The following is a 57,671-nucleotide window of genomic DNA, read 5'->3' as shown; positions in this document are numbered from 1 at the left end:
CGCGGCGCGCGGGCGCGGACTGGGCAAGGCGCTGCTGATCGAGCTGGCCCGGGTGGCGGTCGAGCGCGGCTACAGCCGGGTGGCCTGGTCGGTGCTGGACTGGAACACCCCCTCGATCGACTTCTATCGGGCGATCGGGGCGCAGCAGCAGGAACAGTGGCTCGGCTACCGATTGTCCGGAAGTGCGCTGACCCGGCTCGCCAAGGCCTGATCAGCCGCGAAAATGCGGCGGGCCCGGACGTGGAGACCGGTCTTCCGAGGCACGGCCGCCGGACCCGCCGCCACCGCGCGGCGCACCCCGGCGCGGGCCCTCCGGCGCGGTGACCGGTTGCGCCGAAACCCGTTGCAGCCGTGGGACCGGACTGGCCGGACCTGATGACGCTCACTTCCCCACCGGATTCTGATCGCCGGAAGTTCGCGGCGCCGCAGCTGATTCGTAGCTTCGGCGCTGCGTAGCGACCAGTAGAACTCCGGCATGCCGACGGGTCGGACACCACGCACAACCGCGCGAAGTCACACTCGGGCACCGTGCGGGCACAACGGCACCGTGATCGAACCGGGCACGACCCCAGGCGGGGTCCGGCATCGCGGCCGATCAGGTGTGAGCGCGGGCGAGCGACGGGCGCGGGCGAGCGACGGGCGCGGGCGAGCGACGGGCGCGGGCGCGGGCGAGCGAAGGGCGCAGCGAGACGTGGCCACGTCGGGGCGGCCGCCAGGAAGCCCGTGGAACGTGCGGGAGTCTCATTGCCGACTTGTTGCTGGTCGGCTGTCCGGAATGCGCTCACCGCGCGTTCAGGGGCCCTTACGCGGCCCTGGTCGGACCGGGTCAGGCGGTGGCGTCGTACCCGCGCGCCATCCACTCGGTGGAGGCCGGGGCGAACAGCAGGCCCAGGGTGACCAAGGCGCCGAGGCCGACGGGGATGCCCAGATCGTAGCGGTGCGAGCTGAGCATGTACCAGGCGACGGGCAGCAACAGGATCTGCGCGATGACCGCGATGGCGCGGCCCCAGCGACGGCCGCGGTACAGGCCGATACCGGCGGCGAGCACGGCACCGGCCAGGATGACGAACCAGGCGGCGGTGCCGTAGACCTCGCCTGCCGAGTGACCGCCGCCGGTCGCGCCCTGGACCACCAGCACGATCGCGATGATCACACCGATCAGGCCCTCCAGCGCGGCCAGTGCCCCGGCCGCCCGCACGGTTCCCGGCGTCTGCTCCGGGACCTGATCGTCCGCCCTCTGCTCGCCCACTCCGCCAGCCTACGGGGCGTGGCGTCCGCCCGGTCATCGGTGTGCGCGGGTGTACGCGCGAAACCGGAATCCAGGTCTCCCATTACGCTGTCCGGCGTGCGGACGCTCCTGATCGTCAACCCGAATGCCACCTCGACCACGCCGGCGACGCGCGATCTGCTCGCCCACGCGTTGGAGAGTCGCACCCAGTTGACGGTCGCGCACACGCAACACCGGGGTCATGCCGCCGAGCTGGCGCAGTGGGCGGCCACCCAGGAGATGGATCTCATCGTGGTGCACGGCGGCGACGGCACGGTCAACGAGACGATCAACGGGTTCCTGCCGCTGCCGGAGGTCGACGACGGGCAGGCGTGGACCCCGCGGCTGGGCGTGATTCCGGGTGGTTCGGCGAACGTTTTCGCCCGTGGGCTGGGGATGCAGGCCGATCCGGTGGCCGCGACCAACCAGTTGATCGACCTGCTGTCGCTGGACTCCCGCGGATCGGGCACCGCGGCGAGCCGTGAACCTGGCACCGCGGCGAGCCGCGAACTAGACACCGCGGCGAGCCGCGAACTGGACACCGCGCCGAGCCACGAATCGGATACCGCGACGGGTGATCGCCGCATCGGGCTGTGCCTCGCGGACGACCGCTGGTGTCTCTTCGCCGCCGGCGTCGGCCTGGACGCGGACGTGTGCGCGGCGATCGATCGCAGTCGTGCCAAAGGTCACACCGCGACACCCGCCCGTTATGTGCGAACCACGGTGCGGCAGTTCTTCCGGGCGAAACGCACGCCGCCGACTGTGACGCTGCACATTCCCGATCGCGAACCGGTCACGGACGTGCATTACGCATTCGTGACGAACACCAACCCGTGGACATATCTGGACGGAAGGCCCGTACGCACCAACCCCGGCACCACGTTCGAAACGGATCTCGGGGTCTTCGCCATGCGCAGCATGTCGGTGGTGTCGACCCTGGTCGTGACTCGGCAACTGCTCTCGACCAGCGCGGATCCGAAGTCCCGCAATCTGTTTCGCCTGGACGATGTACCGTCCGTCCGAATCGAGGCGAGCGAGCCGATCGGGCTGCAAATTGACGGTGACTTCATCGGGCTCCGCAACGTGGTGGATTTCACTTCCGTGCCGAAGCGACTCTCTGTGATCGCGCCGCAGCCTTGGGTACCCCGACACAGATGAGAAACATCGTCGTTGCGCTGCAAAAACCACCAGCAGGGGGTACAAAGGACAGCGGTAGACCCCCATGTAGGGGTCTTACAGCGTGAGCTTCCCCACGGTGCACCGCAAAGCTATTGACATCTACGGTGTTCGTGAAAGCATTCACAAGCAACCGTGCGGAAACATTCCAGTCGCACAAGTGAACGAACCACAAACCGGCGGCGCCTTGCGGCGCCTTGCAAAGGAGCAGAGGAACAATGGACTGGCGCCACAAGGCCATCTGTCGCGACGAGGACCCCGAACTGTTCTTCCCTGTGGGTAACAGCGGTCCCGCACTCGCGCAGATTGCCGATGCCAAGCTGGTCTGCGCTCGCTGCCCCGTCACCGCCGAATGCCTCTCCTGGGCCCTGAAGTCCGGGCAGGATGCCGGCGTGTGGGGTGGAATGAGCGAGGACGAGCGTCGGGCGCTGAAGCGTCGCAACGCACGCACCCGAACCCGCAGTGCCGTGTAACCACGGCACCCCGCGTTATCGCCACCGCTACAACTGCACGATCCGGCGTAACGCTTTTCGGCCCGGCACCTCAGGTGCCGGGCTTCATTGTTTTCGTGGAAATCGTTCCGCTTATCCGGTTTCAGCGACCGGCGCGGCGGCCGAGCGGAACTCGTAGCACCGCATCGGTACCCACGTCGGTCCCCGGGTGCAGGCCGATGGAACCGCCGAGTTCGGCGGTGACGAGGGTGCGAACGATCTGCAGCCCCAGCCGATCCGAGCCCTCCAGGCTGAAACCCTCGGGCAGGCCGCGTCCGTCGTCACTGATGATAACGTCCAGCCAGCGCGCAGACCGCTCCGAACGGATTGTGACCGTACCGTTTTCACCCGCGTCGAAGGCGTGCTCGATGGCGTTCTGTACCAATTCGGTCAAGACCATGACCAGCGGCGTCGCCCGCTCGGCGGAGAACACGCCGAGCGATCCGGCGCGGCGTACCTTGATCCGCGCGGTGTGCACGGTCGCCACATCGGCCATGATCGGCAGCAGCCGATCCACCACCTCGTCGAGATCGACCTCTTCGTCCACCGACATCGACAGCATCTCGTGCACCGAGGCGATCGAGGTGACCCGGCGCACCGATTCGGTCAGGGCGGTCAACGCCTCCGGATTCTCGGTGCGGCGCGCCTGCAGCCGCAGCAACGCGGCGACGGTCTGCAGATTGTTCTTCACCCGGTGGTGGATCTCGCGGATGGTGGCATCCTTGGACAGCAGCGCGCGATCGCGGCGTTTCACCTCTGTGACATCGCGCACCAGCACCGCCGCGCCCGCCAGTTCGCCGCGCGGGCGCAGTACCAGGGTGCGCAGCAGCACGGTCGCGCCGCGCGCCTCGACCTCCATCCGGCGGCCCGACTTGCCCGCCAGCGCGGCCTGGATGTCGCCGACGACCTCTTGGGCGTCGAACGGATCGGTGATCAGCGAACGGGTCGTCAGCGCCAGATCCTGACCGGCCAGCTCGCTCTGCAGGCCCATCCGGTGATAGGCCGAGACCGCGTTGGGGCTGGCGTAGACGACGCTGCCGCCGGTGTCCAGCCGGATGAACCCGTCGCCGGCGCGCGGGCTGGAGTGCGAACCGGTGCGGTCCTCCAGAACCGGGAAGGTGCCGTCGGCGATCATCTGGCACAGATCGTCCGCGCAGGCCATGTACGCCTGCTCCAGATCGCTGCGGATCTTGGAACGCGCGATGTCGGTGTCGCGGCCGAGCACCGCGATCACGTCGGTGCCGACCCGGACCGGAATCGCTTCCCGCACAGCGTGAACCGGGCGCGGGTGGTAGACGCCGGCCGATTCGGCCTCGGTGTCGACACGCACGACCGCACCGCTGGTCAGCGCCTCGAACACCTGCGGGTGATCGGCCTGGGAGGCGCTCGTACCGACCAGGTCCTCGGAGTGCACGGTGGTGGCGGTGGTCGGCCGGCACTGCGCCACACAGACCACATCCGCGCCGTCGGTCACCGGGCCGGCACCCACCCACAATTGCAGGTCGGCGAACGACAGGTCCGACAGTAACTGCCAGTCGCCGACCACCCGTTGCAGGTGATCCACCGCCGCGCCGGGAAGATCCGTGTGCTCGGCCAGCAAGTCACTGAGAGTCGACATCTAGTTTCCTTCCACCCGGCGGCCCGGGGTGCGGGGCCGCGCCCCGAGTCCGTCACCCCTGAGCATCCCGGCGTCAGGAGATCACTGCGATCAGATCGCCCTTCTTGAGGACGTCACCGGGCTTGACATTGATCGAGGCCACGGTGCCGGCGATCTCGGCGACGACCGGGATCTCCATCTTCATCGATTCCAGCAGCACGAGCGTGTCGCCCTCGGCGATCGCGGCGCCCTCGGTGGCGACGATCTGGAACACCGTCGAAACCATCTCCGCGTGCACTTCCTCAGCCATGACACCCTTCCCGGTCGAACAGCCACTCTCCGCTGACGGTACAGAGGTAATCACACCCGAAACAACGATGTCGGATCGGCAGCAGGATACCGGCCCGTAACCCCCTCGGTCGGCCGCCGACGCGCCCGGTTGTAGCCTGTATCGCTATGAACACGCTCCAGCGGCGGGTTCTCCACAGGTTTGCGGTCAGAAGGGAGAGATCGATGGGTAAGCGTGGTCGCAAGAAGCGCAGTCGCCGGAAGAACGGCGCCAACCACGGCAAGCGTCCCAACGCCTGAGCCGGGGTGAAAATCCGAACGGCACGTCATCGATGCGATGACGTGCCGTTCGGCGTTCCGGCTCGAAAGTCGTTGCGGCTCAGGACTCGCCGCGGGTCTCGACGATGGTGACCCGGCGGTACTCCAGCGTCAGGCGCTGCCGCAGCGATTCGGGGGCGCGCTCACCGCCGCACTTGGTACTCAGCAGCCGCTTCAGCTTCTCCTCCAGGCCGTACGCCTCGATGCACGGCGAGCAGTTCTCGATGTGGTGCTGCAACCGGGCGCGGGTCGACTCGTCGCATTCGCCGTCGAGCATCATCCAGACGTCGGCGAGCACGGCCGAACAGTCCAGTTGCAGATCCAGTTCGTTTCGTTCCGCCGCGGCGCCGGTATCGGCGGGCTGCTGCTCCGGCACGCCCGAATCGCCGCGCTCCGGCGCGCCACCCGCGTAGTCGTGCTCGGTCACTGGGTTACCTCCTGACGCGCGCCGTTGCCCGGACGGTTCCGGTCGAACCCTCGCTCGTGTGCCACGTCGGCCAGCAGCCCCTTCAACTGCTTGCGCCCGCGGTGCAGCCGGGACATGACCGTACCGATCGGCGTACCCATGATGTCGGCGATTTCCTTGTACGGGAACCCCTCCACGTCGGCGTAGTACACCGCCATCCGGAATTCCTCGGGCAGCGATTGCAGCGCGGCCTTGATGTCGTCGTCGGGCAGCGCCTCCAGCGCTTCCATTTCGGCCGAACGCAGGCCCGTGGAGGTGTGCTCGGCCGTGGCGGCCAGCTGCCAGTCGGTGATCTCGTCGGTCGGGTACTGCGCGGGTTGCCGCTGTTTCTTGCGGTAGGAGTTGATGTAGGTGTTGGTCAGGATCCGGTAGAGCCAGGCCCGCAGGTTGGTGCCCTCGCGGAACGACCGGAAGCCCTGGAACGCCTTGGCGTAGGTCTCCTGCACCAGATCCTCGGCGTCGGCCGGGTTGCGGGTCATCCGCAGGGCGGCGCCGTACAGCTGGTCCAGCAGCGGGAGCGCGTCGCGCTCGAACCGCTGCCCGAGGCTCACATCGTCGGCGGGCGGCGCGGCCGGATCGCCGTCCGCGAGGTCGGCAAGATCCTCGAGGTCGTCCTGCTCACCGGCGTCGCCGTGCCGGCGGTCGGCCGCTGGTTCCTCGTCGCTCGTCACGCCCATCCCTTCGATCGCCGTAGCTACCGAATCTACCGTGAGGACGTCGAGCGGCGGGAACCCGGTGACCACTGTCCCCGGGCCGGGCACGGGCCATAGGGCTCGTGCCGGACGATCCTGGACCAGAACGCTCACCGGCTGTCTCCTTCGGTGTCACGGGGTGAGAGGCGTATCGCGTGCAACAGGGCGAACGGCCGCTGTGTTCCCGGAGCGCCACGGGGTACGCGTCCCGGCGGGCCGCGGCCGTAATCGGTTGGCCCGCCCGTAGCCCGGCCTCTAGGGTGTCCGGCATGGCAGGTGCTCCGACCCCGGCGATCCGCGCGCTGACCCAGGCGGGGGTGGCGCATCGAGTCCACTCCTACGCGCACGATCCGCGCAGCGACTCGTTCGGGGCCGAGGCGGTGGCCGCGCTCGCCGAACGGTTGCGACTGGCCGCGGGACAGATCTTCAAGACGCTGGTGATCGAATTGTCCGGCGGCACCCGCCGGGCGGGGCAGCTGGCCGTGGCGGTCGTGCCGGTGCCGTGCTCGCTGTCGTTGAAGGCGGCCGCGGCCGCGCTCGGTGCGGCGAAGGCAGGTATGGCGGATCGCGCCGCGGCCGAACGCACCACCGGATACGTCCTGGGCGGAATCTCCCCGCTGGGGCAGAAACGCCCGCTGCCGACGGTCGTGGACGCCTCGGCCCTGCGCTGGGACCGGGTGCTGTGCAGCGCCGGCCGGCGTGGGCTGGAGATCGAGCTCGCGCCCGCGGATCTGGTCCGGCTGGCCGCCGCGGTGACCGCGCCGGTCGCCACCGACTGAGCCGAGCGGGCTCCGACCGGCCCCGATGTGTCGGGAATAACAGGGCGCAGATGTGTGCTTGCTACAACTAGTTGGTGTACACAATTAGTTGACGTACGCCAACGAGTTGATCGATGCAAGGAGGTGATGGTTCCCCATGGACGGCAGCGACGCGATCGACGTGATCGCCCAGCAGCTCATCCGGCTGGGCCGCATCCGCGACCACACCAGCTCACAGATCGCCGCGGCCTCGCACGGCGAGATCGAGACCTCGGCCTACGGCATCCTGTTCCGGCTGCTGCACGAAGGCCCGATGCGCTCCGGCGCACTGGCCGACGCACTGCACTCGGACGCCTCCACGATCAGCCGCCAGGTCGCCGGCCTGGTCAAGAAGGGCCTGATCGAACGGCAGGCAGACCCCGCCGACGGCCGGGTCAGCGTCCTGACCGTCACCGCCGCCGGGCGGGAGAAGGCCGCCCGGATCCGTGCCCTGCGCAACGAGGGGATCGGCCGGATCCTCGACACCTGGACCGGAGACGATCGCGAACAGCTCGCCCGCCTGCTGCGCCGATTCGTCGACGACTTCGAGGCCGCGCGCACCGAGCTGCTCGCCCTGAAATTCGCACCGCAGCCCCCCGAATCGAAAACAACCGCACCGGAGACAGTTTCGTGACTACGGCAACCACCGCCGACGAGCCGGGCGTCAACAGCGCCGGCTTCACCCACAGGCAGGTGCTCATGATCATGAGCGGCCTGATCCTCGGCATGCTGCTGGCCGCCCTCGACCAGACCATCGTGTCCACCTCGATCCGCACCATCGCCGATGACCTGCACGGGTATTCGGCACAGGCGTGGGTCACCACCGCCTACCTCATCACCTCGACGCTCACCACCCCGCTGTACGGCAAGTTGTCGGACATGTTCGGGCGCAAGCCGTTCTTCCTCGCGGCGATCACGATCTTCGTGGCCGGATCGCTGCTGTGCACCGTCTCCACCTCGATGTACGAGCTGGCCGCGTTCCGCGCGTTCCAGGGCCTCGGCGCCGGTGGCCTGTTCTCGCTGGCGCTGACCATCATGGGCGACATCGTGAGCCCGCGGGAACGTGCCCGCTACCAGGGTTACTTCCTGGCCGTGTTCGGCACCTCCAGCGTGGTCGGGCCGGTGCTCGGCGGCCTGTTCTCCGGGCAGGCCGAGATCCTCGGGATCTCCGGCTGGCGCTGGGTGTTCCTGGTCAACGTGCCGCTGGGCCTGCTGGCGTTCGCCGTGGTCACCCGCGTGCTGCATCTGCCGAAGCGGTCGAAACCGGGCGTGCGCATCGACTGGCTGGGCACGCTGACGCTGGTCGTCGGCATCGTCCCGCTGCTGGTCGTGGCCGAGCAGGGCCGCGAATGGGGTTGGGGCAGTGCCGGTTCCATCGCCTGCTACGTGATCGGCGCGATCGGCGTGGCGGCCTTCGTGTGGGTGGAGTCGCGGCTCGGTGACGCCGCGCTGATCCCGCTGCGGATGTTCCGGAACAAGACCTTCGCGCTCGGCGTGGTGATCTCCTTCGTCGTCGGCGCCGGCATGTTCGGCGGCATCAGCCTGCTGCCGCAGTACCTGCAGGTGGTGCGCGGGGCCAGCCCGACCATGGCGGGCCTCGAGATGCTGCCGATGGTGCTGGGCATGATGTCGGCCTCGGTCGTCTCCGGCCAGACCATCTCCCGCACCGGCCGGTACATGATCTTCCCGCGCATCGGCGCGGTGCTGATCACCGTCGGCCTGTTCCTGATGCACTACATCGACGCGGACAGTCACCTGTGGCTGGTCATGATCTTCATGGCGATCACCGGCTTCGGCCTCGGCAACCTGATGCAGCCGCTGGTGATGGCGCTGCAGAACGCGCTGCCGCCGAAGGATATGGGCGTGTCGACCGCCTCGGCCACCTTCTTCCGGCAGATCGGCGGCACCCTCGGCGTCGCGGTGTTCCTGTCCATCCTGTTCGCCCAGTTGTCGCCGAACATCGGCGACGAGCTGCGCGCCTCGGCGACCCAGCCCGCCTACCAGCAGGCCATCGCCGCCGGCCTGCGCTCGGACAACCCGGCCGACCGGGCGCTGTCGACAGGGCTCGCCTCGCGCGACACCTCGGCCGCCGCCGGGGTGCTGAACGACAGTTCGGTGATCCAGCAGCTGAACCCGACCCTGTCGCGGCCGTTCAAGGTCGGCTTCGCCGAATCGCTGTCGCCGGTGTTCCTGTCGGTGTCGGGGATGGGGCTGATCGCCCTGGTCCTGGTGCTGTTCTGGAAGGAGGTCCCGCTGCGGTCGGCGGGCGGGATCCAAGCGAGTTCCGAGACGAAGCCCGAACCGGTCGCCACGGCCTGAGTCTCCGGGCACCCGCGCCCCGTCGTTCCCTTCCCGGAACGGCGGGGCGCTGTCGTGCGTGGTCTCGGACACGCCGGGCACACAGGCAAATCACACAGAACGCACAGCGGAAGTGCGTTACTTGGCGAGCCAGATTCGTCTCGAATGTGAGGATGTGATGCGAAAATGTCCGGCCGACAGCGTTTCCGCACCATGGTCGTCGCCGTCTCCGGCGGTGTGATCCTCGCGCTGGGATCCGGCGGCGCGCTCGCCGACAATCAGTTCCCGCTCGGTGACGGCCAGGCCCCGCCCGGTCAGCAGCAGCCGCAGGCGCCGCAGGACAAGCGGCTGGAGAAGGCTCCCGAGAAGGCCGAAAAGCTCGGCAACAACGCCCTCAGCAAGACGATGGATCTGGGCGCGAACCTGTTCAAGTGCGCGCTCAACATCGTGACGCCGTCCATGAAATGCGAGCTGTGAGCGGGCGGCACCTCGCATGACGACGCCCGGCGCACACCGCGCCGGGTGTTCGCATAGGTACTACAGCTACCGGAAGCTCAGCTGATCGCTGCCGGAGCCGCCGCCGGCGGGCGGGGTGAGCAGTTCCGGTCCGTTGTTGCGGACGCTGTTGACCAATGGCGATACCGGACGGGCGACGATATCCGAAACCGATTGCGGCGCAGGGGTTTCCAGCAGTTCGTGCGGGGCCGGGTGATCGGGGTCCAGCCAGGCCGCCCAGTGCTCGCGGGGCATGGGCAGCGGCATGCGGTCGTGGATCTTGGTCAGGTCGCCGACCGCGTCGGTGGTGAGGATCGCGCAGGACAGCAGCGGCGGCAGGGCCGGGTGGTCGCGATCGCGCCAGACCGACCACAGCCCGGCCATGTACAGCGGGGAACCGTCGGCGTGGGCCATGTAGAAAGGCTGCTTGACGGCCTTGCCTTTCGCGTCCGGAGCGCCCTCGACCACCCATTCGTACCAGCCGTCCATCGGGACCAGACAACGCCGCTTCTTCACCGCGTCCCGGAAGGACGCGGTCGTCGCGGCCTTGTCGGCGCGGGCGTTGAACAACGGCTTGCCCTTGGCGGGCACCCCCGGCTCCCCCGCCTTCGCCCAGACCGGGATTAGGCCCCAGCGCATGCGCCGGATGCGTAATCGCGGATCGTCGTCGGCCTGCTCGCGGTCGTGCCGTTCGACCACGGTGAGCACCTGGTTGGTGGGCGCCACGTTGTAATTGGGACCGGTGTATTTGGAGTCGGGCCGGTCGCCGGTCTCGTCCAGGGCGTCGAGTTCGGCGGCCAGCCGGGCCGGATTCGTAGTGGTCGCGTATCTGCCGCACATGAGTTCCATGCTGCCACCGGATGCCGGACGGGTCCGGCGATCGCGGCCGCGCGGTGCCGGAAAGCGGCCCGCCAGAATGGCCGGAAATGCATCTGCGGGCGGTTGACATCACTTCTATGGTGTGGGAGTTTCGAGCCAACATCGTCGTAGCCGACGTCGTCGTATAAAGGGGATGCCGCATGTCCACCACCGAATCCGCAGTAGTGCGGGACACCTCGATTCTGACCTCGGTGGATCCGGCCACCGGTGAAACCGTCGCCACCCATCCCATCGCCGACGAGCAGGCGGTCCGCGCGGCCGTGGCGAAGGCCCGCACCGCCGCCGCCACCTGGGGCGAACTGAGCTTCGACCAGCGCAAGAAGCATCTGCTGCGCTGGGCGAGCCGCATCACGGCCAAGGCCGACGAATTCTGCGATCTGATCTACCGGGAGAACGGCAAGCCGCGCGACGACGCCTTCCTGGAGTTGATGCTCGCGCTGGAGCACATCTCGTGGTCGGCCAAGAACGCCGAGAAGGTCCTGAAGTCGAAGCGGGTCTCCCCCGGCGCGCTGATGTCCAATTTCGCGGCGCATCTGGACTATCGCCCGCTCGGCGTCGTCGGAATCATCGGCCCGTGGAACTACCCGGTCTACACCCCGAACGGTTCCATCGCCTACGCGCTGGCAGCCGGCAACACGGTGGTGTTCAAGCCGAGCGAATATTCCACCACCATCGGCAACTACCTGGCCGCGCTGTTCGCCGAGGCCAATCCGGAACTGCCGGACGGCGTCTTCATCACGGTCAACGGGTACGGCGCGACCGGCGCCGCGCTGGTGCACGCCGGGGTCGACAAGATCGCGTTCACCGGTTCCACCGCCACCGGCAAGAAGATCATGGCCGCGGCGGCCGCCGATCTGACCCCGGTGCTGCTCGAGTGCGGCGGTAAGGACGCGGTCATCGTCGCCGCCGACGCCGACATCGCCGCGGCCGCCGACTCGGTCGCCTACGGCGCCACCATGAACAGCGGCCAGACCTGCGCCGGTGTGGAGCGTGTGTACGTCGACAAGTCGATCAGCGACGAGTTCGTGGCCGAGGTCAAACGCATCCTGTCGAACGTGCGGCCCGGTTCCGACGCGGGCGCCTCGTACGGGCCGATGACGATGCCCAGCCAGATCGAGATCGTCCGCAAGCACATCGAGGACGCGCTGAAGGACGGCGGCACGGCCGTGCTCGGCGGCCCGGAATCGGTGCACCCGCCCTACATCGACCCGGTCGTGCTGGTGGACGTCGACGAGAAATCGACCGCGGTCGCCGAGGAGACCTTCGGTCCCACCGTCACCATTCGCACGGTGAGCGGCATCGACGAGGCCGTGCGGCTGGCCAACGACTCGAATTACGGCCTGGGCTCGGCGGTCTGGTCCCGCAAGCACGGGCTGGAGATCGCCCGCCGACTGCGGGTCGGCGCGACCTCGGTCAACTCGGTGCTCGGATTCGCCGCCATCTCCGCGCTGCCGTTCGGCGGCGTCGGCGACTCGGGCATCGGCCGCATCCACGGCGCTCCCGGCCTGCTGGAATTCAGCCGCGCGCACTCGATCGCGGTGCAGCGCTTCACCATTCCGGGCATGGCGCTGCTGAGCTACAAGCGGACCGCCTCGACCATGAAACTGCTGCACCGGGTCATCCCGATGATCCACGGCCGGCACAAATGACGCGCTGGTTCGGGACCGTATGGGTTGGATGACCGGTTGATGGGTAAAGATGGTGGGGTGAGTTTCTGGCCCGCCCCCCATGCCGGTAGTCCCGTCCGTGCGACCGTCACCCTGCCCGGGTCGAAGTCGATCACCAACCGGGCGCTGATCCTGGCCGCACTTGCCGATCGCCCCTCGACCATCCGCGGCGCCCTGCGCAGTCGCGACACCGATCTCATGATCGCCGCGCTGCGATCCATGGGCGCCGGGATCGAGGGGGACGGTGACGAACTCACCGTGACCCCGGCGACGCTCGGCAGCGCCACCGTCGACTGCGGGCTGGCCGGCACCGTGATGCGCTTCGCGCCACCGGTGGCCGCGCTGGCGCACGGGGATGTGGCCTTCTTCGGCGACGAACAGGCCAAGCTGCGTCCGCTGGGCACCATCCTGCAGGCGCTGCGCGGGCTCGGGGTCGACATCGACGGGGATTCGCTGCCGTTCGTCGTGCACGGCACGGGCGCGGTGACCGGCGGGCAGGTGCGGATCGACGCGTCCGGGTCGTCGCAGTTCGTCTCGGGCCTGCTGTTGTCGGCGGCGCGGTTCGAACAGGGCCTGACCGTCCACCACCAGGGCGCGCCGCTGCCCTCGATGCCGCACATCGAGATGACCGTGCAGATGCTGCGGCAGGCCGATGTCCAGGTCCAGGCGCCGACCGATCCGCGCGAGCCGCAGATCTGGACGGTGGCGCCGGGCCCGATCCACGGCGTCGACTGGGAGGTCGAGCCGGACCTGTCGAACGCGACGCCGTTCCTGGCGGCGGCCGCGGTCACCGGCGGCGAGGTCACCGTGCCGCACTGGCCGCAGCTGACCACCCAGCCCGGCGACGTGATCCGGGAGATCCTGGTGCGGATGGGCGCGGAGGCGCGCCGCGGCGACGGCAAGCTGACGGTGCGCGGCCCGGAACGGCTGGCGGGCATCGACATCGACCTGCACGACGTGGGCGAGCTGACGCCGACCGTGGCCGCGCTTGCGGCCCTTGCGGATTCGCCGTCGCGGCTGCGCGGCATCGCGCACCTGCGCGGGCACGAGACCGATCGGCTGGCGGCGCTGGCCACCGAGATCAACCGGCTCGGCGGCAAGGTCGACGAGACCGACGACGGGCTGTACATCGTGCCGAAGGCGCTGTCCGGCGGCGACTGGCACTCGTACGCCGATCACCGGATGGCTACTGCCGGAGCGATTCTCGGGCTCGTGGTACCGGGTGTGCGGATCGAGGACATCGGCACCACCGGCAAGACGCTGCCGAACTTCGTCGAGCTGTGGGAGGGCATGCTGGCGGAGGCCGCCTCCTGAGGCGGCGCGAGTACGACGAGTCCGATGCCCGGGTCCGCCCGGGCAGGGGCTCCCGGCCGCGCACCAAGACCCGGCCCGAACATCGGGACGCGGTGCCGGCCATGGTCGTCGCGGTCGACCGGGGGCGGTGGAGCTGTGTGCTCGCGGACGGCGATGCGGCGCCGGACGACGGCGCATCGGCTGCCGGCGATATCGGCACACCGGACCCGGCCGATGCGGCGGACGACTCCGGCGGGATCCCTGGAGCAGCCGACCGCGCGAGCAACGCCGATGCCGCCGAGCGCGGCGGGCTCGCCGGAGCTGCCGCGGGTCCGACCGGTGCGGCGAGTCCGACCGGCGGAACGGGTTCGGGTGGAAACTCCCCCGCGCCGATCGGCTTTCGGCGGGTGGTGGCGATGCGGGCGCGGGAACTGGGGCGGACGCCGATCGTGGTGGGCGACAACGTGGATCTGGTGGGCGATCTGTCCGGCCGGCCGGATGCCCTGGCCCGGATCGTGCGGGTGGCCGAGCGGCGAACGGTGTTGCGCCGCACCGCCGATGACACCGATCCGTTCGAGCGGGTGGTGGTCGGCAATGCCGAGCAACTGTTCATCGTGGTGGCGCTGGCGGATCCGCCGCCCCGCACCGGATTCGTGGAGCGAGCCATGGCGGCTGCGTATGCCGGTGGGCTGCAACCGATTCTGTGCCTGACCAAACACGATCTGGCGGGCGAATCCGAATTCGCCTCGGAATTCACCGATCTCGACCTGACCATCGTGCACGGCGGACGCGAGGATCCGCTGGAGCCGATCCGGGAGTTGTTGCACGACAAGCTCACCGCGCTGCTCGGGCATTCCGGGGTGGGTAAGTCGACGTTGGTCAATCGTCTGGTGCCGGACGCGGAACGAGCGGTCGGCGAGGTGTCCGGAGTGGGCAAGGGGCGGCACACCTCGACGCAGTCGGTGGCGCTGCCGCTGCCCGGGGGCGGCTGGGTGATCGACACGCCGGGGATCCGGTCGTTCGGGTTGGCGCACATCACCGCCGACGACGTGATCCACGCCTTCGCGGATCTGTCCGGTGCCATCGAGGACTGCCCGCGCGGCTGCACCCATCTGGGCCCGCCGGCCGATCCGGAATGCGCGCTGGACGAATTGCCCGGGAAACACCGGCGAGTCGCGGCGGTCCGGCTGCTGCTGGCCGCGTTGAAGTCCAACGATCCCTGGATGACCGGGGGCTGAGCGACTCAGTCGGACCCGGTGGTGGCGATCTGCTCCGCCACGGAGGTGAGCAGGCGGTGCAGCGCGCGGGCCGCCGGATGGGCCTGCCCCGGCTTGCCGAGTTCGACCTCGGCGAAGGCGTTCACCAGGGCGGCCGCGGGATCCAGCACCCCGCCGGCGAAGCAATGGTCGCCGAGTTCGCTTCGCCAGCCTCGGTATTCGGTGATCATGCGCTGCACCGAATCCCGCCGCACGCCGCTGATGCGCAGGAATTCGAGCAACAGCGCGCGCTGTGCCGCGCGCCGCGCCCGCACTCCGGCGATCAGGTCGAGCGCCCGGCCGAATTCACGGACCACCGTCGCCCGGACCGGATCGGCCTCGTGCTTGTCGCTCAATTCGGCGACCACGGGGGCACCGTGCAGCAATCGCCGCGGGTCGGCCATCCCGTCCGGATCGAGAACCAGCCACAGCGCGGGTCGGGTCCCGGGCCGGCCGGTCGATTCGATCCTCGACCGCGTACCGGACTGTTCTGCGACCGCGATGCCCCGCAGGACACCCGGGAACCGGGGAACCAGGTGATCGATCGCGGCCACCAGGTTTTCGGCCGCGACGATCCCGATCCACCACGACTCGAAGCCTTCGATCAGCAGCCGATGCCGGGCGGCCATCTCCCGGATCAGTTCCAGCACTTCGGGGTCGGGTGTTTTCCGCTTCGCGGTCCCGGCGTCGACCGGCCGTTTCCGCCGAGTGTCCCGCTCCGGCGGCTCGGATTTCCCGGGCCGAGGCGGGCGATCCTTCCGGTTCGGTGGCGACACCCGCGGCGGCTGCTCGCCTCCGACCGGACCGCTACCCGCTTTCGACCACGGCGTACCGGTGGAATTCCGGCCCGCCGACCCACCGGACGCCGACCCACCGGGCGGCTGCGCGCCGGACTGCGCCGCCGAGCCTTTTCCGGGGGTGGAACCGGCCCCGGCGGGCGGCTTCGAGGAATTCGACGCCGCCGTCTCGGCGGCGCTCGGAGTCCAAGGCGCGGACGAGGATCCGCGCGTTTCCGGGGTAGCGCCCCGCGATGATGCCGGGTCCGCGCCGGACGGCTGCCCGGATCCTGGTTGTCGCGCACCCGGTTGTTCCGCAGTCGGCTGCCGGGTACCCGGTGACTGCGAGGTCGCCGGCTGTCCGCCGGCGGCCGCCGACGGTGCGGCCGAGACGGTTCCCGTTGCCGGCGTCGCGGATCCGTACCTCGGCGAGGTAGCCGTCGGCACACGTGTGCCGGCGGAGTCCGGACCGGCGACGCCGCCGGCCGCCCCCGGAACCGTGGACCCCGAAGCCGGCGTCGGGCTCGTTCCCGGCGATATCGGCACGGCTCCCGGGTATTTCACGTCGGCGATCGTGGACGCCGACGAGATATCCTGCCGAGCAAGGGCTTCCATGGCTTGCTCCGCCTGGGTGCTCAGCGACCGTAGACCGGACATCACGGTCTGCATATTGGAGATGCCCTTTTCGGCGTCCGGCACATAGGTTTCCGCGAACCGCTTCCCGGTTTCGTCGTCACCCCAGGGTTCACCCTCGGAATCCAGATGCTGCCGCAGCGCCGCGACCGTCCGGGCGCCGTCCTCGGACACCTGCCGCAGGCGAGCGATCGCCGCCTGCATCTCGCCCTCGTCCATCCACAGCAGGTCCGCCAACGTCGCACTCTCCTCGATCGGCTCGCTACCGTGCGGTCACCGGTGCCCGGTGGGAACGATTGTCAGGTATTCCCGCCGGTGGGAGGATGCGCTGTCCCGGATGCGCCGGTACTCGGGAGCCGGTGTCCGAACTGCCGCGTGAACGCGGCGCCGATTTCGTTCAGCACTATTCGCAGCTCCTCACCGGCGGTATGCCGCAGATAGCGGAAGACGACTCTGAGCAGATACTGCTCCGAGCGCTTGCAGGCCACTTTCTTCACGAGTACGTTCGCCAGGTAGCGCGTGTAGAGATATTCGGGCGACTGATCGGCGAGTGAACGACATCCCGGATAATGCCCCGCCGACCACAGCCCGTCGAAGACGTGTTCGGCCAGATGCACCATCTCGTCCTCCGACAACACTGTCGCCATGTACGCGAAATGCGGATCGGGTAATGGCCGGCCACCGTTGTGCGACATCTCACCGTGCCAGATATCCAGCAATTGCGGAAGTTCGTCGAGGGAAAATGCGCGAACGAGCCGCTGCACGAACGTCAGTTGGCTCGTATCGCGCGGCCCGGTACCCGCCGTCGCTCCGACGCGATACGTCCGGAACTTCCGCATCACGAAGGAATCGCCGCCGGGACCTTTACTCCGTTCCTGCTCGAACACCAGCGGTCCGCGGTTCTCGGGGTGTATCAGCATGTCGGCATTCAGGGCGGCGATCGTCATCAGGGCAACGGTCGCGTGCAGCGGGGCGCGCCGCACCAACCGGCTGAGTTCGAAGACATCCCGTTCGGTCAGCTCGCCGTGCCGGGCCATCCGGATCAGCCCGCGGACATGCTGCTCCCCGGCTTCGTGCCGCCGGGTCTTCAGCCATTCCTCGCCCTGCAATTCACCGGGAGCGGGCTCCGGCAGATCCGCGATGTATTCGAAGCCGGGATAGCGCAGCAGGGCCGCCTTCAACTCCGCGACAGTCCATTCCTCCGGCGGCCGGGCGCCCCGATCCGGCGCGTCGTGCTCGGCCGGGGCCGATATCGGGTCCGTCGTGTGCTCGGTGCCGGTAACGGGAATGATGTCGTCGGCGCCGGTCTGCGGCACGACGACGGCGGTGAGAATTCGGTCCGCGGTGGTGGCGACCCGGCCGGACATCTCGCGCAACGCGGGATCGATATTCGTGTCGTCGTCGACGTCGATGTACGCGTGGAATGTCATCCCGACCGGATCGACGACCAGGCGGATGGCCGGGCCGTCGATCTCGTGCCCGGTGAGGGGGAACCACGCCTTGTAGACAGCCTCTTTCGCGGAGAACAGCACTCGGTCCCAATGCACGCCGCCCGGCGGGCCGATTTCCTCGAGCCACTGGCTCTCCCCTGCGGCCGCCACCATGCCGAGCACCCCGTCCGGCAGTGGCGCGTTGTCCTCGGCGTCGATGCCCACCGACCGTACTTGCCGCGAATCCGCAACGGCCGCAGCGTAATAACCGTCCTTGTGGGTGATACTGCCGACGACGCCGTCCGGCCACAGCGGCACATTCCGATGCCCGCGCAATACCGGGAAAACTCCGTGACCGAGACCGGCCAGAGCGCGCCGCGCGGCCGTGCGGCCGTTGATCAACTCCAGTAGTCGCTTCTTCACTTCGCGGCCGGTGACCAGGGCCGCCGCCTCTTCCGGGAGCAGTTCACCGGCCGCTTCGCGTCCGACGATCTCGGCCGTGTGCAGGTCCGGCAGCAGCCGCGCCACCATCGGGACATCGGCCGCCGCCTCACTCGCACCGCCGAAAGTTCCGGAGTCCGAGCGTCCTTCGCTCGAGGCGTGCCCCAGCGCCCACGGCGGGACGTCCCGCGAGGGCCGGGCCACTGCCGGATCTCTCGATTCGCGCGCCTTCGCCGGCGGCAGATCCAGATCGATGTCCGGAGTGGATGCCGGGGACGGGGCGGGCACGGCCGGGACGGCCAGCCGCTCGAGGGCTGCTGCCGCTTGCCCGGTCGCCACGATCACACCGGATTTCGCGGACAACGCGCGGACGGTCGCGGCGATGACGCCGGGACACATGAAGTCGGCCACGGTGTCGCGCAGGTCGGTCAATTCGACCCGCAGCCGGGTGATTTCGCGGCGGGCGTCGCCGAAGATCCGCTCCTGCGGGTAGCGGGTCGTGGCGACCGTCAGGAGGTCGGCGGCGCGGTTCAGCAGGTCGAGTCCGGTGGCGGTGTCCCGGGTACGGGTGAGGTGGTACAGGGCGGTATCGAGCAGGCGCGTGAACTCGGCCGCTCGCAACGGCGGGTGAGCCGTGTCCGTTACCGCGGCGGCACCGTGCGGGGTGGCGAACAGCTCGACGGCGGTGGGATCGACGCCGGATTCGCTGCGGGACAGCAGTAACCGGTCTACCTCGGTCACCGATGCCGGAACCTCGCCGTACGCGAAGGGAGCAGCGATCACAGTGGCGATGACGCCGAAAATATTGCGGTACCGCGACTCCGGCTCGTCCCCGGGCGACAGTAGACGGCGGCTCGCCAACGGGAGCCGGCCAAGATTGTGTTCCAGTTGGAATTCCAGGCGGCCCATGTCCTGGGCGATGTCGCCGGTCCGGCGCAGCGTCGAGGCGATGTCGGTACACGCCGCCACGCCGGCGAACAGTGTGTCGGCCGCCGCTCGCATATCGCGTACGGCCGGGATCCAGCCTTGCAGGTCGTGCACTGTGTCGAACAGGGTTTTATAGTCCGGGACGGCGGCGGCGGGCGGAGTGTCTTCGCCGATTCGGTATCGCAGTTCGAGCAACACGATGTTGAGTGCGCGAGCGGCGCCGATGAATTCCGCGGCGGGGGGTGTCTCACCGCGATGCAGCATGTCGAGGTGACCGGTCAGGGACCGGTGCAGATATCTGACCGCGGTATGGGCGTCACCGTCGGTCAACTCCGCCATACGCTCGGAGAGTTCCTCGAAGGTGGCATTCGTGAGATCGGACATATTCAATTCCGGCGGCGGCACGCTCGCGTCCGGAGCCACTGCCGACGACAGCGCGGACTCCCGGGGTCCGTCGGCCACGATCGCGGGCCGCGCCGGCGCCGAACTGATCGAGTAGCGGGTATCGACGGCGAACGACCGCGCATTGCGCGGCAGCACGGGGAGCACCGGCGGGATCCCGGCCACCGCCGGAGGTATCCGGGCACCGATTGTGACCAGGAAGTCCGGCATGGGCAAGTAGTCCAGTGCCAAAATCCGACGCAGACCGGCGCCCGGTGCCGAAGCCCACTCCGTGCAGGCCACCGTCCAGGCGGCGACGTACTCGTCGTTGACGAACCCGATCTGTTCCGGTGTCAGCAGCCCGTACGACGCGGCCCTGGTCAGCCGGATGGTGTCGTGGATGAGCCGCGCGATCGACTCCATGGCGCCGTAGGGCGGCTTCGCGCCCCGGCCGATACCCGTCAGCAGGTGCAGGCGCGCCGCGTCGTAATCGCGCGGCGCTACCCGCCACAGCTCCCAGTCCAGCGCCACCACCTCGGTCCGGCCGTCCGCGACGACGAGGAGCAGATTGCCGAAATGCGGGTCACCGTGGACGATCTGGCTGCGCACCGGATCCATCAACCAAGACCACATCACCACCGGTGCGAAGGGGTGCGAAGGAATACCGACGGCCGCGAAATACTCGCCGAATTCGTCGAGCGCGGCTCGGTATCGCTCCGTCTGTTCGGCCACCATTTGCCGGATGAATTCACCCGCATCGATATGGGGCACCGGCACGGCAGCGAGCTCCCGATAGAGCTCGTCGAGTTCGCGTACCAGGAGCTCCGCCGGCGGCGCGGCCATATCGGCGACACGCTGGGCGTCCTCGACGAATCCGAGAATCTGGACGCCGTTCACCCGCCGGCCGTCCGGCATGTCGACGCGGTCGAACAGCCCGAACAGCCGGGGGCTCCGGTGGACGCGGTATTTGGCGAGTATTTCGTAGATTCGCCATTCGAGCTCGGGCCTGGCGTCCAGTCCGTCGCCACCCGACAGCCGGATACGTACCAGGAATCGACCGGTTTCCGGATCACCGACGGGAATGTTGAGATTGTAGTTACCGGCCATGGCCTGCGGCAGTTTTCGGAGTGCCGCGTCGATCAGCCGCCGCGCCACATCCTCGGGCATGGGCACACGGTGGTCTGCCGGGCCGGGAGACGCTCCGCGGGGAAGATATTCGGCGATCGTCAGCAACCCCGGGATCCGATCCGGCTCGGCCGGGCCCGCGTCGTGCCGCGCCGAGTCCGGGTGTTGCGGATTCTCCGCCGCGAGCCGGATCGCGAGGCGATGCGCGACATCGTCCGCGATATCCACCGCCGCTCGATTCGATCGGCCGTGCCAGAACACGTCCAGAAATGCGGCGAGCCGGTCACTGTCGAATTCGGCGAGGTGCCGGTCCCATTGTTGCCGGGTCGCCAGGGCGACCGCTCGAAGCAACGGGTTCGACGGCTCGGCTTTCATACTCGTCAATCGGATGAGTACCTGCTGCCGGTGCAGCGCGAAGCGCAATTGCCGGATCGCGAGGGTGTGGGCCGTCGAGGCGAGCGCGGTGAGGTCGTCGCCGACCGCGGCGGTGGCCTCCGCGATGATGTTCTGGGCGACGATTTCGTTACCCACGACGCGCAGAATCTCCTCGAACAGCGCATCCGGGGTCAGCGGTCGTCCGGGTGCGCTCGCGACCGGTTCGCCCGGCACCGGAATCGCCGAGAACACCGGTTCCGCGCTCCAGGGCAGGATGGGCCGATCCGATCGGGCATCCCCGGTGGTTGCCGGTAGTTCCGCCAGCCCCAGTGCCAGTTCGTCCCGCAGCCGGCTACCGACGACGAAATATTCGTGCGCGATCTCCGCGATCCGCGGTGTGCTGATGTGCACGCGGCGCTGTGCCCAGGCGGCGTTCCGCATCCGCGTGTGCAGGCGGTCGAGCGCCGCGGCGGCGGCCCGCAGGGACGGGTGGTCGCCGAGCCGGTTCAGCTCGTTCAGGACATCGATGGCGTGCCGCAGGTTGCGGAGTCCGGACACATGGTCGGTGGTGTCGACCAGTTGATGCATCGCGATCGTCAGCAGATCGCGCACGTAATCGGCGCCGGTCTCGGCGCGGCGGTCCGCTTCCGCGCCCTGCGCTTGCGCGAAAGCCGTTGCGCGATCGGGCAATCGACCGAAGGCGGCGGCGAGCACCGGATCGGGCTGCCGCCGGGATCGCGTGTCCAGGTAGCTGTCGGCGAGGTCCACCCAGAACAGCGTCTCGCGCCCGTTGCCGTCGGACCGTATCGCCATCGCGGTCGAAATGAGTTGTGCCCGTACTTTTTCGACGGATGTACCCCGCAGCGCCGTGGCGAGCCGGGTCAGGTGGTCGTAGATCTCGGCGAAACCGATCGGCAAGCCGTGCAGCGGATTGGGCGCGTACCGCGGGGCACGGACGGTCCCGAGGACATTCGTGACAACCTCCGCACTGCGGTGCATGTCGAGCTCGAGGTCCGCCCAGCCGGTGACGGCGCGCGCCGTGCGGACCAGATCCCGTTCATTCGTCCACTGCGGATCTCCCGAGTCGACGAGTGCGGCCATCGCGGCGCCGGATCTGGCCCGCAGCTCGGCCAGCACGGCGTTCAATGCCCGTCCCGGATCGGTCAGGTCCGTCATCGGTGGCGTCTCGCCGCGATCGACCGCCGCCAATCGCTCGGCGACCCGATCGCGAAGGTCCAGCATGGCCCGCCACGCCGCCGAGGTGGTGAGACCGGCTGTCCAGTCGCGCAATTCATCGGCGGTCGCCTCATCCGCATTGGGAGCGGGAACCGGTACGGCGGCCGGGCCGGCCGGAGCGCGGAGCCCGGGCGCATTCCGCTCGCGGCCGATCCGGGTGGTGGGGCCCGCGGAGCGCGTCCAGTCGACGACGCTGTCCGGATCGATCGGAGACTCGGGAGTGCCGTCGCGGTGGAAGATGATCGCCGAGACAGTCGCTCCGGCCGCCTCGAACGCCGCCAGTTGCGCGAGGCGGGCGCGTGCTTCCGGTCCGGTGAAGTGTTGATGTTCCGGTTCGCCGTCCGGTCCCGGGGTCGTCCGATGCAGGTGTAACTCGCCGGTGTCGTCGGTGGTGACGCTGAGGGCGTGGGCGTCGATGTCGTCGGGGCGGTCGTCCCGGTACTGGATCGTCAGCAGTGCCGAGTCGGCGGGGTCGCCGGAGTTTTCGATGCGGGCGACGAATTCGGCGATGGATCCGCCGGTCCATCGGCCGTGCGCGTATTGGGCGAGTTCGCGCGCGTGGATACCGATCTGCCGCATGATCGCGCGGGCGTCCGGGCCGGGGAGCGTGATCGGACTGGTCTCGCCGTAGCGCCCGCGGACGAACTCCAGTTCGCCGACACCGCAGAGTGCTTGCACCACAACGTGGTTCGGATCCGACGCCACGACCGTCGTATCGTCACGCAGATATCCGGCGACGGCGCGAATCGCGCGAAACTCTCGCATGTCGAAAGCCCCGGTGCCGGCCCCGGTTTCGGCGACGGCCGCCGCACGAGACAGTCCGCGCACGTATCGCAGCGTCAGCGCTTGCCGGTAGGAGGGGTTCGCGAGCCGGGCGATGGCGGGTGCCAGAATTCGAACCGGCGTGGCGCGGACCAGTTCCCGGTCCGCGTCCACCCCGGGGCGGGCCTGGGCATCGCCGAGCAGCAACGCCGAGAGCCGTTGGATCGCACGGTAATAGGTCTGTGCGTGATTCGGCCCGAGCTCTGCCACCCGTTCGGCGGTGGACAGATTCCGTAGCAGCCGGCCCTCGACGGCGGCGCGCTGACCGGCCCCGAGTTGGGCGAGGCAGCGGTCGAACGCATCCCGATCGTGCTCGAGCGCCTCCAGCACCACCGTCACGGGATCGTTACCGGCATGCTTCTCCAGCAGGTGGGCGAGTCGCTGGAAGGCGGTGCGCTGTCCCGTCCGCACCGCGCCCGCGGTGCGGCGCAACGTCTCCGCGGTGTGCCGGACCGACAGTTGCCGGCCGAACCGCAGTCCCAGCAACCGCTGCTGCTCGGGGGTGAGCTGCTCGAGGCATTCGACCAAGGCATCCTCGTCGTTGTCCAACGCCTCCCGCACGATCGGTGGCAACTGCGCCACGATGCCGCTCCGCCGCAGCGCCGCCACGAGTTCCGCCGTCGGCATCCCGGCGGTCGGTCCCGCGGGTTCGGCCGTCGCCGTATTCGCGGCAGTGGCCGGGGACGCGTCGGCGATCCGGCTCGTCGCGCGGGCCGCACCCGGTGCCCACGGCGAAGGCTTCGGGGGCATGTCCCGCGTCGGCGCGGGTCGGTCCCCGGCGGGGCGATCCGGCCGGAGCCCGGCCAGAACGGGATCGAGGGCGGATCGCAGCGCGGCCGGAATCGGGTAACCGAGCCAATCGGCGGCCAGCAGGATGAGTTGCTCGGCATCCGAGTGGTCGGGCGCCGCCCGGCGGAGTACCACGCTGACCGTCGACTGCGGCACGCCCGCGAGATGTGCGACGTGACGCTGCGTCGGTCTGCCGGTGAAACCGGTGGCCGGGACATCGAGGTAGCGCATGCGCAGCAGCGGGAACCCGGCGACGGGCCGGGCGGCATCGGCACGGGATTCCGGTCCGTCGGCGGGCGCCGCGTGTTCGAAAGCTACTGCGGCGAAGTACTTTTCGAGCGCATCGAGCAGGGGCGTGAAATGCGGGGAACTCCGGGCCAATCGCCGGATCTCCGCGAGCCGGTCGTCTTCCGGAGGGTGCCGGTGCGGTGCCCGATCGGGATGTCCGAGTATCCGATCCAGTTCCCGCATCAACTCCGCGCTGCGTTGGGCCGACCGCTTCCGGTGCGCTTCGAGCGCGGCCTGCCGGCCGACCGTGGCCGCGTCCTCGCCCGCGGCCGCCCGGGTGGCGAGCTCGGTCCGATGGTGATATTCGAGCCACCGGCTCATCCAGCCGGTGACGTCCTCGAGCCGCACCGTCCGCAAGGCCTGCTCCGGCAGCACCGCCAATTGGTGCTGAATCATGTTGACCGCCAGTCGCATCGGTCCCGGAACGATATGTTCCGCCGGAGTCGGCAGGAAGGCATTCGGAGCGGCGAGGTCCCGAGCCGTCCGGTCGGCGATCGCCTGGTCCAGATTCGCTGCGGGGGCGACTCCGTCCAGCGCTGCGACGGCGTGGCGGTAGGCCCCGAGAATGTGCAGCGGTACGTCTTCCTCGGCCAGTTTGCCGGCGAGCGAATACTCCAGCAGGCCTTTCAATTCCGACAGGATGGCGACGGCGATGTCGAGCGGGGACCGCACCGGATCCAGGGCCGAGCGATGTCCGAAACGCAGATACGCGTCGAGGGCGATATCGGGGGCGACGGCATACACCCGCCGCAGCCGGGAAAAGAATCTGGTGGCGTTGACGGCTCGCCGCAGATGCGCGGGCCAGGTGGTGACGATGGCCGCGTCGGTATGGTCTTGTCGCAGTTCGGGTTCGAGCAGTTCCATCGAACGCACCACGTTGCCCTCGGTGTTCGGCGCCGCGGGTTCCTCGATGAACCGCGCGGGCCGCGCGCCCGCCTGCTCCGCTATCAGGCGAAACCGTGCCGCCTCGGTGCTGTGCGGCCGCTGCGGCTTGTCGGTGCCCTGTGCGGTCGCCGCACCGTGTCCGCGGTCCCATCCGGAGGTCACCACGACGACCTTGTCACGCCCGAGCATGCCGACGACCTGTTCGAGGAATACCGCGCTGCCGTCCTCGGGATTACCGTAGGACAACAGGAAGATCTTTCCGTCCTGTTTCAGCTCCGCAACGCGTTCGGCGGTCAGCACCCAGGCGGAGTCGAAACGTAGATAGTCGTAGACCTGTTCGAGGGCCGCCATGAATCGGGCGTCGTCGACTCCCGCGTCCCGCAGCTCGTGGAGCCACCTGTCGAGCGGATCGTCATCGGCGACCACATCCGGAGAATTCCGCACCGACAATTCGTCCCAACGCCGGAATGCGAACTGCTCGACCGGCTCTGTGGTGCCGGACTTCCGCATCCACGGCGGCGGTGCGGGGTCGTCCGCCGCGGACTGCGTCTCCGGCGTCGGCCGGCCGCCGGAAACCCCTTCGGCCTCGGTGAGGTCGCGCTCGAGCTCGAGGAATTTCTCGGCCAATTCCAGGCCACGCCGGTGTTTCGGTGTGAAGGTTCCGGTGCGCTCGCGGGCCCGCAATCCGACGGCGAGTTCTCGCACCCGTTGCCGGAACGGCTTCCCGGAGTCGTGGCGGCGCCAGCTGTCGCCGCCGAGTTCGATCAATTCTGCTCTGATGCGCGCCAATTCGGCCCGCTGTCCGGCCAGGTATTCCGCGACCGTATTCGAGGCGGGGTCCGGGTCCCGCCGATCGCCGCGCGCGAAGCCACCGCCGGTCGCGTAGGTCACGGCGAGTTGCTCCGGGCGACTCTTCCCTCGCTCGAACCGGCGACCGTGATCGAGTGGATTGCCGTCGATGCCGAGGGGGTCGTCGGCATCGGGCACCCCCATCGAGCCGCGCAGCGGGCGGGCGGATCCGGTGTGCGGGGCACGAGTCTCGGCACCGGCGGGAACGCGGGCGGCCGCGGCGCTCCACGGGGTCCCCGCGGCGGCCGGTTGCTCGGCAGAATCTGTTGCGGCAGAGTCTTTTTCGTTGACATCGGGCGCGGTTCCGGTCAGCGGCGCCGCCGCGACGGTGACATCGTCGCGGCCGCCCGCCTCGATGGCCGCTCGCACGAAGGCGCGAGGGATGGCGCGCGGATCGCCGTCGGACTCCGCGAGCGCCTCGCGGAGAATGTCCACGAGGGGCGTGGGGTCGTCCGGGCTGATCGGCTCCCACATTCCGTCCGTTGCCACCACGACCATGCCGGGGCCGCGGAGGCCCTCGACCGTCTCCGCATGCGGTTCCAGTCCGTCCAGGGAGCGGCCGAGACAATGGGCGAGACCACGGCCGAACGGCGAATGCTCGGCCTCCTCGCGGGAGAAACCCAATCCGTCCATGACCTTTCGGACGTTCGAGTCGTCGACGGTCAGTTGCCGCGCGGGTTGCCCGTCCAGCGGTATCCAGTACACCCGGCTGTCGCCGACCCAGTCGACGGTGAGCCGGCCGGATTCCAGCAGCGCGACGGCGATCGTGGTGGCGGGGGGACTGTCGGCGCCGGGTTCGGGATCCAGGGCGAGCACCGCCTCCTGGGCGGCCGCCACCGCGCCGCGGACCGCGCTGACCGGGTCCAGCCGGCCGGTGCGCGCGGCTTCGTCCAGCGCCGCGGCGATATGTTCGCGGGCGGCGTCCCTTCCGGCGGCGGACGCGCGGTGACCACCACGCGGCCTGGACAACCCGTCGAGAACGACCATCGCCGTGACTTCCTCGCCGCCGACCGTCGCCGTCAGCAGGAGGAAGGCATCCTCGTTGTGCGGGTGGTCCGGACTTCGAACACTCGCTGCCGCAACCGAACCCAGGACTTCCTCGGTGAGCTCTGTGTCGAGGTATTCGCGCGGCGGGCGCTGCGAACCCAGGAGTTCGTCGAGTTCGCGAACGCGCGTCGTGGCGGTGCGCAACCGCTGGGCGGCGGCCCGGCCCGCTCGTTCCGAGGTCTGGGCATCGTCGACGCTGCGCGCCACGGCGCCGATCAGCCACCCGTCGAGTTCCTGCCGCAGCGGGACGAGCTGCCGGATCACCCGGTCATAGTGCCGCGCCACGTTGTCCGGCGCGATGAGCGGCAGCATCGCTGTCATGTCGAGCCAGTTGGCGAGGTCCCGCAGCGCGTGATAGTGCGCCACCGAAGGATCCGAGGCGGTCCCGTCGAGCGGGTCGTTCTCGTCGACACCCTGTGCGGCGGTGGCCGCCTCGAGGGAAACCAGGCCACCGACGAGGTCCAGCTGCGCGGTGTCCGCACTGCTCAGCGCGGCCAGCGCACGAACTGCCGCGGGTCGCGCCCGGACGTCTCGGTGGGCGTCGGCCAGCGTCGCGACGAGGCGGCCGACCAGCATGAGTGCGGCCTGCCTCCCGGCCACACCGCCCGCCTCGGCCTCGCGGCGCGCGAGTTCCGCTGTCGCCGAGGTCATCTCCTCGAGGCTTGCGGCGAACTCGGCGAGGTCGCGCAGTCGTTCCGCGGGGACGCGCCGGGCCCGCCCATTGCGGGCAGCACGCAGTTCGGCGAGCCACACCGTCGCCGACTCCGGCGACACCGCCGAGCCGGTACTCGAATCCCGTTGCGTGCGATAGGGATTACCGGTAACGACGCCCGGACCGGACGGTGCGGTGCGATAGGCCGGATGGTCGGGATACGCGGAGGCGGATCGCTCGCGGCCGGCCGGAGTCGGACCCGCCGACCGGCCGCCGAAGGTGCCGGAATCCGAACGCCCCTCCGCCGCGGCATGTCCCATCGCCCATGGGGGCACATCCCGCGAGAGCGGCGCGACCGCCGGATCCCACGGACCGTCCTCCCGGGCCGGGCGGCGCACGTCCTCGGCGGGAGGCACGGGCGGCTCGACGTCGCCCGGTTCGGCCGCGCCCCGCGGGACCGTCGGGTCGGCCCCCGGACCGGTCCCCGCGCTCGCACGGCCGGCGGAGAGTATCCGTTCCGTGAAGACCCCGCGCACGGCCGGCGGGTATTCGCTTGCGGCGCCGAGCGGCTCGGGTTGCCGTTCCCCGGGCGCGGGGGTCTCGTCGGTGTGGGCGATGTCGAGCCGTACGCCGTCCTCCTCGAGGACGATCGCGAATTCCGCCGGTCCGGTCAATCGGGGCCGTACCTCACGCAGCAATTCCTCGGCTGCCGACACCACGGCGTCCCGGTCCGCCTCCGGCCGGTCGAACATCACGTCGCTCACGAGATCGGTGATCACGGTGACCGCCGAGTCCGGGGCGACGTCGGCCGGGACGGGCACGTGCCATGCCTCGGCATGCCGCTCCGGCCGCATCGCGCGGCTCGCCATCTCCTCGTCCGAGTAGTACGTGACGACCAGGACGCCGAGGCCGTGCTCGGCGTAGGAGATCGACTCCCCGGCGCCGGGAAAGTCGTGGGCCTCGAGTACGCGCACCGATTCCACCCGCGGGTTCGAGCGGATGATTCTCAGGTACGGCACCCGCAGCCAGGCCGTATTCGGGAAGAGGACATCGCCCGCGTAATAACCCTTGCCCTTACCCTCCGGGCCGTTCTCGTCCTGGTCGTTCAGCATGAAAGCGATCACGGCGCATTCGGTCCCCGCTTCCATGGCGCGGGTGAACGCGGCCAGGGCGTCGGCGAGTTCCCAGCTGAGCGAGTCGTGGACCCACGTCATCTGGGACAGCGCCCACAGCCCCTGCCCCAGCGTGAAGACGTTGCCGCGGACGGGTGTGGAGGCCTGGTGGAGTCCGGCGATGGTGGCGTCGGCGTCGGCTCCCGCGTCGTGATCCGGGAAATACCGGGAGAACAGGTCGGACATCGCGGGTACCCATTGCCGCCAGATCTTCCGGCTCTCGAACGTGCGCGGGATGCCCTGCGCGTCGATGTACTTCTGCTGCCCCGGTCCGCGGGCGGCCTGCAGGGCGTTCCACTCCTGTTCGTTCCCCTCGTAGAGGATCTGCTCGAAACCACCCCGGACGAAACCGGCGGTACCGAGTTCGTATCCGAGCGCATTGCCTCCGCCGATGTCGCCGGCGGTCGCGAACTGCCCCGGAACGAATCCGGCGGCTTTCAGGAACCGGATGATCGCGTCGTTGATCGTGAGGTCGTGGGCGTAGATCCGGTGCACGAACCGAGGGAGGTCGAGTGTGCCCGGCCGGAAGCCGTCCGCGGGCACGAAGACCCCGTCCACCCACTCGCCGACGTAGTTGCGCAGGATGTATTCCTCCGCGCCCCATTGTTCCTCGGCCTGGAAGGCGTCGTGCGTACCGCCCGGTTCGGCGGACCCGGTCGCCACGAACTCCGTCAACTCGTCGAGGGATCCGACGACGTGATCCGCCGACCTGTCGCGAATTCTCCGATAGCGCAGCACGAGGTGATACGGATCCCAGGCCTGCGCGTACTGCCGTGAGACGAATTCCAGGAATCGGAAGGACCGTCCCTCGGCGTGCGGCCATTTCCGGACGAGCAGTTCCTGCAGGCGCGCGATCTCGCCGAGCATCACCGAATATTCGAGCGTTCCGCGGGTCGCGTAGTACGGCGGGGCCGCGCGTTTGCCGAATCCGTAGTACAGCGCGATTCGCGCCGCGTCCAACAACTTCCGGACCTCGTCCTGTGTGCTCTCCGGGGCGGATTCGGTCCGGTGCCCGGCGATGGTCGTGTGCGCGAATTCGCGGATCAGGTCCGGGTCGACCGGTTCGGGCCCGGCGGGGTCGTCCGGACGTTCGCCCGCCGCCTCGTCCAGGCCGTAACGGGCACGCACCACGCGAGACACGTCGCGCAGCGCCGGTGTCAACGCGTGTGCCGTCTCGGCCGACGCACCGGTGAGATCCATGACGCGGTGCAGATCCGCGCTCCAGTGCGCGAACTCACGCAGTTGCGCCACGCCGGGCGGGAATCCGTCGTAGAGATCCTCCGCCCGATAGCGCGCGATCGCGGACAGGATCACGCGTACATCGACCGCCTCGGTCGGCAGTTCCCGCGGCCAGTCCAGGACCATCCGCAACCAGATGCCGAATTCCTCGGTGTCGGGCACATGGTCCCGGGACTTGCCGTTCTCGTGAGCGAGCCACCGCACCAGCCCGTCCAGCGAACTGGGCACGCCGGCGCCGCGGAACTGTCCGGCGAGCGTGTGCAGCGCCGCCCAGCGCTCGGGGTCGTCGAAACCGGCGAGGTATTCCCGCGCGGCGTCCCGGAAACGTCCGGCGCGCCATGACCGTTCCGGGGCCACCGCCACCAGCGCCGTCCGCACGGACGCCGGATCCCGCGCGTCGACCGGGATTCCCAGGGTGCTCGCCAATCGCACCACCCGGTCACCCAATTCGCTCAGACCGATGCCGGCGCCGTCCGGATCGCGGGGGGATGTCGAGACGGTTCCCTCGACATGCCTGCCCTGATGCCACACCGCGATTCCCAGATTCCGCCCGTCCGGATCCACCCGCAACTCGAGCCCCATCCGGCCGCTGGGGTGCGCCTCGCGCGCCGCGTCGTCGCCGTACACCCGCACCGCGATGTCGCTCGCCGCGGCCGCGACCTGCTCGGTCTCGTCGGCTCGGTCCGCCAGCAGTTCGGACACCAGGACCCGGACCGCGTCGTCGAGATGATGCGATTCGGTGGTGTCGTCGAGGTATCGCCACATCCGGATCCCGATGCCGGCCGTGGTCGCGGTGATCGTCACCTCGTCGCGCTGAGAACGGTTGACCACGGCCGACTTCAGCGTCGACGTGCCCGGTTGCGGGGTTTCGACCGCGATCTCCACCCAGGGCACGTGGGTCTGATCCAGGTCGTATCCGTTGTCCAGACTGCGCTGACCGAAGTACGCGACCGTGCGCCGGATCATCTCGCTCCGTGACCCGGGCATGAGATCCGCGACCCGGCCGACCAGGGTATGTACCGGCGCGGACAGCACGCCGGCTCGTTCGGCCCGGTTCACCAGCGGCGCCACCAACTCGGCGGTCACCGCCGGACCGCGGTTCAGACGGAATATCAGTGGCCGGTCGAGGTTTTCGCCCGAGACGTAGACCGACACGTCGTCGTCGCGGGCCCGCAGGGCCACCGATATGGTCGACGAGACCGTATTTCGCGCATTCGCCGGGTGTTCGAACACCCGGCGTGCCAGGTCGTACACCGCGGCCACGGTCAACTCGACCCGGTCCCGCGGCCAATCACGCAGCGCCGCAGCCACAGTGCCGTCGAGGTCGGGCCACGGCCCGCCCCGGGACAGATCCATCGTCACGAGCCCGGGGTCGTCCGGCGATGCCGCGGGAACCGGTCCCGCGTCGAGATGCACCAGCATTTCGAGGATCCGGTCCCGCATCGCTGCGGCATTGCGCAACTCCAGGCGTCCCAGCTCGAGCAATTTCTGCCGCCCCGGGGCCGGCGCCTGTTCGGCGGCCGCGAGCTCCCGGCGGATCCCCGCGACCCTGGCTTCGACCACGGCGAGGTCTTCCTGAAGCCGGCGCTGTTCGCGCGCAATGGATTCCGCGTCGTTGCTGCGGGCGATCGCGTGGCTGTCCAGGACCCGCCACGGGATGCCCGCGCGATCGAGTGCGGCGCGGAGCACCGGACCGGGCGCCTCGGGCAGGTTGACGTGGTGAATATCGGCGAGGGTGATTCCGCCGTGGAAGTGGCATTCCACGAACTGGTGCCGCCGGAAGGCTCCACCGAGATAGTCCCGGTTCGTGCCACGCAGGGGTTCGTCCTCCTCGGTGAGGTTCGCGGCCGAGGAGGCGACGCCGAAGGATTCCGGGTGTGGATCGCGCAGTGGCGAGGGCCTGGTCCGCGCCGGTTTACCGCCCCACACGCTGCCGGAGTAGACGAGTGAATCGCCGACGCAGAAGGTGGCCCGCTCGCGGACATCCTCGTTCATCACCAGCTCGATCCGGCCGTACATCGCCAGTTTCTCGGTGTACAGGGTGAGATTGGTGCCGGACATCCCCGCCGAGACTCCGGCGTCGGACAGCCCGGCCGGGCGCTCGCCGCCGATCAGCACATATCCGTAGGCCGGCCGCTGCCGCGGATCCATATCCTCGGGGTTACCGAACCATCGTTCCTCCATTCGTGCGACATCGCCATGGCGGCCACCGCCCAGGGTCCCTTCGAACTGCGTCTTGAACCGGCCGTCGGCAAGCAGGCCGAGCAGGGCTTCTTCCCGGAGCCGAATTCCCAGCTTCTTACCCTCGACCAGATCGGTGAGTTCGCGGGTCAGCTGCGCGGCCAGTTCGGCGTCGGTGCGGCCGAGGTCGTTCGCCAGACGTCCGGCCTCCACGCTCAGAGCGTGGTCCTGTGCCAGCCGGCTCAGGACGGCCCCGCCGCGCGCTTGTGGATAGCGGTCGTAGAACTCACTGTTGCGGCGTGCCACCTCGGGTTCGTAGGCCGGATCGCCGAAGGCCGCCCGCCCGAATTCGTACAGAGCCACATAGTCGTCGAACATCGCCCGGTCCACCTCGCGGAAGGCGAGTCCCGGCCGCGGACGCTCCGGCTCGGTGACCGGGACAACCGGCAGGCCGGGGATCGCCGGCTCGGCGGCTTCGATCGCGTCCGGATCGAACAGGCGGAGAATCCGGGGCAGGTTCCGGACCAGAGCCGGGTCCAGTTCACCACGACGGCCCATCGCGATCAGCTCGCCGCGGCTCACCCAGCGGGTGTGCTCGATTTCCTCGTCATCGACTACCGGGCCGAGCCGCTGCGGCGCGTCGGCGACCAGGACGTGGTGTTTCCACCCGCGCGGCCCGTCGATCACATGGGTCCCCACGTGGGCCAGTCCGGCCAGGTACTCCGTGCTCGCGCCGAGTCCGGCGCTCATCTCACGAGCCGAGCCCTGTGCCGGTGTCTCCCGTTCGGACAACATCCCGCCGGGCAGCTGCCAGCCGGTGCTCTGGACGGTGGCAGCGTTCGGCCGGTGGATCAGGAACAGTTCCGCCCCGGACCGGTCCACATGCCGGACCAGAACACTCGCGGTCCCGTAGTGACCCCAGTAGCCGGGCTCGACCTCCCGGTAGCCGGACATCCCGGGATCGTCGACAACACGGAACGGGTGTTCCGGGCCGGACGGGTGGGAATCGACGCCGGCCGAAGCCGAACCGGAGCCGAACACGATCGCGTGTACCCGCCGATTCGGACGGCCGAAATCGGCCGGGCCGGAGGCGAGTTCGGCGTCGCGCAGGGTCGATCCGGACCACCACAGCGCGACGACACGGTCGCCGGATTCGCGCGACAGCAGGTAGACGCCCGCGCGATCCCCGGAGTTCGGATGATGACCGACCACCACCGCCCACGTCCCCACCGGGGTGGCGAGCAGGTAATCGACGAGTCGGTGCCGCGGGCTGACGCCGGCTTCGGCTCTCGCCGCGTCGAATTCCCCTGTCGGCTGAGGAACATTCGGCGACGACGGGATGTCCTCGGCGGACAGGCTCGGCACGGAACGCCGCGTCGCGACCTTTTCCAGATCGCCGAGAAGCACCAGCCGGCGGGCCGTTTCGGTCGCCGTCGGGGAATATCCGCGCTCCCGGGCAGCACGTTCGACCTCGGGCCGCAGGGGTCGCCGGCCCAGTTCGGCGGGATCCAGCCCCAGCGCGAGTAGCCGCTCCCCGCCCGGCGCCTCGCCGAGCGCCTCGGCCAGTCGCCGCTCGATCAGCCACACCTGGAACGCGTCCGGGTTCCGTTCGGCGAGATCACCGGCGGCAAGGACGGCAGCGGTCGTGTCGACGAACGCTCGGATCTCGGCCGAATCGGTGGCGGAGACGATGTCGCGGAACACATCCAGCGGATCGCCGCCGACCGTGAAATCGCTCTGCGACGATTCCGGCAGTCCGAGCAGTGCCCGCAACTCGTCACCGAGCCGCTCCGCCCGGGCGGTCAGCCGATCTCGCCACCGCTCGTCGACCCGGCCGGCTTCGATCGCCTCCGCTGTCGCGCGGTCGGCCTCCTCGAAATGCTCGATCTGCGCTTTCATCCAGCGCAGCAGCCGACCGGCATCGGGAGCGAGCCGGCTCGGCGACATGCCCGCGCCGCGAACCGATTGCGCGACCATGGTCGATGCCTGGCGCAGCCGGGCCGGTACCAGCAGATGCGGGGACATGTCGAGCAACGCGGCGACCTCGGCCACCGCCGCGGGTGCGCGCATCCGGGCGATTTCGGCGCGAAGTGCCCGCAGGAGCGGGTCGTCCTCCGACGGTGAACCGCCGCTGCCGAGCGCGGCGGCCGAACCGCCCGGACCGGGCGACGTCGAGTCCGCGGCGAATCTCGGTGTCCGGGTACGGTATTCGGCCAGTTGCCCGTCGCCGATGGCGACCAGTACGGCCAGGCCCAGCGCGTAGGCGACCGCCCCGGACAACTCGTCGACCGTGGCGTCCGGTACGCCCGCGCGGCGCAGCGGATCACCGACGCGATCGGGGTCGGGATCCGCGCTGTCCAGCAGTTCGGTCACGAGCTCGGCCACCGGGTCACCGGTTCGCCCGGCGTCGTCGGATTGCTCGGCGCCGCTGCGGATTTCGTCCGCGGCGGCGAGCACGGCAGCGGGATCGACGGCGTTCAGCAACTCGGTGACGACGGCACGCATCCGGTCGGACTCGTCCCGCATCCGGGTCAGGCGCGATTCGAACACCGCTTCGCAGTCGCGCTGGTATCGCGCCAGGGCCGCCTCGATGGCGGCGAGTCGCTCGGCCGGCACTCCGGCCGCCCGCAGCCGGTCGATCGGCTCCTCGCCCTCCAGTAGTCGCGCGACGAGTTCGCCCAGCGAATCATGCGGCAGCCCGGCACGTTCCAGATCCTGTGCGCGCCGGTCGCGCCGCATCCGCCACCGGCGCCCAGTGACGTCGCGGGGCCGCGCGGCATCGGCCACGACGCGATCACGCAGTGGCCCGGGGACCGCCTCGGCGACCAGAGCGACCAGGGCGGTGCGGGTGGCGGCGAGCGCGTCGAGTTCCGGCTCGGGTTCGGCCGGACGGAGCTTCATGACGTTGACCGCGAGCCCCTCGTCGTTCTCGGAGAAGGACGCCGGGGCCTTGTGCTCGACGACCCGGTGGGCCGCCACCCGCTCGACGTGGCCGAGGAACGCTTCCCGCTGGGCCAGGTTGTAGGAGGTGGCCGCGAACCAGCCGGTGCCGGAGGGATAACCGTCACCGTTGTTGATGGTCCACCCCAGAATCAGCGCCGCCTCGGCGGCGTTGATCTCGCACAGCAGCGCCGCGTAGAACATGCCCAGATGGGTGAATACCGAGTCGGTCGTGAAGAAATCCGTTCCGAGGCCGGCGCGCGCCCTGGTCGACAGACCGAGCGGCGAGAGCACACCGAGCGGACTGAATTCGAAGACATCGCCGGGAATCACCGTGCTGTCCATCGCCCGGTGCAGCAGTCCCTGCCGCGACGCGCGGGGAAGTCCGGCCGCGTCGACCACGACCACCGGCCATTTCAGCCATGGGGCCACGGTGTCGACCACATCCGTCCCCCGTGCCGGGACGGTGTCGCGCAGCAGGCGTGAACCGTCCCGATCGGTGAGGGCCTCGTTGTACTCCAGCTCCGGGTAGTTCTCCTTGTACACCACCCTGGTCACCCGCCCGTCCGGGCTCAGCCATACCAGCAGCACCATCGAGGGGTACAGGTTCGACCCGCCACCGAGGTCGACAGCCGAACGCAGCACGCCCGCGGGGATTTCCAGCGCGCGCAAGCTCTCGAAGACCCCGCGGAGGATGACCCAGTCGTCCTCGACGACGCGCTCCACCGTGTACGGCGCGATCGCCTCGCCCGTCCGGAGGACGACGGAACCGGGGTATTCGTCGTGATGGTAGTTGCGCAGAATGTATTCGACCGTGTCCCAGTAGCCGAAGGCGGCCAGCCGCCGATCGGGCGCGAAGTTCCGCAGCGCGCGCAGGGTCACGGGTACGAGTGGGGCGCCGGCGGTACCCGCCCAGTACTGCGGATTGCCCTGGTCGAAGGTGATCCAGTACCGCTTCAGCACGTCGCGCGGATCCGCGCAGTCCGGCACGGTGGGCACCAGCGAGGCCAGCGCGCCCGTACCTTCGGTCTCCTCGGCGTGCAGGCGCATGAGGTGCATCACCGCGCCCAGTTCGAATTCGGTCACCACCCGGCCCGCGCCCCAGTCCAGCAGTGCGTAGGCGCGTGCCTCGCGGGCGGCCGTCGTCATGCGCCGCACCCGCGCGGCCGGGTCCTCCGCGACGGGTCCGTGCGTCTCCGCGAGGATCGTGGCGTACTCGGAAATCTGTTCCGCGGTGATCGGATCGTGCTGAGCGACATCGAATTTCCGGCGAATCATCTGCTCGAGGCGCAGCAGGGTCTGCCAGTCGGGACTCAGCTGCTGTTGCGCCAGTTCGGCCGCCCCGGCGAACGTCTCGACCAGGCGCAGCGGGCCGGACCGGGCCGGGTTCGGCCGATCGGCCGCGGAGCGCACGGTCACCCGGCCGGCGCCGGAGGTGACGATATGCAGACTCTGCTCGCCGGACGGCCGGATACGCAGCTGCACTTGAAGATTCGGTGGCAGCTCGGCGAGCTGTTCCCCCAGCGCCCGCCGCACGGTCCGGGCGTCCTCGGGCCGGCCCGCCAGACCGGCCACGAGGTCGATCGCCTCGGCGCGACGGGCCGGCGACAGCGGGAGATCCACGGTGAGAGTCAGTTCGGGGTCGCCGGCGGCCGGTCCTCGCACGGGATCGGGCACGATCTGCACCAGCAGTTCGACCGCGGCCGCGGGATCGTCCGGGCTGTGCGCGGTGAGCACATAGTGGTTCATCCGCCGCGCGCCCGCGATCTCCCAGGGCGACTCACCGGTGTGCCCGAGCTGACCGGCGAGTTTCGTGGTCACGTCCGAGAACAGCTCGAGCTGTGCGGTGCCGAGCGCCAGCCAGGGACGTCGCGCCACCGCCGCGCGGATCTGGTCCGGGTATCCGGGTGCTACCGCGGCGAGTTGGGTCCAGCCCGCGCCGAGATCGTCCGCCACGCCGTGGACCGTGACGGCCGCGGGATCGACGGGAATTCCGCCGAACGGGTCCACGCCCACCTCATTGCCGACCACCGCGAGAACGCGCACTGTCGCTCCGCTCGCGGCCTCGCGCGCTGCGCCGACGAGGTGCCCGATCGCGGCCGCGAACCGGTGGCGCAACTCGCGACCGTCGGTGACCGTTCCGCCGAAATCATCGGCGACGACGTGCCCGGCCGTCGAATCCGCTTGCCCACCGGCATCATTCGACAGTGCCAGGACGGCGGCACCGGTCTCCGGGTCGTAGGACGCCAGCCCGCCCCACCAGGGTTCACCGAGTTCCCCGGCCTGCCGCAGCAGTGCCCGCACGGCCTCGATGATCTCCGCCGCCCGGCGGGAGCGCCGGCGCAGGATCTCCAGTTCGCGGCGTGCCTGTTCCGCCTCTTCCGGCCGGGCCAGGTTGAATCGCGTACTGTCCCAGACCTCCTCGCGGTCGCGGACCAGCAGCAGCATCGATGCCGCGTGCCGTACCGGCAACGGTGCGCCGGTCGCCGTCACGGTCTCCGGCCGAACCCGGACCAGCGCGTCGATCCGGCCGTCCGCCAACGACTCCCACGGGTGCCCGGCGGCCAGGATCGCCGCGGCCGCGGCGGCGGTGTCGCGTTCCCGGGCGGATGCCGGGGCCGGATCCGGCAGTTCGCCGTCCGGGCGGACCGGTGGACGGTACCCAGCTCGGGTCGGCGGGACAGTCGCCCGGTCGAGCGCGTCCTCGGGTTCGGTTGCGGCGTAGGAACTTCCGCGATATTCGGCATGCCACCGGGGTCCGAGCACCGCGGCCCGCAGCCATTCGACCGAGCCCGGACCGTAGGCCGGTTTCGCCATCGGATATTCGATGCGTTGTACGTGGTTGAGGTACTCCTGGTCACGCACGCTGAAGACGCTCTCCACGAGCCGGAGGAACAGCTGCGGGTCGTCGGCTGCCGCCGCCGACCAGTAGTCGTCGGGTAGCCACAGCAGCAGGCGGAGCTTCTGCAACCGGTCCGCGTCCTTGTTGGCGGCGAGGTAGCGCAGTCCGAGGGCCGTGGCGGGCTTGATGTTCCGCGACACCGCCAGCACCGGCGCCCACTGCGCGAGACATATCTCGGACAGTGCCCAGGTGAGGGTCGCGAGTTCGCCGCGCGGATCGCCGACGGGCAGACTCCAGAACTGCGCCACCTCGGCCGCCGTGGCCGGCTCCCGCTCTCCGGCGCGGATCTGTTCCGTCAGCGCGGACAACCGCGGCGGGAAGAGCAACGCCGCGCGCCGCAGCATCTCCCGGCCCGATTCCGAGCGCCGCGCCGCCGTCACCAGCGGCGCGGCCGTCTTCGCGACGACGAGCAGGTACAACGCGCGGGCGGCGTCCTCGGTGGCGATGCCCATGACCTCGACAGCATCCAGCCTGGTCAGGCCCGCGAGCCGGAGCAGCAGGAAGTCACGCTCGTCCGGCTCGAGCGCGTCCGCCAGCGTCCGCAGCGCGGATACCACGGAAACGCCGGGGCCCTCGGGAACCCGGTCCGCGGCGGTGTCCGAGCGGAACCAGTCCGGCAGCCATTGCGCCGGCACCCCGGCCGCGGCCGGCTGTCCGGTTCGCGCGTGGCCGAGCAGGTAGGTCTCGGCGCGCCGGAGCAGCTGCGGATGCCGGGCGAGCCGACGCCGCATCGTGTCGAGAGCCGCCGACAGCAGGTCATGGTCGGATTCGCCGATGACCTCGCCACGCCGTACCCGCCGGAGCACCTCCGCCTGCGCCACGGACTGGGCCGGGATCGGCTCGGCACCGGCGTCGGTGGATCCGGCGCGTTCGGCGGACGAGCGCGGCATCGCGTCGGCGCCGGCGATCGTGGTGACCACGGTCCAGACCGTGTGCCGGATCACCGTAGGGTCGAACCCGCTGTCCCGCACCGAATTCGGATGTCGGCGGAGCAGTTCGACGATCTCCCGCCCACCCGGTTGCGCCCGGTCGACGGCCTGCGCGAGCACCGCCGGAGGGGTCCCCGTCAGGATCGGCTCGGCGACGTCGCGGTCGTCCGGCGACAGGACGGACAACAGACCCCGGCGCACTTCCCCCGCCCAGTTCGACGGCGCGTCCACAACGGTGGTCGCCAGATCCGTCAGCCATCCGGCGGCCGACGGGCGAGCGGTCCGATCCCACCAGGGCATCCGGTCGCGAGCGAGCTCCCGGATCTCGTCGGTCAGGGCGTCCACCAGGTCCGGATACCGCCCGGCGACGACCGCGCGCACCGCGTCGGAATGCCGGGCCCACAGATCGTCGAATGTCCCCGGCTCCTCGCCGGCCGGAGAACCCGAGAGTTCGGGCCAATCCCGGCGCGACGGGAACCGATCCGGCCCTTGTGCGAGACGCGACGCCAGATAGGCGTCGTTGTCGCGGTCGCCCGCCGCATCGGGCACGATCGGCGCCACGAGGCTGCCGTCGCGCTCGTACCGCACGAACGAGATTCCGATCGGGCTCGTGTCGTCCGGATCGAAGACGACCGGGCGGTCGTAGCGAGCGGGATCGAGCAGGAACAGCGTGCCCTTCCAGTTCAGGGCCACGCAGGTGTGCGCCGAACCCGTTGTCTCCCAGACCATCACCACCGCCATCCGGCCGTGATGGGCCGCACGCCGCTCCGCGCCCGCCGGTCCCGGCTCGCCCTCGCCGAGACCGGACAGGAACCGCTCCAGCTCGCGATTGCCTTCCACCCCAGCGGGTCCCGGCTCGCCGTGGCCGCCGAGCACGAACGACAACGCCACCGCGTCGACGTCCACCTCGCCGGGCTCCAGCTGTAACACCGGGGAAGTCCACGCATGGCCCAGCGCCCGCTGCGCGTCCCCCAGCTGGAGCAGTGCCAGTCGCGCACAGGCGAGTTCGTCGAGTTCCGAGCTCATGCCGGGCCGCCGGGCGGCCGCCGGGCCCGGTCGGTCGGAGGCGTCCAGCAGCCCGGCCAGCACCGGGCCGCCGTCCTCGTCGAAATAGGCTGTCCGCGAAGTCGATTCGTCGACCTCGGCGGCGGATGCCGCGGCCTGCCCCCGCGCCTGGGCGGCTTCCGCCCGTCGCAACAGCACCGGTACGTCGAATTCGCCGCGATTCTCGGCGGACTTCGCCGGATCCCCGGTCGCGCGCGGTGTGGACGGGTCCGGCGCAACGGGGCCGAGCACGCGTGAACCGGGAAGGTCACCGAGCTGTTCGCCGGTGGGCTCCGGCCAGCCCCGCGAATCGTCCGGGGTGCGGATGATCGCCCGCAGCGGCTCCGCCGGCCACTCCCGGTCACCGGCGCGGTACACCTCCTCGACGACCTCGATCGTGGGTGGCGTGAATGGATTCCGGTGGCGCCGTTGCTCGAATCGCACCCGGATCGTGCCGTCGGAGGCGTGGCGCAGCACGTAGCTGCCCGGGGTACCGTCGGCACGGCCGGGATGACGGCCGAAAACGATCGCGAAGGCGCCCGGACGCTCCGCGGTCAGCAGACGAACCAGCTCGGCACGGGCACCGTCCGGCGTCTCGCTCGCGCTGATCTCGACGATCCGTCCGGCGGAACCGGTTGCGCCGCTCAGGAATTGCGCGACGACATCCGGATTCGTCTCTCCCGCAGTGATATCCAGAGCCGACGCGTGGTCGGCCAGGCCGTCCCAGCCGTGCCCGGCCAGGTACTCGATCAGCCGGGCCAGGTCGCCGGGCCGGTTCAGGCCGAGTATCGCGTCCACCGGAATGCGGTATCGCGGGCCGAATTTCGCCGCCGCTTCGGCCTCGGAGCGGACCGCCGGGTAGTACCGCCGCTCCGTCGGCCCGAACAGACCGCCGGATTCGGCGATGGTGACCGGGAACGATCCCGGCCGGGCAGCGTCCTCGTACATGGCGAAGTAGGCCTGTACGCGATCCATCAGATCGGCCAGCTCCTCCTCCAGGTACCGGCGCTCCGCGGGGACCGGCGGCAGCACACAGATCAGCGATGCCTCGCCGGTCCGGGCCAGGCTTTCGGCGACCGCGCGGCCGATCGCGGCGCGCAGGCTCTCGGTGGTCTCGGTCCGGCTGCGTGGAATCACCCGAATCGCGAGCGGGTGCCCGCGCTCGGGATCGCGCACCGACAGCATCAAGGACCCCTCGCCGCCGGGGGTCCCGAAGGCGGTGAACAACGACACCGGGTGGTCGGCGACCTGCCATGCCGGGACACCGTTGTGGCGTTCCAGGAAGCCGAGCAGCCACGGCAGGCCGCCGAGTGCCGTCACGACCTCGTTCCCCGGATTCCGCAGCAGGTGGTGCACGAACCACAGATGCCGCCAGCGGCTGGGCAGCGCGTCCAGCAGCACCGAGGGCGAGTGCATGCCGGCGGCGACGATCCAGCGCCGGGCATCGTCGAGCAGGAGGAAGCCCGCCGTCGGGTGTTGCGGGGGCATGTCGTTCTGCTCGGCCGCCGCCATCGACGAGATGATCCGGATCTGTCGCAGCAACCGCGCCGCGTCCGCCTCGACCCATTCCGGTACCGCACCGACGGGCAACGACGTCGGCTGCCACATGTTTTCGATCGCCGCGGCGGTCGGCGCGGTGGCGGCGTCGGCCGGGCCGGTGGCCGCGTCGGCTGGTGCGGTCGCGGCGTCGGCTGGTGCGGTCGCGGCGTCGGCCGGGCCGGTGGCCGGGTCGGCCGGGCCGGTGGCCGGGTCGGTGGCGGTGGGGACGATCTGTGTCGCGGCGAGGTCCGGATTCGCCGGCGGTCGGTCTCCGGCTCGCTGCTGCTGAACCTGTTGCAGCAGTTCGAGATCGTCGCCGATCATCTCCGAGACCAGCTCGCGCACCTCGTGGAGCGGCATCCCGGTGGTGAGCATGAGGATGTCCCGGGCCGCGCGCAGTGCGTCGTCGCGGTCCTTCGCGTAGTCGGCTCCCCGGGCACGAGCCCGCTCCCGCCGGAGCACCATGCGGCGCCGATTCGTACGAACCCGTTCCAGGTCGAAGACGTGCAGGAGCCGGTTGTAGAGCTGCTCGAGCGCGGTGAGCCGATAGTCGATCAGCCGGCGCGCCTGTTCGTCCGGCTGGGCCTGCGCGGCCCGCGGATACTCTGTGGCGGTTCGGGACTCCAAAATCCAGGCGGTGTCTGAGGTCAGGCGCAGTCGCCGGACCTCCACCCCGGTGACGCCGGCGGCGGCCAGGCGGGCCAGGGTGGATTCGTCCAGCTGCTGGGACAGGTAGGTCAGCGGCAGCGGCGAATAGACGATCAGCAGCCGCGATTCGGGATCTATGCGCCAGAATTTGCGACCCGGCACGAACGGCATCGCCGCGATCGTCTCTTCGATCCGCATGGCGGTGAGCGCGTCGCGATAGGTTTCGGTGAGCATCCGAAGCCGGACCGCCGCCGATCGCAGCGCCTGCTCAGCGGGGGTGGATTCGTCGAGCAACAAGTGTGCGGCGGCGATCTCGTCCCTGGTCGTCTGCTCGATCACCTCGAGCTGGATCGCCCAGATCGTGGTGATCGGGCGAGGTGTCCGCCCGGCGTCCGACTCGAAGGGAATCACCTCCGGAGCCGACCAGCGAGCCTCGACCTCCGCCGGTGAATCCTCTTCGAGCAGCACGGGAGCCGGTCCGGCGACGGCGAAGGCCGCCGCTTCCAGCGCGGCCGACAGCTCATGCCGCGCAACGGATCTCACGTCGAGACCAGCCGCCGGGGCTTCGATGGGTTCCGCGCCGAAGACGACGGCCCACACCTGCTCGTCCGGTGTGGTGAAATCGTCTCGCCCGGAACGGATCTCGCTCGATCGCAGCGACGATCCGGACCACCACAACGCCACTGCCCGGTCCGCGGCCACCCGCAACAGCAGATATCGCTGCGGACGGTTCGCCGAATCCGGATGGTTGCCGTGCACCACCGCCCAGGCCCCGGGGCTCTGCTCCAGCAGGAACGCGAGCATCCGATCCCACGCGCCGACACCGTCGTTCGCGCCGGGTACGACGATGTCGGCGATCGACTCGGGGAGGTCCAGCAAGGACCGCACCTCGGGCACCGTCGGGCCGGTGTCCGGTGCCGTGCTGTCCCGCAACCGCCACGCGCGATTCTCGGCGAGCTGCCGATCCCCTACCGCGATCAGCACGGCGAGGCCGCGCGCCGCGCCGGCGGCGGCGAGCAACGCGCCGATCGTCGCGTCCGGTACCGCGGCCCGGCGCAGCGCGTCGGCGACGAGATGCGGCGGGGCATCGTCCAGCAGCGCCGACGCCAGCCGGGCCACCGGGTCACCGAATTGCCCGATGCCGCCGCGCAATTCGGCCGAGACCGACGCGGCGGTCTCGGCATCCATTGCGGCACTCAGCATTTCGGTGATAACGGCACGCAAGCGGCGAGACTCCGCGCGCAACCGGCGCACCTCCCCCGCGATCGGATCGCCGGACGCCTCGGCACCCTGGCCGGAATCGGTCAGTTGGGCCGCCACCGATCGGATCGCCTCGCTCAACCGCCGGGCGAGTCCGGTCAGCATCTGGGTCGGCGGCACCTCGGCACTCGGCTGCACAGCGTCGGGAGGCGAATCACCGTCCAGCTCTCGGCCGTCGTCGCCCCGCACCCGAGACGGTCCGGTCGCGCCGGACTCGGCGGTCGCCCGCTCCGCGTCGGTGTCCTGCCATCCCGGGGAATCACCGAGAGCCGGGATGATGACCGCGGTGGGTTCGCTGGGCCACTGCGGACGCAGCGTCGCATACGACTCGTCCGTCCACCCCACCGTCGGCGGCCGGAACGCGGATTCGTGCCGCCGCACCGGATATCGCATTCGGAGGGAACCGTCGCCCGCGTGCCGCAGCACATAGAGGCCGTGCGAGCCGTCGAGCCGCCCGGGGTGCGGGCCGAACAGCACCGCGAGAGCTCCCGGAGACATGTCCCGCAGCCGGGTCGCGATATCGTCCAGGGTCCCGTCGGGCGCTCCGGTGCCGCGGTAGTCCGCGTAATGCGCCGCGGGGCCGGTGGCACTCTCGAAATATTCGCGGATCAGCCGCGAATTCGACTGCTGGGTATCCAGAATCGGGGCCCACCGCAAGGCGTTCCAGCCGTGCTCGAGCAGGTCCCACACCAGCAGCGTGGCGTCGCCGGGCCAGTACGGCCCCAGTACGGCCGCCAACGGGGCCGGCGAGATCCCGCCGAACCGCCGGAACGCCTCGTCGCTCGTCAACCTCGGGGCATGGTAGGTCTCCCCGGGCTCGAACAGATCGGCCCGCTCGTCGAACTGGACGTCGAACCCCGTCACGTCATCGATGTCGCCGCCGGCATAGCCGGCGAAGTAGAACCAGCGGCGCACGACCAGCTCGTCCAGTTCCGCGATCAGTTCCAATCGTGCTTCGCGCGTGGAGATCTCCGCCGCCGGCGCGATATAGATCAGCCGCGCGCCGTCGAATTCCAGGGGGACCGCGGCGGCGTTCTCGACCGCGGTCCGGAGACTCTCGGTCGTCTCCCCCGGATGACGGCCGAGCACCCGCACCCCGAGCCCGAGTGCCCGATCGGGATCGCCCACCGCCAGCACGACGCCGCCGCTCGCGGTCACCGAGTACACCGACACCCGGTGACCGTTCAACTGCCACACCGGAATACCGTTCGTGGCCGCCAGGAACCCGAACAGCGCCGACGCCCCGCCCAACGCCGACAACGCCGCGTTTTCCACCCCGGACCCGGGGGCCACCGCGAAGACGTTGCGGGTGTGCCGCCACCGGGTCGGCAACTCGTACTGCGACAGTCGCTCGGGAGCGCCGGCCGCCATCTGCCAGCGCTCATCCTCGGACGCCGCGAGGAAGCCCGCCAGCGGGCGACCGTCCCGATCCCGCAATCCGTCCGCGAGCGCCGAGCCCCGGGCCCGCATCGCGTCCGGGACACCACCGGCGGGCCACGGCGCCTCCTGCCACAGCCCGGCGCCCGCAACCGGTCCGGCATTCGGAATACGTTCGGCGGCAGCGGATTCCGGCTGTCCCCCGCCGGGCTCCGACTCCCGGCGGACCGCCTCGAACACGTCGAGATCGGCACCGAGCATTTCCTCGGTCAGCGCGGTGATCGCAGCGTCGGACCACTGTGCCCGGCGTACCTGCGCGAAGATCTCCCCGGTCCGGCGCCGGACGGTCCGGTATGCCTCTTCCTCGCTGCCGTGTGCGGCGCGGGCCCGCGCACGGTCGAAGACAGCGGAACGCCGCAGTGCGCGAACCCATTCCACACTCTCGGACTCCGGAGCCGGTCCGCCGTGATCGCGCCAGAGCACCTCGAGTCCGCCGAGAGCGGCGCCGATGATCTCGTAGGCTCCCGGGGCGGGCGGCCGGGGCTCGTCCGCGTCCTCCCCGATCTCGGCCCGCGCATGCGGCGCCTGCCAGGTTCGGGCCGCCAGCGCCGGACCCTTCGAAGTCATCACGGTACTGCGAACCTCGACCTCGGCGATGCCGTAGTCCGCCAGGGCCGCCAGCGTGGCGGCGTCGAGCAGCGTGGCCGTATCCGCCCACGCCAGTGGCGAATACACGACGAGCCGGCAGTTCTCGTCGATGTACCAGAATCGGCCCGTCGAGGTGTGATCGAGTATCCGATCGGCCGGGTTCTTGTGTTCGATCTTCCGGGGCTCGCCGTCCTCTCCCTCGACCAGCCTGCCCGCCTCCACCACCGCGGCAACGGCCTGCACCACCCGCATCGCGGCCACGGTGTCGCGGTAGGTCTCGGTGAGCAGTTCGAGGGCGGTGCCGAGTCGCCGTGCGCGAGCCACGTGGTCGGCCGCCGATTCACCGAAGATCTCGAGGAGATCGAGGACGGCCCGTGCGTCGCCGATCGTGGTATCGATCATTCGCGCGATCGGCTCGAGTTGGGCACGCCAGCCGGTGGGCATCGCGGGATGGCGCATGCGCACGGCGTCCGACCATTGTCCGGGCTGTCGGCTGTCACCGGCGGCCGACGGCGGCTCGTCGGCCGCGACCGTCCGCGCCGCGGCCGGGACCGCCGCCGCCAGCCGGGCCCGGAGCCCGGATTCGGCCGGGCCGTCCGCGGCATCGCGTAACGGCGCCCGGTGGATCGGTTCCGCACCCGGCCAGGACCGGACCCGCCACACCGGCCGCGGCACATCGATCAGGCCGGCGAAGGAACGGCGCCTGCCGTGCAGGTCGAGCAGACGACCGGTCAGACGGGTCCGGGCCGGCTCCGGCGAGGTCTCCGGCGCCAGCCACACCAGGACGGCGGTCCGCTCGTTCGCCGCCTCGTCCGCCCACCGCAGGGCCGCTCGCACTGCCTCGTCGGCCACACCGGGCGCGTGCGGATCCACCACCAGGACCTCGATATTCGCCGCCGCGTCCGGATCGCCGAAGACGAACGCCGTCTCCCCGTCCGGATCGGCTTCGTCGATGCCGGCCACCGCGGAGCGAGAGAACACGTGATCCCGCAGCGCCAGTTGCCTCGACAGCACCCGCGCGGCCGCGGCCGGGTTCCCGACCGCCGGTGCGGACAACAACCCGGATCTTTCCAGTAGCACGGCCGTCTCGGGATCGGTCAGGTGCGCGTCCAGACCGGCGAATCCGTCCGCGGTGTTCGCGAGAATCCGCATCGCGGCGACCCGATAGGACAGCAGATACGCATTGCGCTGGTGCCGCCAGATGTACGGGATTCCGGCGGGCCGCACCAAGTCGGGTGCGATGCCGACCAGCAGTTCGCGTTGCCGGCCGTCCAATTCCAGGAACGCGGCCGGGTAATCGGGCGCGAGCCGCAATCGCCGCGCGATCGCGGCGGCCTCGTCGCGCAGGCGACTGTCGGCGTGGTCGCGCGGCAGGTCGATCGGACCGGCGAGTCCGCGCGCGGCAGCCGCCTCGGGTGTGTCGGTACCCGTCGGCGCGCCGTGGAATTCGGCGGTCGCCCGCCGGAACCGGGCCGACAGATCGGCGGTGCGCAGCAACGACACGGATCGTTCGACGTCCTGATCGGCGGCGATCAGTTCCCGGGCGAGCTCGGCCGGATCCCGATGGTGCTGCGTGAAGATCGCCCACGACAACGCGGCGATCGCGGATCGATGAGCATTCGCGGCCGGATCCCCGCGCAACAGCGATTCGGTGAAGGCCGCGGTCGCCCGGCGCCGGGCGGTCCGCGGGTCGCCGGAACTCGGTGCGCCGGCGCCGATGCCGTAGTCGCGAAGCAGCTCGGCCAGCCGGGCCGCCGCGGCGTGCAACGGCGCGCGGTCGTGGACGGTGGTGGGATCCGGCTCCCGGCCGTCGGCCACGTCCACGGACCAGCCGACGACGAGGACATGCCCGTCGGACCCGACGTTCACCCGCTGGAATTCGATCCGCCGGATCCCGGTGCCGATCAGCACATTCGGATCGGCGAGGCCCAGATCCTGCGGACCGGCCACGGGTGTGATGATCCGCAGCACCCCGCGGCTCACCCACAGGTAATCCGACAGGAGCTCCGCCCGCGTCGGCTGCGCTCGTCGTGCCGCCATTGCCCCGGCCTGGACGCGGGCCGCGTCGGATGCCGCGACGGCGGCCTCGGCTCGGGCCACCGACCGCGCCACGGTGATTTCGGTGGCGGCCGTCCACGGCCGGGCGAAATCCGGCCGGCGCCCGAGGTCGAGCAGCTCGGCGATGATCGCGCGCCGGGCCGCATCGAACTCCGCTACCCAGGGGATGTCCGACGGCGCGATGGCCTCGAACGGCAACCACGACCACGCGGGGCCCGGCGAAGGGGTTGCGGTGTGCACCGTCGATCCGCGTCCGGCCACCAGGTTTCGCAATCGCTGCCGGAGATCGTCCTGTCTGCGCAGCAGTTCCGAGGGCAGGTTCGCCACCCGGACCCGGCCCGCCTCGTCGATCCGGACCCGCCGCTCGACGACCTCGAACCCGTTGCGTTCCAGTGCCTCTCGCCAGGGACGCGGAATCTCCGCGTCGGGGTCGAGGAAGACCTCCAGGCGGGGTACGGCCGCTCCGACGAGAACCCAGCTGCCGGGAATCCCCGTCGGCGCCGTAACTCGCACTCCGGCAACGGTTTCCGCGAACTGCGCGGCCGCGGTCCGCGCCAGCGCGAGCAGGTCCGGCAGCCCGGCGGCATTCCCCGCCGCCGGTTCACCCGACCGCACTCCGCGCAGCTGCTCGGCGAGGTCGCGATCGGCCGGACGGAACAGGCTCTCACCAGGCGGACGCGGCGCCTCCTCGGTGGCCCCGGAGCTGATCTGCTCGGCGTCACTGTTTGAATCAGGTTGTGGCTCAGTCTCGTTCGGTCCACGACCGGTACCGGGCGGCTCGGATCCGCGATCCCCGGACGGTGCCGCACCGCCGTCCTCCGGGCCGGCCGTGACGAGCAGGGCCCGGAAGGGTTCGCCGGCGCCTTGTGCGGGGTCGAAGGTGACCAGCCGCACGGTCGGCAACTCGAAGGGTGCGTCCGCCCGCAATTCCCACCGCTGCGCCACGATCCTGCCCTCGTCGTTGCGCAGGAGGAAGATTCGGCGACGTTCGGCGGCGCTGTCCGCGATCCCGCCGAACAGCAAGGCGAACGAGCCGGAGGGCATCGAAAGGAGCCGCGCGGCAAGCTGTTCGCGCTCGGCGGCCGCCGACGCCGGGTCGGACCCGTCGACGTACCCGGCCGCACCCAGGCCGAGCCGTTCGGCCGCCGCGCGCACATCGGCGGGCGCCGTGGACAATTGCGCGGACGTGGCGGCCGTCCGGTCCCGGCCCGCGAGCAACTCGTCGAACCGGTCGAGGTCGGTGACCGGATCGACGCCGGCCACCGATCGGACCACGCCGGCCGGGAAATCGCCTTCCGGTATGGCGGTGTCCAGTCCCGGAAGAAACGGCAGGAAGGTTTCGCCCGGATCGAAGATGGTTTCCGACGGGTCGATCAGTGTCACTTCGGGTCCCGGCCGGGCCGGATCGAACGCCGACACGTCGAGATCGCCTTCCGCGGCGGTCTCGGTCTCGGAAGTCCGGGTCAGGGCGACCATGTCGTAGAACGCTCGTCGCCGCAGCAGGTTCGTCACCTCGCGCACGATCTGCTGACGTGCGCCCAGCGCCGTCCGGCCGGGTACGACCCAGATCAGAGTCGCCCGGCCGGGCCTGCTCAGCCCGGCCCGCACCTCTCGTCCGACATCCGCCTGCACCTGTTCGGCGGTCCGGCCCGCCGAGGGAATCACTCGCACATCGATATTCGGTGCGCGCTCCGGGTCGCCGACCGCGAATATCACCCCGTCGCTCGGGACGTCGACGGCGTACAGCGATACGCGCCGATCACGCGCCGCCCAGAGCGGGCCCTCGTCGAAACTCGACAGGAAACCGAACAACGCCTCGATGCCACCGAGCGGACGGAGCACACTACCCAGTCCTCGGGTACGCGCGATTCCCAACAGACGATAGACATTCCGGAGGTGACGCCATCCGGTGGGCAGAACGGCCTTCCGAACCTGGGCCGGCGCCCCGGCGACCATCTTCCACCGTTGTTCGAAATCGGCTCGGAAGAAAGCGCTCAGCGGATCCGCCGGCCTGCGGGTGACCCGGGCGGCGATCCCCGACGCCTCGGCCTCCAGCACGGTCGGCGTCTCGTCGTCCGGAAGTTCCGCCGGACGCCACGCCTCGCCGGGATCGGCGGGCGACGGGGACGCGGGCCCGGTGTCGAATCGGATGCCGATGGCACGTGCGAAGTTTCGCGCGAGGTCTTCGATCACCCGCTGTTCGGTTTCCCGGGATATCCGTTCACGGATGGCGATCTCGCCGCGAAACAGCTGCCCGGCAAGTTCGGCCGGGTCGAGTCCGGGCCGGGTACCGAGGTTTTCGACGAGTCCGGCGACGTACTGGAGCAATGCCCAGGACCGGTACCTCACCTCGGCGTCGGCGGCGGGCCACCGCGCGCTGCCGACCGCATCCTCCCGACGCCCGACGGCGGCGCGCCACAGCCCACGGGCCCACTCCAGGCCGTCCGCTCGCCGTTCCGGGTGGTAGCGCTCGAGCGTGCGCTCGTCCAGACCGTGCCGATCCCAGAACTCCTCCAGCGGCGCGAGGTTCGCACGGATCCGGTCGAGGGTGGCATGGTCGGGTCGCCATCCGTCGTCGTCCCGCAGCGTCCGGCGCTGCCCGAGAACACGCCATTCCGTGTCGAATCCGATCCATCTGAGCTCGACGCCGGCGATACCCGCATCGGCGAGCTCGGCCAGCACCTCCGGCCCCAGGAGGTCGGTGGCCCGCGCGGTAGGGGCATACACCACCAGCCGGTTGTCGTCATCGATCGACCAGTACCACCCCTGCGCGCCGGCGGGGACCAGCGCCCGGGTCGCCATCGCGTGTATCCGGTCGGCGGTGGCGGTCACGACGTCCGCGAGCAGTTCCGACCGCAGCGCCCGATACCGATGGTCGCGCTCCCGCGACGCCTGCGGCTCCGGCTCGATCGCCTGGTCCGGCGGCGTCTCCCGATCCTGCGGCAGCAGCGCGTACAGCGCCGTCAGGACGGCTTTCCAGCGGTCGTCCAGCGGCGCCAGCCGCTCGGGTTCGGTCTCGGTACCCGGCAACCGCATCCGGGATCGGGTCGCCTCGAGCCAGGCCCGCGCCGGCGCCTGCTCCGCCGCGGCCAGGCGTTCGCGCAGCTCGCGCTGTTCGTCCCGGATCGCCACGGGCAGCGGTTCGAATTGGACCTGTCCGGCCGCGTCCACCAGCACCTCGCGGATGATCACTCGGGCGGTGAACCCGCTTTCCACGAGGGCGGCGGACAATCGCTGCGACAGCGCCGGTGCGGCGGCGCGGCGCGTGAACACCTCGATCCGGTCGGCGCCGGTGACCACGGCCACCCAGTCCGGTGTGTCTCCCGGTATCACCAGGCCACCGGAATTCGCGGCGACGGCCGCGACCGCGGCGGCCTCGGCTTCGTCGTGCGGCAGCACTCCCGGGTCGCCGGCCGCGTCGTCGTCCGGCCAGCCCGGGAAATAGCCCGCGGGGAACACGACCGCTTCGAAGGTGCGATCGACCGGTGCGAAGGCACCCGGATACGCGACATCGACGGGCACGGCGATCGGTCGCTCGTAGGCGGACGGCTGCCGGCGATCCCACCACACCGCGCGGATCTCGCCGTTCCCGGCGTTGCGCATCACGTAGATGCCGGGGGTACCGTCCAGCCGGCCCGGATGACTGCCGTAAACCATTGCGAACGAACCCGTTCCGGCCTGCGCCAATTCCGCGGCGAGGCGGTCGTGAGCGGTGCGCGTGTCCGGATCGTCGCGCCGGGCCCGCGCGGGGAATGTCCGGACATCCCGCAAATCCTCGGCGCCGGGGTAGTAGAGATGCCAGGCGGCCAACCGCGGGGTGGTATCGATCGCGGTGGTGTCCGCGTCCGGAGGAACACCGATCCAGCCGCCGGCCGCGAGCCGGTCCGTGATCAGCCGGAAATCGGTCTGCTCGTGCAGGCCGAACAGATCTCGCTCGAACAGCACGGCCGACCGCTGCCTGAGCACGTCGATCTGATGTTGCTGGAATGTCGGAGGAATATAGGTGTCCTGCAACAGATTCGGGTCCGGGCCCGGATCATGCAGGCTCACCTCCGGAACCGGCGCGCTCGGCACACCGGTGGCGACGCTACAGACCCAGCGTCGCCACATCAGCGCGTGCAACTCCGACATCAGTTCCCACCGCGCCTCGTCCGCGGCCTGCTCCGGAACCACCCAGATCAGCGTGGCGGTCGCGCCGGCGCCCATGCCGGACCGCACGGCGGCGGCTACCTCACGGCGCAATTGCCGCGTGGTCCGGTCCACGGTCTGCCGGACGACCCGCACCTCCAGGCTCGGGGCACGTTCCGGATCGCCGGTCGCGAAGATCAGGCTGCCGCTGGGTGCCATCGCGTACAGCGACGCGGGCCGCTCGCCCACCTCCCAGGCCGGTCGGCCGTCGTCCAGGCCTTCCAGGAAACCGATCACGTGCGCGATGTCGCCGAGTACGGTGCGCTGACCGGGCCGCGCGGCACGCACCAGCCGTGCGTGCCGCCACACCGTCGGCTCACCCGGCAGACCGGCGGCCGGCTCGCCGGCGACTGCCAGCGTCCACCGGCCGCTGGGCCCGAGCCGCAGATAGTTCACGGTCTGTTCCGGGCCCGCGCCGATCCGGGCGACGAGTTCGGCCGCGTGCTCGGACAAGATCTCCGACGGACTTCCGTCCGGCAACTCCGCCGGCTCCCAGCCCGGCACGGCCGCCGAGGTACCGGGGTCGGCAGGCGGCACCGCCCCGGCGAAGGCCGCAGCCATCTCGGCCGACCACGTGGACGCGGATCGCAGCACTCGATCCAGGGCCGCGAGATCACCGGCGACGATCCGGTCGGCCAGGTATCGGCTGACCGACACCGGATCGTGCTGCCCGCTCGCCACGACGGCGCGGATCACCTCCCCGGCCTGGGTGATCTCGGCCGATCGCGTGGACGCGCCCGCGGCGGCGGACAACCGGCGGTACACGTCGCGCAGCCGGCGGCTCAACAGCAATTCGGCGTCGGCCAGATCGTCCGGGCCGACCACGGTTCCCACGATGCTGCCGGCGTCGGCGCCCGACAGCAGGCCCAGTTCGGATTCCGGATCGCCGACGGACAGCGTCGGATCACCGTGGGCGCGCCAGAACGATTCGAGCGGTTCGAGCGCCGCCTCGATGTACTCCCGGTCGGTGCCGCTGAGGATCGGGTGGTCCGAACCCGGCCGCAGCTCCCGGCTCTGCTGGTACAGGTTCCATTCCAGGTCCTCGTCCCGGCCGAACCATCGGACGTCGACCCCGGCGAAGCCGGCGTCGCCGATCATCCCCAGGAAGCCGGGATCCAGGTACTGCCCGACGCCCGGCACCGGCGAGTAGAGGACGAACCGCTGGGTCCCGGACCGATCCGCCTCCGCGTACCAATACCCGCCCGACTGCTGCCCCGGTGGCCGCCGGGCGATGTCGTCACCGCCGCGTTCCACGGTCCGGCGGGTTTCGGTGGCCAGCATCTGGGCCCGGATGTCCGACCAGGATCGGGTGAGCTCGGCAATCTGCGCGATCAGCCGCCGGTGGGCCGACTCGTCTCGGATCGACATCGGCTCCGCCGCCTCCGCGAGGCGATCCGCCGTCTCGAGCAGCCGCCGCAGCGCGGTCTCCGTCGCCGTCAATTGCGCGGTCCACGACCCGAAACGGGTCGCCTGATTCAGCGCGAGTGTGGCCGGCTCGCTCCAGCCTTCTCCGGTGATCCGCCAATCGTGTTGCCCGGCAACGAGTGTCGAGGCATCGTCGGCCCGCGCGCGGGCCGCCGCCGCGGCGAGATCCCGCCGGAGCCGCCGCCGGCCGCGGAGCACCTCGCTCGAAGGATTCGTCACCCATACCTGCCCGGCATCATCGAGGGTGACGGTCCTGGCGGATACCGGAACGTCGAACGGCGCCAGTGCCGCGCGGATTCGATCCACCACGTCGTGCCCGGTGCCGGCGAGGACGAACACCTCGATTCGTGGCCGTGGCCCGTCGGCCAGGACGACCACGTGGTCACCGGCGCCGATCGGCAACCGCCGGCCGCCCTGGTGTTCGGCCACGTCCGCCAGCGCCGCCGCACGAGCTCGCGCCCGCAGCCTCGGCACCGTCTCGCTGCCCGCCGTCACCGCCGCGAGCCATTCCGAGATCGCCCGGCCGGCCGCCGATCCCGGTGGGAACAGGACACCGTCGTCGTCCGGCGCGTCCGGGTCGGCGAGCGGTCCGGTCCCTTCGGCGAATTCGCCCGCCCAGGCATCGGCGGCCAGCCGGATATCCGGATCGCGGACCTCGATACCGGCGTCGACCAGGGCGTCCAGTTCCGCTTCGGATACCGGGCCGGCGCGGAACCGCTCGCCCGCACTCCAGATCCAGTCCGCGCCCGGTCGCGGCGACACCGTGACGGCCGGCATCCCGACGAAGAAGTTCGCGCGGTAGAACATCCGCCGCCGATGCAACGCCAGCAGATCCTCGGCCAGCAGTTCGCGCTCGCGGGACGAACCGGCGGACGCCACCCAGACCAGGACGGCCGTCCGCGCATCCGCCCGCTCGGCCGCCGCGTCCACCGCCTGCCGTACCGCATCCGGCCCCGAGGACGGATCCACAACGAGCACATGCACATTCGGTGCCCGCTCCGGATCGCCGACGGCCAGCGCCGACCCGCCGGCGTCGGCGCGCAGATCGTACACCGCGGGACGAGCCGGATGGCTCCGGGCCGTGGCCGCCAGTTGCGCCGTATTGCGCAGTGCCGCAAGGAGTTCGTCGTACTCGTAGGTTCGCCACGAGGGGACCAGCCGGTCCAGTGCCTGCTCGGCGGTGGACCGCGGCCGCGCCGGATCGGGAGCAGTGCGGGAGCCGCGCTCCCGGCCCAGCCAGGCGGGCGGATTCCCGGTGCCGATCACCGTGACGACCTGATCGAGAAGCGCGAGATTGCGCGGATGCCGCAACCACGTCGGGAGATTCTCCAGCGGTAGGGCGGCGGGCGCGGCCAGTGCCAGGATCCGCCGGACGTTCGGCGGCAGCGCCAGCACCGCCGCCGAGAGGTCGTCGCCGGTCTCGAACCACTCCGCGGCACGATCGGCCGCCGCTCGCCCGAACTCGGTGCCGGTCGGCTGCCCGATCAGCGGAGCCGGCCATTCGGCCGGCGCGGTCGTCCCGGCCACGGTCGCCGGTGCGCGTGGCCCGGATACGGATTCGAGCAGTTCCGCCGTATGTTCGGCCAGGAGGTGCCGGAGGAGAGCGTCGTCGGTGCGGTGCAGTTCGCGGGCCAGTTCCTCCCGGTCCGCCGCCGACCCCGCTCCCTGGGCCGCCACGAAGGTGGCGTGGGTCCATGCGGCGACCCTGACCGTGGCCGTGCGAACCAGATGGCTGTCCGGGTCGCGCAGGAGACGACGGGTCCGGGCGTGGACGCTCGCGTGCCGGTGTGCCCGGACGACCTCCAGCTGCCCGGCTCCGGGGGGCGACCGGAAATCTAGCCCGTTCTCGTTGTGCCACACCGTCAATGGCGCAAGGCGCTGCCGGACCGCCCAGCCTGCCCCCGGGCCCACGACCCCGGACGGCGACGGCATCCGCACCGGTTCCCATCGGGTGATCCGGACGACGCCCTCGGCGTCGACCTCGACGCCGGTGTATCTGATACCGCGAATTCCGTTCGCCTCGAGCATCTCCCACTCCTCGGTGGGAAACAGCGACCAGGGGTTCCCGAAGGGTGAGACCACCACCAGCTGGTCGCCGTCCATCCGGGCGTACGGCGCGATCCGGCCGGGCCCGTCACCGATCTCCCGGGCGGCGACGATCGCGGCCACCTGGTTGCGGGCCCACGTCCGGGCCGCCAGCCGGGCCTCACCTCGAATCGTCAGATCGCGCGCCACCTCGATCAGATCGGCGGTCCACTCGCCGGGTTCGGCGGGCGCGGCCGCGAGAAAAGCCTCGATCTCATCCACCAGGGCACGCAGCGTATCGGTGGCGGCGGCGACCTGACCCGAGAGCGCCGGATCCGCGCCGGACTCGAATCCGGCCATCGTCCACTCCGGGTGCCCGGATGAATCCGGTTGCGCCTCTGCCGGTTCCGCCGAATCCAGCACCGCCCGCAGCCGGTCCGCGAGAATTCGCTGCCGAGCGCGGGTGGACGGCGAATCCTGTACCAGCACCCGGCCGCGTCCGGCATCGATGCGGATCAGGCGCCGAACGGATTCCGTGCCACCCACGACCCGCCGATCGTCCCACTCCGGCGGGACCGCGTCGTCGGTGCCCACCGTCTCGAAAGTCTCCACCCACGGCTGGATTCCGGGAACGAGCACCCGGCCGGAGGCCACCTCGGTCCCGGCACGGGCGGCGGCGGCCTCCGCGATCGCCGCGGATTCGACCTGGGCGAGCAGTTCCGCGAAATCGTCGCCCGGCGTATCGGCGGCAGTCAGCGTCCGCAGTCGTTCCAGCAGCCCGGCCAGCCGCGCGGAGGGCGGCAGTGTGCGCCAGCGCGCCGGATCCTCGGCAACGGGTGGATCATCGGGATCCGGCGATCGCGAATCGGACGGGGGCGCGCCGGACGGCCCGGCGGTGGACTCCGGGTCACCCGCGCGACCGATCGTCTCGACCTCGTTCACCGGACCCGCTGCGGCCGTGAATTTTTCGTACAACGCGCGCGACCGCGCGGCAGCGGCGGCGCGCACGACCTCACGCAACACGAACAGGTCGTCACCGATCATCTGCTCGGCGACTTCGCCACGATCCTCCGCCGCGGCGCGCTCGAGCAGGACCCAGGCCCCGTGCATCGCGGTGTTCGCGGCGCTCTCGAAATCCATTGCCAGGTCCGGCCGATCGCGCGTCTCCTCGCGGGCCCGGACGAACCGCCGGCGGATCTCCGGATCCGATTCCCCGTCGGCGGAACCGGGCCACACCTGCGCGGAGTTAACGGAACCGTATCGCGGCCAGAGCGATTCGAGCTTGTAGAGCACGATGGGGACGTACTCGAACGCGTCGGAGCCGATCCGCGTCCCGGTACTCTCCCAATCCAGCCGCCGCGCCCGGAGTTCCAGATAGGTGCCCGCGGTAGCGGCCGCGGCCCGGTCACGGACCTCCAGCCAGCGGACCTCGACGCCGGTCACCCCGAGATCGCGTAGCGTGTCGAGGTCGTCGGCGCCGAAAAGCGTGGTGGCGCCGGGGATCGGCGAATGCACCACCAGCCGGCGACTCTCGTCGAAGTACCAGTAGACGCCCTTCCGCTCCCCGATCGCGGTGCCGTCGTCCGGCGCGAGGGCCGCCGCCGTCCGCACGCGCATCCTGGCCTCGGTCTGCAGCCTCATCTCCGTGAGCATGACCAGTGCGGCGGTGAGGTCCCGGAAGGTCTGCTCGGCGGCGGCCGAGGCCGGCCGGATGGTCGACGCCAGCACACTCCGAGCGTGTGCTTCGGCATCGATGATCATCAGACCCAGCCACGACAACGCCCGCGCGTACGGCTCGCCGGACAGGAGACCGGCCCGCGGCACCACCTCCGCGTCACTCCAGGACACCTCGCCACCGGCCGGACGCCACGTGGCCAGCCGGTCGGCCGGCTGCGCTCGCGTGGCCGCCACGACCTGTTCCAGCTGCCGCCGCAACGCGTCGTGCTGCTCGCCCACCACGCCGGGAAGCTCTCCGACCCATACCGAACCATCGGCATCGACCGCCACCCGCCGGACGATGACCGGGGTGTCGGGCAGGTCGAGCAGACGCGGGTCGACCACGGCGTCCGGGCCCGCGAACAACTCGATACGTTCGGGCACACCGTCGACGAGCACCGCCACCCAGCCCGCTGCCTCGTTCGGCAGGGTCGTCACGCCATGATCGGCGGCTACCGCGGCTACCGCGACCGCCTCCGCCGCCGTCCGCGCCGACCGCGATCCGGCCGGCGCCGCGGCGAGAATCTCCCGGATTCGTGCCTGGGCGCCGGCCGGCGGGACGTATCTGCGGGACCCCGCCCGATCCGCCGGGACCGGCTCCGCCCCGGGAGACAGCCCCGGAATGCGGGCCTCGGTGGCGGGCCCCGCCGTCGGCGAAGGTTCGGCAACCGGCTCACCCTGATCGAACCGCCGACGCGCACCGTGGATCGTCTCCGCGCCGGACAGCGGGACGACGGTCGTTTC

Annotated in this window: 19 protein-coding genes (2 of these 19 running past the window's edge); 11 read left to right on the top strand and 8 right to left on the bottom strand. The window is 70.4% G+C overall.

All coding sequences use genetic code 11. The features are described 5' to 3' along the window. Window positions 1-211, top strand: the 3' portion of a protein-coding gene (locus NRB56_RS19215; RefSeq protein ID WP_153344112.1) for a GNAT family N-acetyltransferase. Its footprint begins 266 nt before the window's first position; only the last 211 of its 477 coding nucleotides appear in the window; the start codon falls outside the window, past its left edge; the stop codon is at window positions 209-211. 615 nt (window positions 212-826) lie between these two features. Here the strand turns inward: NRB56_RS19215 and NRB56_RS19210 are convergent. Continuing rightward, window positions 827-1,249: a hypothetical protein gene (locus tag NRB56_RS19210; RefSeq protein ID WP_319943210.1), complete on the bottom strand. Its 423-nt coding sequence runs from the start codon at window positions 1,247-1,249 to the stop codon at window positions 827-829. 96 nt (window positions 1,250-1,345) lie between these two features. On the opposite strand from NRB56_RS19210, the gene NRB56_RS19205 reads away from it, so the two are divergent. Both NRB56_RS19205 and NRB56_RS19200 read left to right on the top strand, forming a co-directional pair. After that, window positions 1,346-2,425 (top strand): diacylglycerol/lipid kinase family protein, encoded by a 1,080-nt coding sequence (locus NRB56_RS19205; RefSeq protein WP_319943209.1) that lies wholly within the window; start codon window positions 1,346-1,348, stop codon window positions 2,423-2,425. Between the two features lie 236 nt (window positions 2,426-2,661). Further along, window positions 2,662-2,916 carry a WhiB family transcriptional regulator gene (locus NRB56_RS19200; protein WP_019930908.1) on the top strand — a complete coding sequence of 85 codons (255 nt, stop codon included), beginning with the start codon at window positions 2,662-2,664 and terminating at the stop codon, window positions 2,914-2,916. A 121-nt stretch (window positions 2,917-3,037) separates the two neighbouring features. On the opposite strand, the gene NRB56_RS19195 is transcribed toward NRB56_RS19200, so the two are convergent. Then, on the bottom strand, window positions 3,038-4,552 hold the full coding sequence (locus tag NRB56_RS19195; protein ID WP_153344110.1) for a sensor histidine kinase: 1,515 nt from the start codon (window positions 4,550-4,552) through the stop codon (window positions 3,038-3,040). A 73-nt stretch (window positions 4,553-4,625) separates the two neighbouring features. Next, entirely contained in the window at window positions 4,626-4,841 is a 216-nt protein-coding gene (locus NRB56_RS19190) for a biotin/lipoyl-binding carrier protein (protein WP_019930910.1), read from the bottom strand. A 203-nt stretch (window positions 4,842-5,044) separates the two neighbouring features. Here NRB56_RS19190 and NRB56_RS40510 point away from each other — a divergent pair, with 203 nt between their 5' ends. Beyond that, the gene (locus tag NRB56_RS40510; RefSeq protein ID WP_115061593.1) at window positions 5,045-5,119 is read left to right on the top strand and encodes a 50S ribosomal protein bL37; all 75 of its coding nucleotides are present in this window, start codon (window positions 5,045-5,047) and stop codon (window positions 5,117-5,119) included. A gap of 79 nt (window positions 5,120-5,198) precedes the next feature. Here NRB56_RS40510 and rsrA read toward each other — a convergent pair whose 3' ends face one another. Continuing rightward, complete coding sequence (rsrA, locus tag NRB56_RS19185) at window positions 5,199-5,456, bottom strand: mycothiol system anti-sigma-R factor (protein ID WP_153344455.1); 258 nt, start codon at window positions 5,454-5,456, stop codon at window positions 5,199-5,201. Between the two features lie 104 nt (window positions 5,457-5,560). Beyond that, entirely contained in the window at window positions 5,561-6,280 is a 720-nt protein-coding gene (locus NRB56_RS19180; RefSeq protein WP_153344453.1) for a sigma-70 family RNA polymerase sigma factor, read from the bottom strand. A gap of 284 nt (window positions 6,281-6,564) precedes the next feature. Between NRB56_RS19180 and NRB56_RS19175 the strand changes: the two genes are divergently transcribed. The 4 genes from NRB56_RS19175 (at window position 6,565) to NRB56_RS19160 (ending at window position 9,867) form a co-directional block, all read left to right on the top strand. Next, window positions 6,565-7,074 (top strand): aminoacyl-tRNA deacylase, encoded by a 510-nt coding sequence (locus NRB56_RS19175; RefSeq protein WP_153344108.1) that lies wholly within the window; start codon window positions 6,565-6,567, stop codon window positions 7,072-7,074. A 136-nt stretch (window positions 7,075-7,210) separates the two neighbouring features. Further along, entirely contained in the window at window positions 7,211-7,726 is a 516-nt protein-coding gene (locus NRB56_RS19170) for a MarR family winged helix-turn-helix transcriptional regulator (protein WP_153344106.1), read from the top strand. After that, a complete protein-coding gene (locus NRB56_RS19165) occupies window positions 7,723-9,411 on the top strand; it encodes an MDR family MFS transporter (protein WP_319943208.1) in 1,689 nt (562 codons plus the stop codon). The genes NRB56_RS19170 and NRB56_RS19165 overlap by 4 nt, the downstream gene beginning before the upstream one ends. A 165-nt stretch (window positions 9,412-9,576) precedes the next feature. Then, window positions 9,577-9,867 carry a hypothetical protein gene (locus NRB56_RS19160; RefSeq protein ID WP_153344104.1) on the top strand — a complete coding sequence of 97 codons (291 nt, stop codon included), beginning with the start codon at window positions 9,577-9,579 and terminating at the stop codon, window positions 9,865-9,867. A gap of 66 nt (window positions 9,868-9,933) precedes the next feature. Here the strand turns inward: NRB56_RS19160 and NRB56_RS19155 are convergent, their stop codons facing one another. Further along, window positions 9,934-10,725, bottom strand: coding sequence for an SOS response-associated peptidase (locus NRB56_RS19155; protein WP_153344451.1), 792 nt, complete (start codon window positions 10,723-10,725; stop codon window positions 9,934-9,936). 179 nt (window positions 10,726-10,904) lie between these two features. Between NRB56_RS19155 and NRB56_RS19150 the strand changes: the two genes are divergently transcribed. Genes NRB56_RS19150 through rsgA form a run of 3 tightly spaced genes read left to right on the top strand, consistent with a single transcriptional unit; the run spans window position 10,905 to window position 14,962 of the window. Beyond that, window positions 10,905-12,413 carry an aldehyde dehydrogenase family protein gene (locus tag NRB56_RS19150; protein WP_153344102.1) on the top strand — a complete coding sequence of 503 codons (1,509 nt, stop codon included), beginning with the start codon at window positions 10,905-10,907 and terminating at the stop codon, window positions 12,411-12,413. A gap of 39 nt (window positions 12,414-12,452) precedes the next feature. Next, window positions 12,453-13,745, top strand: coding sequence for a 3-phosphoshikimate 1-carboxyvinyltransferase (gene aroA, locus NRB56_RS19145; RefSeq protein WP_153344100.1), 1,293 nt, complete (start codon window positions 12,453-12,455; stop codon window positions 13,743-13,745). Beyond that, window positions 13,742-14,962 carry a ribosome small subunit-dependent GTPase A gene (gene rsgA, locus NRB56_RS19135; RefSeq protein ID WP_227838047.1) on the top strand — a complete coding sequence of 407 codons (1,221 nt, stop codon included), beginning with the start codon at window positions 13,742-13,744 and terminating at the stop codon, window positions 14,960-14,962. The genes aroA and rsgA overlap by 4 nt, the downstream gene beginning before the upstream one ends. Window positions 14,963-14,967: 5 nt before the next feature. Here the strand turns inward: rsgA and NRB56_RS19130 are convergent, their stop codons facing one another. Both NRB56_RS19130 and NRB56_RS19125 read right to left on the bottom strand, forming a co-directional pair. Next, window positions 14,968-16,626 carry a WXG100 family type VII secretion target gene (locus NRB56_RS19130; protein WP_153344099.1) on the bottom strand — a complete coding sequence of 553 codons (1,659 nt, stop codon included), beginning with the start codon at window positions 16,624-16,626 and terminating at the stop codon, window positions 14,968-14,970. 62 nt (window positions 16,627-16,688) lie between these two features. After that, on the bottom strand, window positions 16,689-57,671 hold the 3' portion of the coding sequence (locus tag NRB56_RS19125; RefSeq protein ID WP_153344097.1) for a LuxR C-terminal-related transcriptional regulator. 14,697 nt of this gene lie beyond the right edge of the window; 40,983 of the gene's 55,680 nt are visible here — the last part of the coding sequence; the start codon falls outside the window, past its right edge — the gene reads right to left on this strand; it ends in the stop codon at window positions 16,689-16,691.

The sequence above is a fragment of the Nocardia aurantia genome (assembly GCF_009604425.1).
Lineage (GTDB): Bacteria > Actinomycetota > Actinomycetes > Mycobacteriales > Mycobacteriaceae > Nocardia > Nocardia aurantia.
Note: the sequence above shows the minus strand (reverse complement) of the source record. Positions and strands in the feature narration are given on the sequence as shown.

Bases quoted from the DNA above. Each gene is read 5' to 3' on its own strand.
- aroA (WP_153344100.1), top strand. From the start codon at position 12,453: ATGGGTAAAGATGGTGGGGTGAGTTTCTGGCCCGCCCCCCATGCCGGT.
- NRB56_RS19180 (WP_153344453.1), bottom strand. From the start codon at position 6,280: ATGGGCGTGACGAGCGACGAGGAACCAGCGGCCGACCGCCGGCACGGC.
- NRB56_RS19155 (WP_153344451.1), bottom strand. From the start codon at position 10,725: ATGTGCGGCAGATACGCGACCACTACGAATCCGGCCCGGCTGGCCGCC.
- NRB56_RS19150 (WP_153344102.1), top strand. From the start codon at position 10,905: ATGTCCACCACCGAATCCGCAGTAGTGCGGGACACCTCGATTCTGACC.
- NRB56_RS19170 (WP_153344106.1), top strand. From the start codon at position 7,211: ATGGACGGCAGCGACGCGATCGACGTGATCGCCCAGCAGCTCATCCGG.
- NRB56_RS19195 (WP_153344110.1), bottom strand. From the start codon at position 4,552: ATGTCGACTCTCAGTGACTTGCTGGCCGAGCACACGGATCTTCCCGGC.
- NRB56_RS19200 (WP_019930908.1), top strand. From the start codon at position 2,662: ATGGACTGGCGCCACAAGGCCATCTGTCGCGACGAGGACCCCGAACTG.
- NRB56_RS19190 (WP_019930910.1), bottom strand. From the start codon at position 4,841: ATGGCTGAGGAAGTGCACGCGGAGATGGTTTCGACGGTGTTCCAGATC.
- NRB56_RS19160 (WP_153344104.1), top strand. From the start codon at position 9,577: ATGTCCGGCCGACAGCGTTTCCGCACCATGGTCGTCGCCGTCTCCGGC.
- NRB56_RS19175 (WP_153344108.1), top strand. From the start codon at position 6,565: ATGGCAGGTGCTCCGACCCCGGCGATCCGCGCGCTGACCCAGGCGGGG.